Origin of the sequence: Balneola sp. (assembly GCA_003712055.1) — a bacterium.
Taxonomy (GTDB): Bacteria; Bacteroidota; Rhodothermia; order Balneolales; family Balneolaceae; genus RHLJ01.
In genome coordinates this window covers 346,029-403,699 of sequence record RHLJ01000003.1, presented here as the reverse complement: position 1 = coordinate 403,699, position 57,671 = coordinate 346,029, and the positions used below count along the sequence as shown (strand labels likewise).

Annotated in this window: 51 protein-coding genes and 2 tRNA genes (2 of these 53 cut by a window edge); 30 read left to right on the top strand and 23 right to left on the bottom strand. The window is 41.0% G+C overall.

What is annotated here, in order from left to right:
* A protein-coding gene (locus ED557_09145; protein RNC83925.1) for an alanine:cation symporter family protein crosses the window boundary here: on the bottom strand, positions 1–1,074 show its 5' portion. 261 nt of this gene lie to the left of the window's left edge; the window shows 1,074 of its 1,335 coding nt (coding positions 1–1,074); it begins with the start codon at positions 1,072–1,074; its stop codon lies beyond the left edge, outside the window.
* 154 nt (positions 1,075–1,228) lie between these two features.
* On the opposite strand from ED557_09145, the gene ED557_09140 reads away from it, so the two are divergent.
* Positions 1,229–3,106, top strand: coding sequence for an aryl-sulfate sulfotransferase (locus tag ED557_09140; protein RNC83924.1), 1,878 nt, complete (start codon positions 1,229–1,231; stop codon positions 3,104–3,106).
* Positions 3,107–3,116: 10 nt separating this feature from the next.
* Here the strand turns inward: ED557_09140 and ED557_09135 are convergent, their stop codons facing one another.
* Positions 3,117–3,791, bottom strand: coding sequence for a MarC family NAAT transporter (locus ED557_09135; GenBank protein ID RNC83923.1), 675 nt, complete (start codon positions 3,789–3,791; stop codon positions 3,117–3,119).
* A 119-nt stretch (positions 3,792–3,910) separates the two neighbouring features.
* Here ED557_09135 and ED557_09130 point away from each other — a divergent pair, with 119 nt between their 5' ends.
* Together ED557_09130 and ED557_09125 are read left to right on the top strand one after the other, a co-directional pair.
* The gene (locus ED557_09130) at positions 3,911–4,387 is read left to right on the top strand and encodes a GAF domain-containing protein (GenBank protein ID RNC84047.1); all 477 of its coding nucleotides are present in this window, start codon (positions 3,911–3,913) and stop codon (positions 4,385–4,387) included.
* Between the two features lie 15 nt (positions 4,388–4,402).
* The gene (locus ED557_09125) at positions 4,403–4,756 is read left to right on the top strand and encodes a hypothetical protein (protein ID RNC83922.1); all 354 of its coding nucleotides are present in this window, start codon (positions 4,403–4,405) and stop codon (positions 4,754–4,756) included.
* A 106-nt stretch (positions 4,757–4,862) separates the two neighbouring features.
* On the opposite strand, the gene ED557_09120 is transcribed toward ED557_09125, so the two are convergent.
* The 3 genes from ED557_09120 to ED557_09110 form a co-directional block, all read right to left on the bottom strand.
* The gene (locus tag ED557_09120) at positions 4,863–5,861 is read right to left on the bottom strand and encodes a hypothetical protein (GenBank protein ID RNC83921.1); all 999 of its coding nucleotides are present in this window, start codon (positions 5,859–5,861) and stop codon (positions 4,863–4,865) included.
* A gap of 53 nt (positions 5,862–5,914) precedes the next feature.
* Positions 5,915–6,610 carry a hypothetical protein gene (locus ED557_09115; protein RNC83920.1) on the bottom strand — a complete coding sequence of 232 codons (696 nt, stop codon included), beginning with the start codon at positions 6,608–6,610 and terminating at the stop codon, positions 5,915–5,917.
* Positions 6,611–6,716: 106 nt separating this feature from the next.
* On the bottom strand, positions 6,717–7,586 hold the full coding sequence (locus tag ED557_09110) for a hydroxypyruvate isomerase (GenBank protein ID RNC83919.1): 870 nt from the start codon (positions 7,584–7,586) through the stop codon (positions 6,717–6,719).
* Positions 7,587–7,697: 111 nt separating this feature from the next.
* Here ED557_09110 and ED557_09105 point away from each other — a divergent pair, with 111 nt between their 5' ends.
* Positions 7,698–9,395 (top strand): GMC family oxidoreductase, encoded by a 1,698-nt coding sequence (locus ED557_09105; protein ID RNC83918.1) that lies wholly within the window; start codon positions 7,698–7,700, stop codon positions 9,393–9,395.
* Between the two features lie 2 nt (positions 9,396–9,397).
* Positions 9,398–9,985 carry a gluconate 2-dehydrogenase subunit 3 family protein gene (locus tag ED557_09100; protein ID RNC83917.1) on the top strand — a complete coding sequence of 196 codons (588 nt, stop codon included), beginning with the start codon at positions 9,398–9,400 and terminating at the stop codon, positions 9,983–9,985.
* On the opposite strand, the gene ED557_09095 is transcribed toward ED557_09100, so the two are convergent.
* From ED557_09095 to uvrA, 5 genes are all read right to left on the bottom strand, one after another.
* The gene (locus ED557_09095; protein RNC83916.1) at positions 9,982–10,620 is read right to left on the bottom strand and encodes a hypothetical protein; all 639 of its coding nucleotides are present in this window, start codon (positions 10,618–10,620) and stop codon (positions 9,982–9,984) included. The two genes, ED557_09100 and ED557_09095, sit on opposite strands and share 4 nt — an antisense overlap.
* Positions 10,621–11,382 (bottom strand): ABC transporter ATP-binding protein, encoded by a 762-nt coding sequence (locus tag ED557_09090; protein RNC83915.1) that lies wholly within the window; start codon positions 11,380–11,382, stop codon positions 10,621–10,623.
* On the bottom strand, positions 11,375–12,241 hold the full coding sequence (gene lgt / locus ED557_09085; protein ID RNC83914.1) for a prolipoprotein diacylglyceryl transferase: 867 nt from the start codon (positions 12,239–12,241) through the stop codon (positions 11,375–11,377). Before lgt ends, ED557_09090 begins: the two co-directional genes overlap by 8 nt.
* Positions 12,242–12,275: 34 nt before the next feature.
* Positions 12,276–13,826 carry a hypothetical protein gene (locus tag ED557_09080; GenBank protein ID RNC83913.1) on the bottom strand — a complete coding sequence of 517 codons (1,551 nt, stop codon included), beginning with the start codon at positions 13,824–13,826 and terminating at the stop codon, positions 12,276–12,278.
* A 176-nt stretch (positions 13,827–14,002) separates the two neighbouring features.
* Positions 14,003–16,816 (bottom strand): excinuclease ABC subunit UvrA, encoded by a 2,814-nt coding sequence (gene uvrA, locus ED557_09075; GenBank protein ID RNC83912.1) that lies wholly within the window; start codon positions 16,814–16,816, stop codon positions 14,003–14,005.
* A 164-nt stretch (positions 16,817–16,980) separates the two neighbouring features.
* On the opposite strand from uvrA, the gene ED557_09070 reads away from it, so the two are divergent.
* The 11 genes from ED557_09070 (at position 16,981) to ED557_09020 (ending at position 32,535) form a co-directional block, all read left to right on the top strand.
* Complete coding sequence (locus tag ED557_09070) at positions 16,981–17,541, top strand: DinB family protein (protein RNC83911.1); 561 nt, start codon at positions 16,981–16,983, stop codon at positions 17,539–17,541.
* Positions 17,542–17,706: 165 nt separating this feature from the next.
* The gene (locus tag ED557_09065) at positions 17,707–18,687 is read left to right on the top strand and encodes a bifunctional oligoribonuclease/PAP phosphatase NrnA (protein RNC83910.1); all 981 of its coding nucleotides are present in this window, start codon (positions 17,707–17,709) and stop codon (positions 18,685–18,687) included.
* Positions 18,684–19,880, top strand: coding sequence for a PDZ domain-containing protein (locus ED557_09060; GenBank protein RNC83909.1), 1,197 nt, complete (start codon positions 18,684–18,686; stop codon positions 19,878–19,880). The genes ED557_09065 and ED557_09060 overlap by 4 nt, the downstream gene beginning before the upstream one ends.
* A gap of 369 nt (positions 19,881–20,249) precedes the next feature.
* On the top strand, positions 20,250–21,248 hold the full coding sequence (locus ED557_09055) for a LacI family transcriptional regulator (GenBank protein RNC83908.1): 999 nt from the start codon (positions 20,250–20,252) through the stop codon (positions 21,246–21,248).
* 199 nt (positions 21,249–21,447) lie between these two features.
* Positions 21,448–22,938, top strand: a complete 1,491-nt coding sequence (locus ED557_09050) for a carbohydrate kinase (protein ID RNC83907.1) — start codon at positions 21,448–21,450, stop codon at positions 22,936–22,938.
* A gap of 36 nt (positions 22,939–22,974) precedes the next feature.
* Complete coding sequence (gene xylA, locus ED557_09045) at positions 22,975–24,303, top strand: xylose isomerase (GenBank protein ID RNC83906.1); 1,329 nt, start codon at positions 22,975–22,977, stop codon at positions 24,301–24,303.
* 3 nt (positions 24,304–24,306) lie between these two features.
* A complete protein-coding gene (locus ED557_09040; GenBank protein RNC83905.1) occupies positions 24,307–25,437 on the top strand; it encodes an endo-1,4-beta-xylanase in 1,131 nt (376 codons plus the stop codon).
* 2 nt (positions 25,438–25,439) lie between these two features.
* Positions 25,440–27,785 carry a beta-glucosidase gene (locus ED557_09035; GenBank protein RNC83904.1) on the top strand — a complete coding sequence of 782 codons (2,346 nt, stop codon included), beginning with the start codon at positions 25,440–25,442 and terminating at the stop codon, positions 27,783–27,785.
* 24 nt (positions 27,786–27,809) lie between these two features.
* Positions 27,810–29,213: an MFS transporter gene (locus ED557_09030; protein ID RNC83903.1), complete on the top strand. Its 1,404-nt coding sequence runs from the start codon at positions 27,810–27,812 to the stop codon at positions 29,211–29,213.
* Positions 29,214–29,244: 31 nt separating this feature from the next.
* Positions 29,245–31,599 carry a T9SS C-terminal target domain-containing protein gene (locus ED557_09025; protein RNC83902.1) on the top strand — a complete coding sequence of 785 codons (2,355 nt, stop codon included), beginning with the start codon at positions 29,245–29,247 and terminating at the stop codon, positions 31,597–31,599.
* A gap of 276 nt (positions 31,600–31,875) precedes the next feature.
* The gene (locus ED557_09020; GenBank protein ID RNC83901.1) at positions 31,876–32,535 is read left to right on the top strand and encodes a phosphoadenylyl-sulfate reductase; all 660 of its coding nucleotides are present in this window, start codon (positions 31,876–31,878) and stop codon (positions 32,533–32,535) included.
* Here ED557_09020 and ED557_09015 read toward each other — a convergent pair.
* The gene (locus ED557_09015; GenBank protein ID RNC83900.1) at positions 32,524–32,862 is read right to left on the bottom strand and encodes a divalent-cation tolerance protein CutA; all 339 of its coding nucleotides are present in this window, start codon (positions 32,860–32,862) and stop codon (positions 32,524–32,526) included. The genes ED557_09020 and ED557_09015 overlap by 12 nt on opposite strands.
* A gap of 207 nt (positions 32,863–33,069) precedes the next feature.
* Here ED557_09015 and ED557_09010 point away from each other — a divergent pair.
* The 5 genes from ED557_09010 (at position 33,070) to ED557_08990 (ending at position 37,895) form a co-directional block, all read left to right on the top strand.
* A tRNA-Leu gene (locus tag ED557_09010) sits at positions 33,070–33,153 on the top strand.
* A 59-nt stretch (positions 33,154–33,212) separates the two neighbouring features.
* Positions 33,213–34,508: a trigger factor gene (gene tig, locus ED557_09005; GenBank protein ID RNC83899.1), complete on the top strand. Its 1,296-nt coding sequence runs from the start codon at positions 33,213–33,215 to the stop codon at positions 34,506–34,508.
* A 14-nt stretch (positions 34,509–34,522) separates the two neighbouring features.
* On the top strand, positions 34,523–35,152 hold the full coding sequence (gene clpP / locus ED557_09000; GenBank protein RNC83898.1) for an ATP-dependent Clp endopeptidase proteolytic subunit ClpP: 630 nt from the start codon (positions 34,523–34,525) through the stop codon (positions 35,150–35,152).
* A gap of 36 nt (positions 35,153–35,188) precedes the next feature.
* Positions 35,189–36,442, top strand: coding sequence for an ATP-dependent Clp protease ATP-binding subunit ClpX (gene clpX, locus ED557_08995; GenBank protein RNC83897.1), 1,254 nt, complete (start codon positions 35,189–35,191; stop codon positions 36,440–36,442).
* 79 nt (positions 36,443–36,521) lie between these two features.
* Complete coding sequence (locus ED557_08990) at positions 36,522–37,895, top strand: sensor histidine kinase (GenBank protein ID RNC83896.1); 1,374 nt, start codon at positions 36,522–36,524, stop codon at positions 37,893–37,895.
* Here the strand turns inward: ED557_08990 and ED557_08985 are convergent.
* The 7 genes from ED557_08985 to ED557_08955 form a co-directional block, all read right to left on the bottom strand.
* A complete protein-coding gene (locus ED557_08985) occupies positions 37,892–38,458 on the bottom strand; it encodes a sigma-70 family RNA polymerase sigma factor (GenBank protein RNC83895.1) in 567 nt (188 codons plus the stop codon). The genes ED557_08990 and ED557_08985 overlap by 4 nt on opposite strands.
* 149 nt (positions 38,459–38,607) lie before the next feature.
* Positions 38,608–39,336, bottom strand: a complete 729-nt coding sequence (locus ED557_08980) for a CPBP family intramembrane metalloprotease (GenBank protein RNC83894.1) — start codon at positions 39,334–39,336, stop codon at positions 38,608–38,610.
* Entirely contained in the window at positions 39,336–40,289 is a 954-nt protein-coding gene (locus ED557_08975) for a LysM peptidoglycan-binding domain-containing protein (protein ID RNC83893.1), read from the bottom strand. Before ED557_08975 ends, ED557_08980 begins: the two co-directional genes overlap by 1 nt.
* Positions 40,290–40,292: 3 nt before the next feature.
* Positions 40,293–40,619 carry a hypothetical protein gene (locus tag ED557_08970; GenBank protein ID RNC83892.1) on the bottom strand — a complete coding sequence of 109 codons (327 nt, stop codon included), beginning with the start codon at positions 40,617–40,619 and terminating at the stop codon, positions 40,293–40,295.
* Positions 40,619–41,803 (bottom strand): chorismate synthase, encoded by a 1,185-nt coding sequence (locus ED557_08965; protein ID RNC83891.1) that lies wholly within the window; start codon positions 41,801–41,803, stop codon positions 40,619–40,621. The genes ED557_08970 and ED557_08965 overlap by 1 nt, the downstream gene beginning before the upstream one ends.
* A 14-nt stretch (positions 41,804–41,817) precedes the next feature.
* Positions 41,818–42,876 (bottom strand): potassium channel protein, encoded by a 1,059-nt coding sequence (locus tag ED557_08960; protein ID RNC83890.1) that lies wholly within the window; start codon positions 42,874–42,876, stop codon positions 41,818–41,820.
* Position 42,877: 1 nt separating this feature from the next.
* Positions 42,878–43,864, bottom strand: a complete 987-nt coding sequence (locus ED557_08955) for a hypothetical protein (GenBank protein ID RNC83889.1) — start codon at positions 43,862–43,864, stop codon at positions 42,878–42,880.
* A gap of 102 nt (positions 43,865–43,966) precedes the next feature.
* Between ED557_08955 and ED557_08950 the strand changes: the two genes are divergently transcribed.
* The 6 genes from ED557_08950 to ED557_08925 all read left to right on the top strand — a co-directional run bounded on the left by ED557_08950 (position 43,967) and on the right by ED557_08925 (position 50,131).
* On the top strand, positions 43,967–44,704 hold the full coding sequence (locus ED557_08950) for an ABC transporter permease (GenBank protein RNC83888.1): 738 nt from the start codon (positions 43,967–43,969) through the stop codon (positions 44,702–44,704).
* 2 nt (positions 44,705–44,706) lie between these two features.
* Positions 44,707–45,456: an ABC transporter ATP-binding protein gene (locus ED557_08945; protein ID RNC83887.1), complete on the top strand. Its 750-nt coding sequence runs from the start codon at positions 44,707–44,709 to the stop codon at positions 45,454–45,456.
* A 9-nt stretch (positions 45,457–45,465) separates the two neighbouring features.
* Positions 45,466–46,389: an MCE family protein gene (locus ED557_08940; GenBank protein ID RNC83886.1), complete on the top strand. Its 924-nt coding sequence runs from the start codon at positions 45,466–45,468 to the stop codon at positions 46,387–46,389.
* Positions 46,390–46,523: 134 nt separating this feature from the next.
* On the top strand, positions 46,524–48,296 hold the full coding sequence (locus ED557_08935; GenBank protein RNC83885.1) for a hypothetical protein: 1,773 nt from the start codon (positions 46,524–46,526) through the stop codon (positions 48,294–48,296).
* A 99-nt stretch (positions 48,297–48,395) separates the two neighbouring features.
* Entirely contained in the window at positions 48,396–49,526 is a 1,131-nt protein-coding gene (gene ribD / locus ED557_08930; protein ID RNC83884.1) for a bifunctional diaminohydroxyphosphoribosylaminopyrimidine deaminase/5-amino-6-(5-phosphoribosylamino)uracil reductase RibD, read from the top strand.
* A gap of 5 nt (positions 49,527–49,531) precedes the next feature.
* Positions 49,532–50,131 (top strand): riboflavin synthase, encoded by a 600-nt coding sequence (locus ED557_08925; protein RNC83883.1) that lies wholly within the window; start codon positions 49,532–49,534, stop codon positions 50,129–50,131.
* Positions 50,132–50,418: 287 nt separating this feature from the next.
* Here the strand turns inward: ED557_08925 and ED557_08920 are convergent, their stop codons facing one another.
* Genes ED557_08920 through ED557_08910 form a run of 3 tightly spaced genes read right to left on the bottom strand, consistent with a single transcriptional unit; the run spans position 50,419 to position 54,414 of the window.
* A complete protein-coding gene (locus ED557_08920; GenBank protein ID RNC83882.1) occupies positions 50,419–53,121 on the bottom strand; it encodes an LPS-assembly protein LptD in 2,703 nt (900 codons plus the stop codon).
* Between the two features lie 11 nt (positions 53,122–53,132).
* Positions 53,133–54,077 (bottom strand): ROK family protein, encoded by a 945-nt coding sequence (locus ED557_08915; protein ID RNC83881.1) that lies wholly within the window; start codon positions 54,075–54,077, stop codon positions 53,133–53,135.
* Positions 54,078–54,108: 31 nt separating this feature from the next.
* Positions 54,109–54,414 carry a septum formation initiator family protein gene (locus ED557_08910; GenBank protein RNC83880.1) on the bottom strand — a complete coding sequence of 102 codons (306 nt, stop codon included), beginning with the start codon at positions 54,412–54,414 and terminating at the stop codon, positions 54,109–54,111.
* 85 nt (positions 54,415–54,499) lie between these two features.
* Between ED557_08910 and ED557_08905 the strand changes: the two genes are divergently transcribed.
* Positions 54,500–56,422 carry a hypothetical protein gene (locus tag ED557_08905; GenBank protein RNC83879.1) on the top strand — a complete coding sequence of 641 codons (1,923 nt, stop codon included), beginning with the start codon at positions 54,500–54,502 and terminating at the stop codon, positions 56,420–56,422.
* An 86-nt stretch (positions 56,423–56,508) separates the two neighbouring features.
* On the opposite strand, the gene ED557_08900 is transcribed toward ED557_08905, so the two are convergent.
* Together ED557_08900 and ED557_08895 are read right to left on the bottom strand one after the other, a co-directional pair.
* Positions 56,509–56,584, bottom strand: a tRNA-Lys gene (locus tag ED557_08900).
* Positions 56,585–56,659: 75 nt separating this feature from the next.
* A complete protein-coding gene (locus ED557_08895; GenBank protein ID RNC83878.1) occupies positions 56,660–57,142 on the bottom strand; it encodes a hypothetical protein in 483 nt (160 codons plus the stop codon).
* 71 nt (positions 57,143–57,213) lie between these two features.
* On the opposite strand from ED557_08895, the gene ED557_08890 reads away from it, so the two are divergent.
* Both ED557_08890 and ED557_08885 read left to right on the top strand, forming a co-directional pair.
* Positions 57,214–57,612 (top strand): HIT family protein, encoded by a 399-nt coding sequence (locus tag ED557_08890; protein RNC83877.1) that lies wholly within the window; start codon positions 57,214–57,216, stop codon positions 57,610–57,612.
* Positions 57,609–57,671, top strand: the 5' end (the start) of a protein-coding gene (locus tag ED557_08885; protein ID RNC83876.1) for a 3-dehydroquinate dehydratase. 372 nt of this gene lie beyond the right edge of the window; only the first 63 of its 435 coding nucleotides appear in the window; the start codon lies at positions 57,609–57,611; the stop codon falls past the right edge of the window. Before ED557_08890 ends, ED557_08885 begins: the two co-directional genes overlap by 4 nt.

Genomic DNA, 57,671 nt, shown 5'->3' with positions numbered 1-57,671 from the left:
GGAACTGGCAGCAAAAATAGTTACGCAGATCATTAGCAGGTAAATTCCTACAGGTCCGAGTGCTTCTTGGAAAGCAGAAGCAGTAAGTGTTATTCCATTTTCATCTCCGGTTTGCCAAACGTCAGTGACTAGGATGGCTAAGGCAGTCATCGTACAAACAATAATGGTATCAATAAACGGACCCATCATGGCAACAAGACCTTCACGAACAGGCTCTTTTGTTTTAGCAGCGCCATGTGCAAGAGTAGCCGTACCAATACCTGCTTCATTAGAAAAAGCAGCTCTTCTAACCCCTGTAATAATGATGGCTCCAACGGCACCGCCCAGCGCAGCTTCAGCAGTAAAGGCATCTTCAACTATAAGCCAAAGATATTTACCCAAAACATCAAAGTGGATGACCAGGATAGTTAGTACACTTATTACATAAAGAACTACCATAGAAGGAACCATGCGGCTCGCTACTTTACCAATACGTTTGATACCTCCAAAAATGACCGTTCCAACGATGAGCAGGATGATAATCCCGGTTATCAAATCCGAGCCAAAATGATTGTTCGGATCGGTTAAACCATTTGGGACGAGAATCACATCCCGGATAGCCTGGTTCAATTGGTTTGCCTGAAATACGGGAAGAGCTCCAAACATACCTGCTACTGCAAAAACAATCGCTAACGGCTTCCACTTTTTCCCGAGACCTTCGGTTATCATATACATAGTACCGCCTTGAATATCGCCATTAGAATCTTTACCGCGATACATAATGGATAAGGTACAGGTGAAAAATTTAGTAGCAATACCAACAACTGCACTCATCCACATCCAAAACACTGCTCCGGGCCCACCAGTAGCAATAGCTACAGCAACACCACTTATGTTTCCTAATCCTATAGTTGCTGCCAGGGCGCTTGATAGCGCTTCAAAATGATTGATATCTCCCGGGTCATTAGGGTCATCATACTTCCCTCGGAGAATATTAACGGCATGTCCGAAATACCGATAGGGAGTCATGCGGGAATAGACCATAAAAAAGATTCCTCCACCGCAAAGCAGAATGACTAATGGAGTGCCCCACATAAAGGAAGAAAATGCCGAAAGAATGTTTTCTAAAGTTTCCAGAGTAAGTTTCGTTTGTTCATAAATGGATAAAGTAAGTCTTATTTAACTAATAGTTAATAGTCTTTTGGTTATACTTGAAGTGTCTTGGTAGTGCTTTTAAAAAAATCTAAAAATGCGTCAAAGAAAATTTTCTCCAGGTCTACTTTTAGTAGCTATAATCTTTCTAGTACACTTTTTCTTAATTACAGGCTGCAATAGTACTAACACAACGGAACAAAGTAGTGCAGAGTTGATTTCTTTTGCTATTTCTGAATTTCCGGAGATCAGTTTTTCAATAAATAATGAAGCGGGAATAATTTTTATAAATGCAGGTTCTCATCCGGAGAACCTTGAAGAGTTAACAGCGAGTTTTATCACAACAGAGGGAGCATCAGTGTTTGTGAATGATTCACTCCAAACTTCTGATGTTACACAAAACGATTTTTCAGATGGATTAATCTATACGATAGTATCAGAAGACGCCACTACCTTGAATGAATATTTTGTATATCTAACTTCAGAAATACCCAAAAGTTATTTATTAGAAGGGGAAATCGGAGTTAGTGTAAATCCTACAGGCATCGCACCATTGTCGGCGTTGGCAAGTATCAAAACAAAAAAACCTGCTCAGGTATCCTTTCGCATTTTTGGAGAATTAGAGGTTGATCAACAGTCAGAGTCATATTCTGTAGAACAAGAAATACCCATTCATGGACTGTATGCAAATACTCTCAACAAAGTGGAAATCATTTTGCGTGATCAATTCTCTTATCAGGTTAGGGATACCATTATTATTCAAACCGGCTCAATACCTGATTTTTTCCCGGATATAGAGATCAATACATTAGAAAGAGACTTAATGGAGCCGGGCTGGCATTATAACAGCATGAGCATAGGTAATAACGGATCATTTGATACTTACCCAATGATATTTGATGATAATGGTGATATCAGGTGGTATCTGGACTTAAGTGACCAGCCGGGAATTGCATTTGGAATTACTTTTCAGCCTGAAGGTACATTCTCAGCTGGAATGGGAATCTATATAAGGGAATTTGATTTATTCGGATCAATGACCAAAGAATTAAGTATTCCGGGCTATATAATACACCATGAAATGATTAAGCGTTCAAATGGGAACTATATAGTTGCGGTGGACAAGAGTGGTACTACTATAGTAAAAAACGGTGAAGAAATTACCAGCGTTGAAGATTATATCGTTGAAGTTGACGGTAGTTCTGGAGAAATAATAACCGAATGGGATATAGCTACTTTACTAGATGTAAATCGTGTAGATCTTGTAGATGGAGGTGGGGATTGGTTTCATATGAACGCTATTTGGATCGATGAGGAAGATAATTCTCTAATTATTTCTGGTAGAAATCAGGGTCTGTTGAAAGTTGATTGGGAGAATAACCTAAAATGGATTTTAGCTCCTCAAAAAGGATGGGGTGTTGCAGGAAGGTCTGGTGAAGGAAGTGATACGAATCCATTTTTATTAGATGCTGTTGACGCGTCTGGTGCCTTATTGTCGGAGGAAATACAATTAGGAGATGAAGAATCTTCTGAATTTTCCTGGTCTTGGGGGCAGCATGCACCAATGGTGTTGCCTAACGGAAATATTTTTGTATTTGATAATGGATTTAATAGAAACTTCATAGAGCAAGGCCCATACTCGCAAGCTATTGAGTATGAAATTGATGAAGAAAATATGACAGCAGAGATGGTATGGAGTTATGGAAGAGAAAGAGGAACTGAAACATATTCACGTATTATAAGTGATGTTGATGTGCTTCCAAATACTCAAAATAGATTATTTGCACCTGGCTTCATTCAAACTAGTGAAACCTCACAGGCGAAGCAGATAGAGGTCTCTTATCCGAATGGAAATGTTGTTTTTGAATCTACCTTATATCTCAAGAACTTATTGAGCACCAGTACAACTTGGGGGCGAGATATTATTTACCGGGTAGAGAGAGTGGACTTCCCATCTACTTTTTCAATCAAATAGACCGGCAATGTTAGTGTAGCCCATAAAACTTGCCAATCCCATTAATGATGAATTGTACTCCAATTGACAAAGCAATAAAGCCCATCAGACGGGTAATTACGGTCATTCCAGAACGGCCTATAAATGAGCTAAGCCATGGTGCCACTCTGAGAATTCCCCATGCAAGCAGAGCAACAAGAAAGATGGCTACCCCATTTACAATGTAATCGATAAGCCCGGTAGCTTCGGAGCCAAATCCAATGACAACGGCAATGCTTCCCGGGCCTGAAAGCAAGGGCATAGCAAGTGGACTAAAGGAGACATCTTCTTTTTCTTTGGCTGCTTCCTGGTCTTCTTGAGAAAGCTTTTTCCCTGCTGAATCCGGGTTCAACATCGAAAAACCGGCTCTCATGATAATTAGACCACCGGCTATTTGTATCCCGGAAAGGCTAATCCCAAAAAAGCTCAGGATATAAGAACCAATCAGCAGAAAAGTGCTCAGTACAATGAACATATAAAAGGTTGCCTTTTTCGCCGTTCGGGTCTTTTCTTCGGCAGTGTGTCCCTCCATCAAAGAAAGATAGACAGGCAAAGCAGCGGTTGGATTTACTACAGAAAATAGGGAAGTAAAACTGGCTACCAGTAATAATCCGGTACCCATTACTTCTGTTGACCAAGGTATGATATCTTTGAAAAATTCTTCCACGCTTAAAGATAAGGAAGAGTTAGTGTAAAACTATTACCTACATATTGGCTTTTTATCAAAGCTTAATGTTATTTAGAGAGGTAATCTTTTATTTTGATTTTCAAATTCAAGAATTAGTTATGACATCAGCCGACGTACTTCAACTTAAAGAACAACTAGTATCAGGAACTCAAGAAATTTTAAAGCGACCTGTTACCAGAGATGAAAAATTATTTGCCATCTGTGAGCTATTAGCAGATGAGGTGCCCACCTTTAACTGGGTGGGCTTTTATATGGCTGACCCAGAAGGAAAAGAAGAACTTGTGCTCGGACCTTTTGTTGGAGCAAGTACCGATCATACCAGGATTCCTTTCGGAAAAGGAATTTGTGGTCAGGTAGCTCTTTCTCATGAAACATTCATTGCCCAGGATGTTCATGCAGAGGATAATTATTTGGCATGCAGCATTGATGTACAATCCGAGATTGTGGTTCCAATTATGAAAGGAGATGTATTTGTAGCACAGCTTGATATTGATTCTCATACCCGGAACTCAATTACTGAGGAGCAAAGATCAGCTTTGGAGGAAATCTGTGTTTTGTTGGCCGACGAATTTTAATTCAAATTTAGAATCATGAGTTCATACATCTTAACCGACGAAACTGCGATTGACGTACTAATATTTTGGATTGAAAGTACTGATGGAAGTATCTCTTTTACCGAAGAGGATGCAGTGAAACGAGTGCTGGATAATATGAATTATGATTTAACTACCTATCGCAAAACACTGAGCCAGATAGCAGCAATGAGTACGGAACATATGAAACAACTGGTAGAAGAAGCCATTGTTTATGTACGTTCCAACTTTAGTGATGATGGCAAGAGATTAACATTTAGCCTTTTGGATACGATAGCAACTTGCGAAGGGAGTGTGTCGGCTGAGCAGCAAAAAAGAGTGGATCGGCTTAAGAAAGAATTTGGGTTATAAGCCCTTAGGGTTAGAACTTCCAACATTGAACAAGGAGAGTTTAACTTCGAAGTTTTATGTTCGATGTTCAATTATTCAACTTCTTAGTTCGAGATAAGGGTTGATTCTATAACCCTGGACAAGTAGTGCCAGAAACTATCTCAAATCCATGAACCTCAGTCGGCGTAATTTGGCGACTGTATCCCGAATAACTTCGACTTCGGTACCATTCATCACTTACTGTTCCTGAAACAGTTATATAGAATTGCATCCCTTCCTGTTGTGTGATTTGTAATGGATATCCTGAGCTCGTAAGTAAATCTTCCAGGTTGGCATTAAACCGCCAAACTTCACTCCCATTACAAAGTGTGAAAGAGGACCCATTTACTCCAGAGGTAATTCCTGAATAGGTATTAAAATTATCTTGAACCTGCTGGTTTTGAACCAACCGCTGAAATTCAACAATGATCATTCCCAAATCGTTACCCTGCTCCATTTGAGACAAATACCTTCCGGGTGTAGTATGGGTATAGGTGCGATAATAATTACCGAGCCTCACCTGGGTATTAAGAACCCATTCATTGCTCTCAGGAGCAGCAACATTTGGAATTTCAGATTGATCAGGGAGGGTCCAAATATTTCTTGAATCTAAAACAGAATAGATTTTTCCCCATTCCGGCTCAGTTTGATAAATAGGAAAGCAATAGCCAAAACTAACTGTCTCATAAAATTCAGTACATCTATCCTTGAGATAAAGCTTCATGTTTTCATGATGACTAAGTTCATTACTGCTTGCTCCTTTTACCCAATATAGAATGCTCTCTCCTTGAACTCTTCTTCCCTTCGAAAAGCGAAATAATTGAAATGGTTCTATCTCAGAGATCAGCGTAATTCGAAATTCCTCTTTTACTTTTCCTAACATGGCTGATGAAAGATCTCCCCACCCGAGTGAATCTGCTATCTGTTGAGGGAAATAAGGACTTAAAACACCGCTATCTGTTCTGGATAGATCAACATAATCAGTTCCCGTTAGCTTATGACCTGAAGAGCAAGAAAGCAGTAGTATGCTTGATAATATCAGTAGCTTACAGCTTATTAAGTTGGTATCTGTTTTTAATGGAATCAATGCTATAAGCTAAGTTAAATCCCCCTTCAGGAAACCTGACGGGGGAATACAGGTTATTTTACTTCTCCAATGTTAGATACATGAACATCAACAGCATGGTTTATTCTTAAACCGAATAATCCGTTTGTATCGTATCCATCACTGTCGATTGAAGCCACTTTAGCTTCATTGATATAGAAATCTATGTGATCACCTGTTACTGCAACAGATAGCTGATTAAAGGCATGGCTACCAATTCTCGAGTCCGTTTCCTGAGCCTCGGTATGTCTGTTAATGGCTTCACTAGATGTCCATCCCTGAATAGTTTCTGTTCGGTCACCTATTCTTTCTTTAATGAGAAAATCACCTGAGTTTCTGATTAAGAAATATAAATAGGCGTGACCATCTTCTTTTAGATCTTTGCCGCCAAAAAAGAGTCCAAAGCCTTCAGCATGTCGTCCATTAGGATCCAGGGTATAGATGGAAGTCTGAACAGTATAAGTATCAGAAAGCTCGCTATCAGGATGCCAGAAGATGGCGGCAGGTCCGGTAGTTATATGCCATCCAGGAGTCATATTTACAAAATAGATATGCCCCTGCTCTTCATCAGAACTTATATGAAGGTCATCCATTTCCCGGTCAAGCCGGACTTCCCAGGTTTCAGGTACTTCAAGATTTCCTTCATGTGAAGAATGATGATGTTCCATGCCCTGTCCAAATAAAACAGGACTTATTGCAATAAAAAGTAGAAAGGTTGATAGTTTTTTCATGGTTGTAGTATTAGTTGGTGCTTTAGGTCTATTACAATAAAATCTTGAGACCTATTAATCGAAAAGAGTCTAATATTCTTTTTTTTACCTGTGAAAACTACACTTTTTACCCAGAGCAAATTTCGATACCCTGCCTCAATGAAGCAAATGCATCTTCTCGCGAAGGTATAAATTCTTGCGCCACAAAACCATCAAATCCCGTTTCTGAAATAGCCTCCATAATAGCAGGGTAATACAACTCCTGTGTCTCATCAATTTCATTTCTTCCCGGAACCCCTCCCGTATGATAATGAGCGATGTAAGGGTGATATTTTCTTATAGTAGCTATAATATCTCCCTCCATAATCTGCATATGATAGATATCATAAAGAAGCTTAAAATTATCCAGACCTAGTTTCTCACAAAGTGCTACCCCCCATTCGGTATGATCACATTGATAGTCGGCATGATCCACCTTTGAATTGAGAAGTTCCATACAAATTGTAAGTCCGTATTCAGCGGCTTTACTTACAACGGGCTCTAGTCCCCTGGCACAATTCTCCAAGCCTAACTCATCATCAATCCCTTTTCGGTTTCCTGAAAAGCAAATCACCTTGTCAAAACCGGCATCGGCTACAATTGGGAAAAGCTCAAAATATTCCTTTCTCAATTTATCATGGATACTCGGATCGTTGAATCCATCGGTTAAACTCAATGGAACACTGTTAGCCATGGCACAGGTAAGTCCGTACTTCTTTATAGTTTCAAAGTCCTCCGGATTTAACAGTTCTATCGATTCAATGCCTACTTCAACAGCAAATTCGCACAGCTCTTCCAATGATTTACTACCATAAGGCCAACGACATACAGAGTGGCGGAATGTCTGGTTCACCCTGTTCCTAGTGCGTTTTACTTCAGACTTCTCGGCAATCGAGAGACCTCCCATCAATGCTGTTCCTGTCAATCCCTTTATAGCCTCTTTTCGTGTGATTTTCATGAGTTAAAAAGTTGTTCCCGAATTATCATAATTGAAAGCGATTTTCTATACTCCGCTCTCCAATAAAATACCCGATATTTTTTTGTTCACAAGAACCTATTTGCCAATTACATGAATCTTAATCTTAAAGCAAAACAAGAAAACACCTATGATGCTATTGTTGTAGGTAGCGGAATTAGTGGAGGCTGGGCAGCCAAAGAGCTAACCGAGAATGGATTAAAGACATTAATGCTGGAAAGAGGAAGGCAGGTAGAACATATTAAGGATTACCCTACGCACTCCACTCCTCCATGGGATCTACCCTATGACAATCAGGTTCCCCCGGAAGAAATGAAGCTTTATGAAAAGCAGAAACGGACCGGATATACGATTCGACAGGCAACCAAACATTGGTGGGTAAAGGATACAGAACATCCATATACAGAAGTAAAACGATTTGATTGGATGAGAGGGTATCATGTGGGAGGTCGTTCTTTAATGTGGGGAAGGCAGTCGTACCGACTAAGTGAGATGGATTTTGAAGCAAATGCAAAAGATGGTTTTGGTGTGGACTGGCCAATACGCTATGCTGATATCGCTCCATGGTATGATCATGTAGAATCATTTGCCGGAATAAGTGGTCAAAAAGAAGGTCTTTCGCAACTGCCGGATGGTCAGTTCTTACCTCCAATGGAGATGAGTTGTGTAGAAAAGGAAGTGAAGAAAAGAATTGAAGCTAATTTTAGCGATCGGATTATGACCATTGGCCGGTCAGCAAATATTACGGTTCCACATAAAGGTCGTGCAGGATGCCAATACCGAAATATGTGTATGCAGGGTTGTCCATTCAGTGGATACTTTAGTACCCAATCGTCTACACTACCTGCAGCAGTAGCAACAGGAAACTTAACTTTGCGCCCGGATTCTATAGTAACCGAAGTGATTTATGACCCAGAAACACAAAAGGCCAGTGGAGTTCGGATTTTAGATGCAGAAACCAGAGAATACAAAGAGTATTATGCCAAGATTGTTTTCTTGTGTGCTTCGGCGGTAGGAAGTACCTGGATATTGCTGAATTCAACAGAGCATTTTTCAGATGGTATGGGAAATGCCTCCGGAGAATTGGGGCATAATATGATGGATCATCACCTCGGCGTAGGGGCAGCGGGAAGAGTTGAAGGCTTTGACGATGTGTACTACCATGGGAAGAGGCCAAATGGAATTTATATTCCCCGATTTAGAAATATTGATACCCCTCATCCCGAATTTATAAGAGGCTATGGTTACCAGGGTGGTTCCGGTCGAGGTGGATGGAAAAAGAATGTGGCAGAATTAAGTATTGGTGCTTCTATAAAAGACGAAGTAAACGAACCCGGAAACTGGACCTTTGGAATCGGAGGTTTTGGGGAGTGGCTGCCTTATCACGAAAATCGAATGTACTTAACTACTGAAGTACTCGACAAATTTGGGTTACCAACCGTCGTATTTGATGTGCAGGCTTTCGAGAATGAATATAAGATGCGCGAAGATATGCGAGATTCCGCTGCTGAGATGCTGGAAGCGGCAGGATTGAAGGATATTCATTCCTGGAATAATGATCCTTCGCCTGGATTGGGGATTCATGAAATGGGTACTGCCCGTATGGGACGTGATCCTAAAACTTCTGTCCTCAATCAGTGGAACCAGGTGCATGAAGTGCAGAATGTATTTGTGACGGACGGTGCTTGTATGACTTCAGCTGCTTGTCAAAATCCATCACTCACTTATATGGCATTAACAGCCAGGGCAGCAAATCACGCAGTAGAGGAACTAAAGAAAGGGAACTTGTAATCATGGAAAAGAACGTGCCAAATCAAATTAGCAGAAGAGAAGCTCTTAAGAGAGCGGCTTATTTATTAGGTGGAGCTATTAGTGCTCCAACCGTACTCGGCGTTATGAGTGGATGTTCCCCTTCGAGAGCAAGCGCAACCCACTTTACGGAAGCAGAAATGAAATTTCTAGGTGATGTAGCCGAAATTATCATCCCTACCACCGACACTCCCGGCGCAAGGGAAGTGGGAGTTCCAAAATTTATGGATGATATGATCTTTACTATTTGGGAAGAAAAAGACAGAAAGTATTTCCTGGATAATTTGGATTCTTTTACCAAAAAAGCAGAACGGGAATTAGGGAAGCCATTTGTGGATGCAACGCCTGAAGAACAAACCGCATTTATTACTAAAGAACATGATGCGGTATTTGGTGGTGATGTTGATTGGGATGCTCCTCGCCCATTTATATGGCAAATGAAGGAAATGACATTAGCCGGATATTTCTCAAGTGAAGTAGGAATGACCCAGGTACTCCAGTATGAAATGGTTCCGGGTTATTTTAATGGCTGTATGACTTTTGAAGAAGCAGGCGGCAGAGTTTGGGCTTAATTAGCCCTTTCAAGAAGAGCTCTTTCATAGTCAATCTTAAGTTCTCCTTTTCTAATTCTTAATCGATACCCTTTTTCGTATTTGGTTTCGATCACCATAATTTCTTTTTCCTTACCGAAAGGAATTCCAAAAGAGCTAAGCCGATAGGTTTCAGTGCTAATTGTTAAGTGACTCCATTCAATAAAAATGGGCGAATAGATGAGCTTATCCAGGAAATTGGGTACAAAGTAGATACCAGACTCATCCATAGCTATTGAATTACTTATTGAAGAGATATAGCCGTTATACTCTATCACATTCCTTGTGAAATCCAATTTTTTCTTATCCCCTTTGAAGGGGTATCTAGAGGTAAGTTTTTTCCAGTTTAATCGCTTTAATGTCAAAAGCATATCGATTGTATTCAGCGATAAAAACAAAGCTATAACAAGTAGAAACTGGACTGTTTCTGGGTCAAGAAATTGTAACGAATATTCATTTTCAGAATAAAACTCAGATAAAATAATTAGGTGAGATTCGGGAGCTAAGCTAATATAGATTGAAAAAGCTATAGACAATACAACAAAAAAATTAATACCCGCCTCAATGAAGGAACGTTTAGATCCGGTCGGTTTTACAAGTGCGTGCCAGAAAAACATTTACAGCCAATCCACAATGCCGTCTTTATGTTCTACCTTCACATAATCCTGGAAGATTTCGTGTAGGGTGGCATCCCGTTGCAGTTCTTTTCGGCTGATCGCGTCGAGGTAGGCAATAATAAGTCCTTCATGAAGGATGGCGATATCGTCACATAAGTTTTCAACCACTTCTAAAATATGGCTGGTGATAATGATTGTAACCCCTTTGGCTTTAAGCTTTCGTAGTACCGTTTTCATGCGGTCAATAGAGATTACATCCACAGCTTCAAAAGGCTCGTCTAATAAAAGCACTTTTGGTTCAACAAGAACTGAGGTAACAAAGGCTAGTTTTTTTCGGCTTCCGGATGACAGCTTGTTCACTTTGATTTTGGCGAAATCTTTGATCTCAAAGAAGTCCATCAAAGAATAGGCCTTTTCAACAAGTCCATCCTTTTCTATCTCATAAATATCGCATACATACTCGATGAATTCGAGGCTTGTAAATTGCTCAAATAAAAGAGGGGGTTGTAATACCGAAGATAAGTCTCGCTTTATGGCCAGTTCATTTTCACCGTTTAGAGTAAGTCCGTTAATTTCAATTTCACCTGCTTCATAACTTAACAATCCCGTTAGTACTCCAATCAAGGTACTTTTCCCTGCGCCATTCGGTCCGATTAAACCAAAAATACTTCCTTCAGGAACATCAAGATTGAGCTCCTTAAGTACTACTTTATCTTCGTAGCTTTTATTAAGGCCTGTTATTGAAATTGCTGCGTTAGGCATTCGCTTTCTTCTTTATGTAATACCGGATGGAATAGATCAAGGTGAAAATACTGTAGCCTAATAAGGCTAATTGGAGATTGGTCATATTTGCAAAAGCGACAAATTCGCGATCTCCCCGAATGAATTCCAAAGCAAATCTTAGAAAGGCATATCCACCTGTATGAATGAAAAATATCAGTGGCGATTTCTTATCAGAGTTCCAGGTTTTTTGGAATACCCAAAGCACAATTCCCATTAACACCAGGTCACCCGCCATTTCATATAATTGTGTTGGGTGTAGTGCAGCACTTAGGTTCGAAGCCTGATCAACAAGGCCATTTTGATACGACCATTGCCACGCAGAACTTGAAACGCCGTAATCCGTTTCAAAACCCGGAACAGTTGTTCCATACCTTGGAAACTGAACACCAAAAATCGAGTTGGTTGCTGTACCATGTGCATCTCCATTTAAAAAACACCCGACTCTTCCAACCGCCTGAGCAAATAGTATGGCTGGAGATAACAGAGAGAAATACTCAAAGTAATTCATTCGTTTACGGCGAGTATAAAGTAAGCCTCCAACCATTCCTCCAACCAGTCCGCCAGTGATGCTATTACCCGCTCCAGATAAACTGAGTATTACTGTAGGGTCTGATAAAAATAAATCCAGGTTCCAAAAAAGGTAGTGAGAGAGGCGCGCTCCAATTAATGCTCCAACAATCGACCAGGTAATAAGCCCATCAAAAAGATCGACCTTTCCCCCGTATTTTTTAACTCTCAAAAAGGCAAGGTATACTCCAATTACAATAGAGATCAGGAAGTAGATACCCTCGTAAAAGTAAATTTCGTTAAAGCCAAGATTCAGATGGATGGGTAGCATAACAGGTTTAATTATTTGCGCACAAAGGTACTAATTAAAGTTCACTCCAAATACGGTTCAATATTCTTTTTTTGAAAAGATTTACGAGTACCTCCATATGCCCCCAAAGATAGATACCGATAATCAGGATCACGGCGCCCATAATTGTACTACGGTACCAATTCAAGCCATCAAGGGGCACAAAAACCAGGTATCCAACAAAGAAAATGCTGAATGAAATTACAAAGGTCACTTTTTGGGGGATGATAGGGTGCTTATAGCTAAAGGAGGAGTAAATGGCTTTTTGGTATTGATAGTATGAGCTCCAGATAAAAATAAGCATGAAGCAAAGAAATATGAATGTGTTAGCAATGAAAATATGAAGCACTTCACCGATGTCAGGAATCACCAACAGTTCAAAAATAGTAATGGCATAAAACACTAACAGGGGTAAAATAATAACCCCCAGAAACCGCTCTTTTAATTGCTTTTCCAGTTTGATTGGAAACTGTAAATGCAGGAGCAATTCCCTGTTTTCATAGCCATACATATTTGCCATACCCATTGCTAAGAGAGCAACTGGGATACCCGCCAAAATTGTAGGGATAGCAATAGTTTGCGCGATTTCAAATTCAACATTCAGGAGTAGAGGAACATATACAATGGGAATAATAGCCAGAGTAAGTACTTGAAGGCGGTTATATGGGTGAATCATTACATAGTAATAATATTTGCCTGCATTACTGCCAAATACTCGTTTAAGGAAAACCCAAAGTTTACTTGATGTCTCTTCCGCTTTCTTTAGTGAAGGCCGTAGGAGTCCCTGACAGGTTTTGTTGAAGTGATCAACAAAAATCAGTCCTATCAAAATGGAAAGAAATACAAATAGTATTGCTGCATTGGCGATGCCATAATCTACCCTGGAAGCCTGGATTAAAAGTCCACCAGGTAACCATTCCAGTACTCCGTTTATCGTTTCTATTCGGGGTATCAGCGAGTAAAAAATCTGAGCTTTGTTTTCGGAAAATATGGCAACTAATTGAAACAGAGAGAATACAAGTATCAAGAATCCGGCAACTACTGCAATAAATCTACGCTCAACAATTTGCAGAAAACGATGCTTAATGGAATAAATGAGCACGTAGTTCAGGATTACACCCACAAAAACAACGGGAACCTGGTAAAATTCACGAACCTGAATCATCAGGAAAACCAACCAGGTAAAGTTATAAATGATATTCACAGGATGGCAGAAACTAATGATCATCAGATACCGGGCGAGGCGCTTAAGAGGGAATCCAAATCCTAGCAGCTTTCGGTTCTCCTGTATATTCAAAAGCCGCAGATTCGTAAACGAAAAATGCATCACCCAATAGGTATTCGAAAATACGAGCAGGATAAAAGTATAAACCCTTGGAGTAAGCCATGGCATTTGAATTTGCATCCAGGGTTCAGTATCAAGCCAAACTACCACAATAGCGGTACCAATCAGGTTTACCATCATAATCCCAAGGAACATGATGTAACCAATCATCAAAAGCAGCTGAAACCGATTAAGGTTAGCCAGGAAAATCCGCCAGTTCAGAATCAGTAATTTCGTAAGCATGCGCTGAAGATACTAGTGTTCAGTAATGAATGAGCTTAGAATCTGATAATAATTACAAAAAAAGACCTTCTTATTGAAGACAGTCTTGTGAAGAGAAGGGACTGAGTATTAAAACTTTAACCTAACTGTTAGCTCCACTCCAGGGTTTTTTCATCAAGCATCCAACCCTATCAATATTAACTCTTCAGATAATCAGAAAGATATTTACCGGTATGGCTTTTCGTGGATTTAATAACATCTTCCGGAGTTCCTTCGGTAACTATTTGTCCTCCTCCAAAACCGCCTTCTGGCCCTACGTCAATTATCCAGTCTGCACTTTTAATAATATCCAGGTTGTGTTCAATAATGATTACCGAATGCCCGGAATTAACAAGTTCATTGAAGGCATCCAGTAACTTGGCTACATCTTCAAAATGCAGACCAGTGGTAGGTTCATCGAAAAAATAAACGGTATGTTCGGAGCTGGACTTGGTAAGGAAACGCGCCAGTTTAACCCGCTGAGCTTCACCTCCTGACAGGGTGGTAGCACTTTGCCCCAGTTTCAGATAACCAAGTCCTACTTTTTCAAGCGGAGTAAGCTTATTGATGATATTCTTTTCATCTACGAAAAAGTCGATAGCTTCTGAAATAGGCATGTCCAGAACTTCATGGATGCTTTGCCCCCTGTATTTAACATTCAGAATATCCTTTCTAAAGCGGGTTCCATTACATACCTCGCAAGTGAGTTCAATATCGGCCATGAACTGCATTTCAATTTTCTGAACCCCTTCACCCTGACAAGTCTCACATCGTCCTCCCGGAACATTAAATGAGAAATGACCGGGAGTGTATCCCATAATCTTAGCTTGGCGCGTTGCGGCAAACACATCCCTGATCCCATCAAATGCTTTTGTATAGGTGGCCGGGTTTGAGCGGGATGAACGACCGATAGGGCTTTGGTCTACCATCTCTACATTATGAACTGTACTAAGCCCGGAGATATTTCTGAATCGCCCAACTTTCTGATTGTAGGAGCCAATATGTTTGCGAATGCCACCATATAAGGTATCATGTACCAGGGTGGATTTTCCCGAACCGGAAACCCCGGTTACCACCAATAACAACCCAAGTGGAAATTCGACATCAATATTTTTGAGATTGTGTTCACTGGCTCCTTCCAAATGGATAGATCGTCCATTTCCTTTTCGTCGTTTTTTGGGCAGCTCAATATTCTTTCTTCCACTGAGGAATTTTCCCGTCAGGGTATCGGCTTCAAGCAGCTTTGGGAAATCCCCTGCATATACAACTTCGCCACCATGTACTCCTGCAAAAGGCCCTATATCTATGATATTATCAGCAGCTTTCATCATCTCCGGATCGTGCTCCACAACCAATACCGTATTGCCAATATCTCTTAAGGATTCAAGTATCTGAATCAGGCGGTCATTATCTCTAGGGTGAAGCCCAATCGTTGGCTCATCAAGCACATACATACTGCCAATTAGTGAACTACCCAGAGCATTAGCCAGGCTTATTCGTTGGGACTCTCCACCACTTAAGGTGTTTGCAAGCCGATCCAGGGTGAGGTAATCCAGGCCGACCTCATCCAAATACTTAAGGCGTTTTCTTATTTCAAATAGAATTTGGCCTGCTACTTCCTTCTCGAAATCACTGAGTTCCAGCTTATCAAAATATTCCCGGGCATGACCAATGGTCAGTTCTGATACTTCCCCGGCATGCATATTACCCACCTTCACATATTGAGCGTCTTTTCTTATGCGATACCCTTCACATTCAGGACAGCGGCTATAGCCCCTGTATCGGGAATAAAGCACTCGCATGTGCACTTTGTAGTTTTGAGATTTTACCTGGTCAAAGAACTTCCAGATACCGATGTACTCATCCTTCCCTCTCCAAACAATATTTTTAACTTCTTTAGGAAGTTCCGAGTAAGGGGTATCAATCGAAAATTTTTCCCTGGATGCCACCCGTACCAGATCCTTGAGATGTGCGCTGAATTTGGGAGAATCGAAAGGTGAAATAGCATTATTTCGAAGCGTTTTATCATGGTCGGGAATCACCAGGTCTTCATCAATTCCGGTAACCTTACCAAAGCCCTCACACTTCGGGCAGGCCCCGAAAGGATTGTTGAATGAAAACATCTGCGGAGTTGGCTCGGTAAATTCCATTCCATCCAGCTCGAACCGCTCACTAAAGGGTAGCTCATCTCCATTCCTGATTTTTATGCTACATCGTCCAGCTCCTTCCCTAAACGCTGTTTCAAGTGAATCGGCTATTCTGGTAATTGTTGCTTCATCGTCTTTTACAACCAGCCGGTCTACCAAGACCCGATAGGCATCTGGTTTGAATTTTTTGAGCTCGGGCTCTTCCTGAGTCAGATCCAATACTTGCTCATCCTCTAAACGAAGCAGGCGGGCAAGTCCTTTTTCTTTTAGTACCCTAAGCTCATCAGAGATTTTCTTTTTATCCCTTTTTGGGATAGGGAAGAGTACGTAGAATCGAGCCCCCTCTTCCTGGGTTTCAAATAGCTCAGCAATAGCAGTTCGGGGTGAATCCTTTTTCACCCGCTTTCCGGAAATGGGAGAATAGGTAACGCCGATTCTCGCAAACAACAACCTTAAGTAATCATAAATTTCTGTGGTGGTCCCCACCGTTGACCTGGGGTTGCTACTGGTTGTTTTCTGCTGGATGGCCATGGCAGGCGAGATGCCTTGCATAAAATCCACATCCGGTTTATCCATGCGTTCCAAAAACTGGCGCGCATAACTCGAAAGGCTTTCCACATAACGGCGCTGTCCTTCCGCATAAATGGTATCGAAGGCGAGGCTGGATTTCCCGGAACCGGATACACCGGTAACTACGGTTAGTTTATTGCGGGGAATTTCTACATCAATATTCTTAAGGTTATGAGTTCTCGCCCCTTTAACAATAATAGGCCTGCCCTTATCGATTTTTGAAGATGTTGGAGTTCCGTTTTTAGTGGATGCCATGAACTAATTTCCTGCAAATTGCGAATCTGGAATATACGTTTTTGAACGAAGCCCACCGAATGAAAACGCAGAAAATTTTCTACTCCCTGTAGTTTTAGTTCATAAAATGTTCATAATTGCAGGCTATTTGTATCGGCAATATTTTTCATCAAAAGTATAGAGTTATGTACACCAACGAGTTTTACCGGGAAGGTTTCACAAGGGCTAAATCAACACTCGCTTCTCTGGTTGATCATTTGGACGATATCCAGTTTTCTACCCGGCCGAATCCTGACGCCTGGTGCGTGGGAGAAGTAATCAGTCACCTGCTTAAATCGGGGGAGGAATACCTTGCTGTAATGGAGCCGAAGCTGGAAGGAGGATTAGATAGATATCCAAAAGTATCCGGAGAATATAAACATGCCTGGCACCTACGCCTCTTTATCAAATCGGTTAGCCCTGAATTCCGAAGAAGAATTAAAACATTGCCCTCTTTTGAACCTGTACAGATAGAAGAGTTAGAAAAAACAGCGCTGCTTTCCGACTTTAATGCGTTACAAGATCGGTTTCTTACGTTGATTGAAATAGCAGAGGAACATCAGATTGATTTATCAAAAGTGAAGCTAAACAATCCGATTTACCCGATTATCAAAATGAACCTGAGTAGCTGTTTTGCCATTATGGAAGCCCATCAACGAAGGCATTTTCAACAAATTGAACGCACCATATTATTAGTTATTCGTTAATGGTTATCGGTGAGCCGCCTTACCAATAACCATTAACCAAAACGCGTTGCAGTACCCTAAGTGATTAAAGAATGAGAGTATGTGTAATAATTTAATAGCATTATAATATCTATCCACGTTACCATAGCATTGCTGGATGGATAGTTCTATTTTCGTCTGGTAATTATGTATTCAGAATTTATATCAAACATCTTATCCCATAAAAGGGTCGCTGTATTTTCGCACATACGCCCAGATGGAGACTGTTTAGGATCCCAAATCGGATTATGCTTGTGGCTGCAAAAAAACGGAGTGGAAACTGTCGCCTTTAACGAAGACTCTCCCGGAGATAACCTGGCCTGGTTATTTGAATTTTTTCCGGTAGTAAAGCCTTCTTCAGAGGATCTTTCGGGTTTTGATGCTTTTGTAGTGGTAGATGGAAATGCTTTGCATCGATTTGGCTCTGTAGCTGAACAAATAGCTGATTTAGGTAAGCCTATCTATATGATCGATCACCATCCGCAGCCGGATGATATTTATAAAGTGGGGATTAGTCGCACCGATTATTCCTCAACATGTGAATTAGTGTACCAGCTTTTTGCTGAACACAACCCGGATCAGATTGATGAAGCGGTTGCTAAAGCATTATATACCGGAATAGTAACTGATACAGGTTCTTTCCAGTTTGATAGTGTGAGTCCAAATACCCTTAAAGCTGCAGCTGATTTACTCGAACGCGGGAAGTTTTCCCCAAATAAAGTAGTGGAGAACATCTATTCCGCCCGGACCCTGGGGCAGCAGCACTTGCTTAGTAAAGCACTCGAAACAATTACTCTATTTGCTGACCAACAAATTGCCATTATCTGCGTTACCCAGGAGATGTTTGAGGAAACCGGAACTACCAAAGAGGATACCGAAGGCTTTGTTGCCTATCCTCTGAGTATTTCCGGAGTAAAAGCTTGCGCATTGTTTAGAGAAGATGGAGATCGGATAAAATTGAGTTTAAGATCAAGAAGCGAAATTGATGTAAATATCTGGGCCAGACAGTTTCAGGGAGGCGGACATAAAAAAGCCGCAGCCGGATGGCATAAAGGCCCGTTGGAGCAAGCTATTAAAGACGTAATCAGCATTGGAGAAGAACAATTGAAACCAACCTATAGTGTATGAAGCAAACCGCTACTATTCTTTTTTCTCTCTTACTTACTACTTCATTTTGCACCAAGCCTAACCTTGAGGTAAGTGATACGATTGCAACTTCGATAAGCGGTACACCCTCTTCGGCCGTAACTAGTCCCGTTGATGTGGTTGAAGAGAAGGAACGGCAAATAGAATTAATTTCGGATACCAGAAGGAATGCGATCACCAATGCGGTTGAGAAAGCTAGTCCGGCAATTGTTAGTATCACGGTAACGGAACTTCAAACCGGATACGATCGCAATGCAGATCCCTTTTTCTCTTTCTTTTTCTCTCGCCCAGTTCAGCGTGAGGTGGAAAGTATGGGCTCTGGCTTTATCATCAGTAATGATGGGTTGGTAGTAACTAATCAGCATGTGGCCAGTGAGTCGGCCAAAACGGTAAAGGTATCGCTTGCGGATGGAGAGGTATATGATGCCGAAGTACTCGGCGCTGATGAATTAGCTGACCTGGCTCTGTTAAAGATTATCAGTGATCGGGAAGATTTCCCTCATGTTAAATTCGCCGAATCCGATCAGGTATTGGTTGGTGAATGGGCCATAGCAATGGGAAATCCATTTGGGTTGTTTGCCGATGGACAGCCTTCAGTAACGGTTGGCGTGGTAAGTGCCACCAAACGTGATTTTAAACCCGATCCCAATGACCACCGCGTATATATGGATATGATCCAAACAGATGCTTCCATTAACAGAGGGAATTCCGGTGGGCCACTGGTAAATAGTGACGGCGAAGTAATTGGGGTGAATACCTTCATCTTCACAGGCGGAACCAGCAATGGATTTGTAGGACTTGGTTTTGCTATCCCAAGCGACCGGGTAATTAAGATTATTGATCAGCTTAAAGAATCAGGTTCGGTTTCCCTGGATTTTGATCCCGGTCTTGAATTCACCCCGATGACCCGATCTTTGGTGTACCAGTATGGCTTGCCTCCCGTGCCAGGACTTTTAGTTACTACTGTGAATAAAGACGGACCTGCGTATGAATGTGGTATCATGCCCGGAGATATAATTATCCGAATTGGGGAAGAGAGAGTAAGTAGTGAAATGTATGCGTGGGCGCTTATGCGTGAATATGAAGAGGGAGATAACATGGTGATACAACTTCACCGCGATGGAAAAGACTACGAAGCCGAAATGACGCTAAGAAAGAGGGTTGCTGGAAGGTAGAGCTTATTGGTCATCCTGAGCATACTTGCGAAGGATCAACGAAAGACCAAAACTCTTTCTGCCCTTTAACCTAAATGGTCATCCCGCACCTGTCTGCCGACAGGCAGGCTTGATCCGGGATCTATAATGACTGAAGCTTTGAGTTAATAGGAGGTTGTATTTCTTTTCCTCTTTAACTCATTCCCAAGCTCCTGCTTGGGAATGCATTTGGGAAGCTAGAGCTTCCCAGCGTGCGTTCCGAAGGTGGACCTTCGAAACGAGAGCAAGAGGAAGAAGTGGGTTGGCAACTAAGAACAAGGATCTTTCCTTTCCAATGAAGCAACGAATCCCTATCTTTGTGCAAAATTTGCTCAAAAAGATTTAGGCCAAATGAAGGTTACACTAAAAGATATTTCGGATGCCACCGGATTTTCGATTTCTACGATTTCAAGAGCAGTTCGGGGAGAAGGTAGAATTTCAGAAGAAAACCGGAAGAAAATTCTGGCCAGCGCCCATGAACTGGGATACCCGTTACCTACCAACGGCAGGGCCATACCAAAAGACCAGCCCCCTTATATCGCATTGATTACCCAGTTCCGTGAGGGAGAATTTTATTCGTCGTTTGCAGTAGGTTTTATGAAAGCTGCCTATCGGAAAAATGTGACTCTCAGCTTGTTTGGAATAGATGAAGACTTACATGATGCTCCTCATTTAATTGAACATTTAAGAGCCTTTGGCTTTTCAGGAGCCGTGCTATTTGCCCCTGAAATGAAAGAAGCCGATTACCAGCAGATTCTGTATTCCACACCCAGAGATTTTCCCATCATTTCCTGTTCTAATATTGATAGTTCTGTACTGGACACCGTTACTTTTGATGCCTATCAGGGAGCTACACTTATAGCCAGGCATTTCCATGGCAAGGGATATAAAAAGCTGGGAATTATAGAAGGGCCGGCTGAAATGCCCGAGTCCAGGTTTCGCTCAAATGGCTTTAATGATTACGTAACTCATGTTGCGGAAGAGGAAATAGTATGGAGCTTTAGAGGAGATTACACCCTGGAATCGGGAAAAGAAGCATTTGAAGCTTTTCATTCAGCTAGTGTTAAGCCCGAGGCCATATTTGCAACTAACGATGCCATGGCAGTTGGCTTTATGGAGGCAGCGAGTAAGTTTGGATATCGTTTTCCTGATGATATTGCCATTGCGGGTTATGATAACTTACCCATTTGTGAAACCCACTATCCTAAAATCACTTCTGTAGACACCGACTATATCCGGTTAGGAGAAAACACTCTCGATAACTTACTCTCCCGAATCGGAAGAGATGATGAGCATCAGGGTATCGTGAGCATGGTTCCGGTTAGCTTGAAAATAAGAGAGTCGAGCTGAAATTATGAGTTGAGCAAATTTGCTTAATTAATGCAAAAATTTTGCGCAAACTTGTTTCTTTTTTGCTCCCATTTAAATATTATCTATTCCTTTGTAGAGCAAGGGAATTGTACGAGCGAGATTATAAGCTCCTCTTTTTAGAGTAGACCTTCTCGTTCCTGTACAATCTGAAGGAGTCGTTAAGCGCAATAATGTATCCATGTACTTAGGAATAGATTTAGGAAGCTCATCTATAAAGCTGTCATTATTCGATGCCGAGTCAGGCACAGTAATTCATTCACTTTCTTATCCCAAAGAAGAACTGGCAATTAATGCTCCAGAATTTGGATGGGCCGAACAGAACCCGGAGGATTGGTGGGAAAATTTCCAAAAAGGCTATGCTATTCTCATTAAAGAATCGGGAACGAACCCCAAAGATATTCAAGCCATCGGTATTTCTTATCAAATGCATGGCCTGGTATTGGTCGATGAAAAGTTAAAGGTACTTCGACCTTCTATTATTTGGTGCGATAGCCGGGCAGTAGAAGCTGGTAATGAAGCATTCGACTCTTTAGGTAGAGCATTTTGCTTACCACACCTTTTGAATTCTCCGGGGAATTTTACGGCTTCCAAGCTCGCATGGGTTAAACAGAACGAACCCGAGATCTATTCAAAGATCCATAAGTTTATGTTACCTGGTGATTTTATCGCGATGAAGCTTTCCGGCCGGATTACAACCACCAATACCGGCTTATCAGAAGGGATCTTCTGGGATTTTAAACAACGAGGTCTTAGCCAGGAGCTTTTAAGCGTGTATGGTATTTCAGAAGACCTGGTTCCGGAGGTGGTGCCTGCTATTGGAGACCAGGTGTCAGTTAAGCCGGAAGTAGCGGCCCAACTTGGTTTATTAGCCGGTGTTAGCATTACTTACAGAGGAGGAGATCAACCTAATAATGCCTTTTCATTAAACGTATTGAACCCGGGCGAAACAGCATCCACCGCAGGAACATCAGGAGTGATTTATGCGGTAACTGATAAGAATGCGTATGATGAAAAATCGCGGATTAACACCTTTCTTCATGTAAACGATACTCCGGAAGCCCCGAGGAATGGTGTTCTAATTTGTATCAACGGCACTGGGATTCTTTATAACTGGCTACGCCGAATACTGAATACCGGGAGTGGGAACATTGATTATATCCATATGAATGATATGGTGGATTCAGTAAAAGCAGGTTCTGAAGGGCTTGCCTGCCTCCCTTTTGGTAACGGTGCCGAACGGATCTTTGAAAATCGAATTGTTGGTTCGCATTTACTCAATATGGATTTCAACCGTCACCATACCAGTCACATTCTTCGTGCCTCGGTTGAAGGAATTGTTTATGCCCTCAATCTTGGTTTCGAAATGCTGGAAAATCTGGGCATTGAACAAAACCGGATTCGGGCGGGTCATGCGAACCTTTTCTTAAGCAAATCTTTTCGGGAGATTTTTGTGAATGTAACCGGAATTCCTCTGGAACTTTATAATACGGATGGTGCTGCTGGTGCAGCCCGAGGCGCAGCTCTTGGTTCAGGTTTTTATACCACTCCGGAAGAAGCTTTTTCAACTTTGGAGCGCATTGCTGTGATTGACCCTAATCCTGAACTCGCTGAAAACTATAAACAGCTGTTCGGAAGCTGGAAGCAGGAAATAGAAAAACACTCATTTTAATTACTCATAAAGGGAAAACCTTACAACACATTTGATATGAAAGTACTGATTGGAAACAAGGAATATTTTAAAGGGATTGGTCGCATCCAGTTTGAAGGCAAGGAATCGGATAACCCTCTAGCATTCAAATATTATGATGAAAATAAAGTAGTAGCTGGCAAGACCATGAAGGAACACTTCAAATTTGCAGTGGCTTACTGGCATACGCTTACCGGAACAGGAGGTGACCCTTTTGGTCCGGGAACAAAGGAGTTTCCATGGGCTAGCAGCACCGATCCTTATCAAAATGCAAAAGATAAAATGGATGCTGCGTTCGAATTCATCACCAAGTTGGGTGTTCCCTATTACTGCTTCCACGATTTCGATCTTATTGCAGAAGGAGATACACTAGCTGAATCAGAAAAGAGGCTGGATTTTATTACCGATTATGCAAAGGAAAAGCAGGAAGCCTCAGACGTGAAACTTCTTTGGGGAACGGCCAATTGCTTTAGCCACTCTCGGTATATGAATGGGGCTGCTACTAATCCTGATTTTAATGTAGTTGCTTTTGCTGGTGCTCAGGTAAAAAATGCACTGGATGCTACCATAAAGCTGGGCGGTGAAAACTATGTATTCTGGGGAGGTAGAGAAGGATATATGTCGCTCTTGAATACAGATATGGGGCGTGAATTAGATCATTTTGCTCAATTCCTTCATATGGCCAAAGATTATGCTCGCAGTCAGGGATTTACTGGCACCTTCTTTATCGAGCCCAAACCAATGGAGCCCTCTAAGCATCAATATGATTTTGATTCAGCTACCGTTTTGGGTTTCCTAACCAAGTATGATTTGCTGGATGACTTTAAACTGAATATCGAGGTGAACCATGCAACTTTGGCGCTACACACCTTCGAGCATGAACTACAAGTAGCTGCTAATAATAACTTGCTAGGTAGTATTGATGCCAATCGTGGCGATTACCAGAATGGATGGGATACTGATCAATTCCCGGTAGATGTATTTGAAATTACCCAGGCCATGCTTGTTATCCTTCAGGCTGGTGGTCTTCAGGGAGGAGGGATCAACTTTGATGCCAAGGCCAGAAGAAACTCAACTGATTTGATTGACCTTTTCCATGCGCACATTGGCGGAATGGATGTATTCGCTCGTTCATTAATGGCTGCTGACGCTATTTTGACCAAGTCGGCCTATCCGGAGTTAAGAAAAGAACGATACAGTTCTTTTGACTCGGGTTCAGGAAAAGACTTCGAGGAAGGAAAACTTTCTCTTGAAGATTTACATGCCCATGCAACTTCAAATCAGGATATCGAGCAGCGAAGTGGTAAGCAGGAGCTGTACGAAAATATCATCAACCAATTCGTTTAGAACATGAAAAGACTAGCCCAGTTACCGGCTTTTGTTCTCATAGTAATTCTAAGTACATCATGTATTGGTACTATCGAGCAGCAACCCGCTGAAACCCTGGCAAGTGCCTATAACGACCACTTTTACATAGGTGCGGCTCTCAAAACCAGTCAATATACAGGAGAAGACCAGCGAGGAATTCCTATAGTTGAAAAACACTTCAACTCTATCTCTCCCGAGAATGATTTGAAATGGGAGCGAATTCATCCTGAGCCAGGCGTGTTCAATTTTGAAGAAGCAGACAGCTTTGTAGAATTCGGTGAAGCGAATGATATGTTCATTGTCGGCCATGTGTTAGTGTGGCATAGCCAGACGCCGGATTGGGTATTTGAAGATGAGGATGGAAATCCACTTTCAAGGGAAGCACTTCTTGAACGCATGGAAGATCACATCACTACGATTGTAACCAGGTATAAAGGTAGGATTAATGGTTGGGATGTGGTGAATGAAGCACTAAATGAAGATGGTACTTTTAGAGAGTCCAAATGGTATCAAATCATAGGCCCGGATTTTATCGCCAAAGCCTTTGAATACGCCGCTGCAGCTGATCCTGAGGCTGAGTTGTATTACAACGACTATAACCTGTTCAACCCTGATAAAGCTGATGGCGCAATCCAAATGGTTAAAGATATCCAAGAGCAAGGGATCAAAGTTTCAGGAATTGGTATGCAGGGACATTATGGATTGCAAGGCCCTACCGCTGAAGAAGTAGAGGCTAGCATCATTAAGTTTGGTGAGCTGGGGATTGTTGCTATCACCGAATTAGATGTAGATGTACTCCCTCCCGCTTTCGAATATATGGGAGCAGATATTAGTATGAGAGCTGAGCTAAAAGAGGAGCTTAATCCTTATACAGAAGGAATGCCCGATTCCATTAAACAAGCTCAAATCGATCAGTATACAGCCTATTTCGAGGTATTTCTAAAGCATGCAGATAAAATCAATCGGGTGACCACCTGGGGGGTAACCGATGGAGATTCATGGAAAAATTATTGGCCCGTTTCAGAGCGGAGGAATTATCCGCTGTTATTCGACCGGGAAGGAAATGAAAAAGAGGTAGCGAAAGTACTCATGGAGCTGCCTTCAAATAAGTAAGTATGGAAGAGACTATTCATAAAGAAACAGCATTAGACCAGGCAATCTATAAAGACGCTACTAAGAGTCCCGAAGAGCGAACCAAAGATTTGATCTCAAGGATGACCCTTGAGGAGAAAGCCGCCCAAATGGTCGGGATTTGGAATGAGAAAAAAGATACGCTTGTAGATGAACAAGGCTATTTCGATCCTGAAAAGGCAAGTAAGCATTTTGGACACGGGTATGGACTTGGTCAGGTAGGGAGACCAAGTGATGCAGGCAAAGATGAAGAAGCCAGTCATGAAGCTGGCTTTGATGCTCGCCAAACGGTGGAGCTCACGAACGCCATTCAGAAATTTTTCCTGGAGCATACCCGCTTAGGGATTCCGGTAGTATTCCATGAGGAGTGCCTGCATGGATTAGCATCAAAGTGGGCCACCAGCTTTCCACAGCCTATTGGATTAGGAGGTACTTTTAATACAGAGTTGGTAGAAAGGCTTTATGCTATGGCTGCAAAAGAGGCTCGGTTACGTGGAGCTCATCAGGCATTGACGCCTGTGGTGGATGTGGCTCGTGACCCTCGTTGGGGACGTGTGGAAGAGACATTTGGAGAAGATCCGTATCTGGTAGCACAATTAGGTGTAGCAGCTGTAAAAGGATTTCAGGGTGATAGCGAGTTCGATAATAAAGATCGTGTGATGGCTACCCTCAAGCACTTTGCTGCTCATGGAGAGCCGGAATCAGGAATGAATTGTGGTCCGGTAAATATCTCCGAGCGTGTACTTCGTGAAACCTTTCTGATGCCATTTAAAGAGGCCATTGACGAAGCAAATGTGGTAAGTGTGATGGCTTCTTATAACGAAATTGACGCTATTCCTTCTCATGCCAATCCATGGTTACTTCGCGATGTGCTTAGAGACGAATGGGGATTTAAAGGATTTGTGGTTTCCGATTACTATGCTATTCTAGAGCTGTTTGATCGTGAGGCTACTCATGGTCATGGAATTGCGGAAGACAGAAAACATGCAGCTGAGCTAGCGATAAAAGCTGGTGTGAATATCGAACTGCCCGAGCCTGATTGTTTCCTACATATCATTGATCTGGTAAATGAAGGCCGTATCGAAGAAGAAATGCTGGATGAACTGGTGGAGCCCATGCTGTATTGGAAGTTCAAAATGGGCTTGTTCGATGATCCCTATCTCGATCCGGAAATGGCGGAGCAGGTATCAGGCTCAGAATCCCACAAAGCTTTAGCCCTTCAGGCTGCCCGGGAGGCTATTACCCTCCTTAAGAACGAAAGTAATACACTGCCATTGAATTCAAATACATTGAAGCAAATCGCAGTGGTAGGACCGAATGCCGATCGTAGTTTATTGGGTGGCTATAGTGGCGCTCCAAAAACTAATGTCACCATACTTGACGGAATCAAAACTAAGGCAAAATCCCTGGGGGTTGAAGTAGTTCATAGTCAAGGGTGTCAAATTACCGTAGGCGGACGCTGGGAAGCGGATACTGTTGTAGTTCCTACGCCAGATGAAAACCGCGCATATATCGCTCAGGCAGTTGAAGATGTGAAGGACTCCGATGTAATCATTTTAGCTATTGGAGGTAATGATCAAACCTCTCGCGAAGCCTGGAGCTTAACTCATATGGGCGATCGTACCGATTTGAATTTATTTGGAGAACAGGATGAACTGGTAGACGCCATGGTAGCTACCGGAAAGCCAGTGATCGCGGTAGTAGTAAATGGCCGCCCGTTAAGCATTAATAATGTAGCCGAAAAAGTAGCCTCCATTTTAGAATGCTGGTACTTGGGACAGGAAGGTGGCAACGCCTTAGCCCAAGTATTATTCGGAGAGTACAACCCTGGGGGCAAACTCCCGATTTCCATTCCTAAATCAGTAGGTCAGCTTCCCGTGTATTATAATTACCGTCCCTCAGCCCGACGGGGGTTTTTGCATGATGATGCACAGCCTCTATTTCCTTTTGGATACGGTCTTAGTTACACCACATTTGAATACTCAAACCCGGTAATTAATGATCCGGTTATTTCGGTAGATGGTGCTACCTCAGTATCAGTAGATGTAACCAACACCGGGGAATACGAAGGGTCTGAAGTTGTACAGATGTACATCAGGGATTGCGTGAGTTCGGTTACACGCCCGGTTAAAGAATTAAAAGGCTTCAAAAAATTGTGGCTTAAGCCTGGTGAAACTAAGACTGTTAGCATTCCAATCACCAAAAAATCTCTGGCGTTTTATGACATCCGCATGAATTATGTGGTAGAGCCCGGTGAATTTGACATCATGATTGGAAATTCCTCAAGAGATGAAGACTTGACCAAATTAACCCTAACCGTGAAGGAGTAGTACTTCGCAAAACCAAGGCAGCATATGAGTAATTCATCACACAAGGTTCCTTTTATAGAAAAAGTTGGATATAGCGTAGGGGATACAGCTTCCAACCTTTTCTTTCAGACTTTTATAGTTTATTTGCTCTTTTTCTATACAGACGTATTTGGTATTTCAGCAGCTGCGGCCGGGACCATGTTTCTAGTTACACGAATAATTGATGCAATTACTGATCCTGTGATGGGGATTATCTCGGATTCCACAATATCCATATATGGTAAGTTCCGCCCGTATTTATTTTGGCTAGCGATCCCATTTGGGGTAATAGGGATGTTCATGTTCTTTACCCCGGATTTAGGCGATACCGGAAAGATCGTATATGCCTATATCACCTATACCTTGATGATGATTTTGTACACGGCAATCAATGTTCCGTATTCAGCATTGATGGGAGTTATTACTCCAAGTTCGGAGGAACGAACGGTGGTTTCTTCTTACCGCTTTGTAGCTGCCTATGTTGGCTTATTGATTGTTACTGGTTTTACTGAATCACTAGTTGAATTTTTTGGTGGTGGAGATAGGCAAGCTGGTTGGATGTGGACAATGGGATTATACGGTCTTGTTGCTGCCGTTCTCTTTATGATCACCTTTTTCACAACCAAAGAAAGAGTTGCACCACCAAAGGGTCAGGAAATCAATATCTGGAGAGATGGAGGAGATTTAATTAAGAACTTACCATGGGTACTCATTGGGTTAGCGACTGTTTTTCAGCTTATGTTTTTGGTAATACGCGGGGGATCCTTCGCCTTCTACATTAACTATTATGTTGGTGATCATTCCATTGACTTATTCGGGAGCGCTATAGGGCTTTCTCTTTCCACCTTTCTCACTTCTGGGGCTTTAGCTACACTTGTTGGGGCACTACTGACAAGTACAATCACAAAATTTCTTGATAGAAAGAAAACCTATAGCTGGTTTCTGGGGCTTGGTGCGGTGGTCAGCATCTTCTTCTTTTTTCTAACTCCCGATCAGATTGCTGCCATCTATTTAGTAAATATTATTGCTGGTTTTCTTTTGGGACCGGTAGCAGTTTTGCAATGGGCAATGTACACCGATACAGCTGATTATGGAGAATGGAAGTTTGGCCGAAGGGCGACCGGGCTCATTATGGCAGCATCTCTTTTTGCGTTAAAACTAGGAGTAGCTCTTGGAGGAGCAATAACAGGCTGGGTGCTATCAGCCTATGGCTTTGTGGCAAATCAGGATCAATCTGTAGAGGCTCTGGAAGGTATTCAGATGCTGGTAAGTATCATCCCCGCAATATTTGGAATCTTAGCTTTCATTGTGATCATTTTCTACCCACTCACCAACGAGAAAATGAAAGAAATTGAAGTCGATCTAATAGAAAGAAGAGGCGAAAGTGGAGAAGAATTCATCCCAGCCTAACTCACAAACACTCATCGAAATAAAAAACACTATGAAGTTTTCAGTATTTAAAAAGAGAGTTCACCTGGTCATAGGTGCACTTATGATCTGTACCAGTTCAGTATTTGCACAGGCCACAAAAGATTTCGCGACTAACGGGAGTTTTGAAGACTTCCAGCTGGGCGTATTAGCCGGAAATGATCTGGGCTGGGTCTTCAATATCAACGCCAATGGAGCAAGTAGCACGTTTGAGATTGTAGATGAAGCTCATGATGATGATGGCAAAGCGTTGAAAGTAACATTTGGAGCATTCAACAATGGTGATGACTGGAATATTGAAGCTGTAAATGAAGACCTGTTAGTTAAAGCCGGTGATACTTATATAGCAACGGTTTGGCTTAAAGCCGATACCACTAGCAGAACAGCACGTTTTTATATCGGACTACCCGAAAGTGGAGGCTGGAGCAGGTATGAGCAGTTCGATTCAGGATTGGATACTGTTTGGACTAAGTACGAGATTGAATACACTGCCACAGCTTTTGATGAGCAAAATATGATGCGCTTTGCCATTCCAATGAATTTTGCTTCTAATGTAGGGGGCACTATCTATATCGATAATCTCCAGGTAATCGGCCCTGATCCGGAAGGAGCTCAGAATACGAACGGAAGTTTTGAAGACGCCGAGTTAACTGAACAAGCCGATACTGCTTCCATAGATGGCTGGACCTTCGAACTTCAGGATACCGGAGATGCTACCTTTGCCATTGTAGATGATGTAGTCAAAGATGGAGATCGCGCACTTCGCGTTGATATTGCTGCTCAAGGTGCCAATGATTGGAGTATTCAGGCTATCAATGAATTATTTCCCGTAGAATTTGGAGTTACCTATACCTTCTCAGCATGGGCTAAAGCAAGTGAATCAGGAGCAACAGCAAATTTCACAGTTGGAAATCCATCATTCACAGAATTCGGCAGGATTAATAATAGTGAGGTATCACTAACTACCGATTGGCAGGAATTTAGCTTCCAGTTTCAAGCCGGAGCGGAGGATACGGTTGGGCGAGCACCTATACACTTAAGCATGACAGGTAATGTTGGTAAAAGTATATGGATTGACAGTGTTCGAGTTCAAAAACCAATTGAGCCTGAAGAAACCTTTGAGCCTATTGCCAGGGATAAACCTAAGTTTCTAGGTAATGTGTACAGCGCGGCGCAAGCTCCAAGATTTGAAGAATACTGGAACCAGGTTACCCCTGAAAATGCTGGGAAATGGGGCTCGGTAGAAGGTACACGGGATGTGATGAATTGGAGCCAGATGGATGCAGCTGCAAATCTTGCGAGGGAAAACGGGTTTCCGTTTAAATTTCATGTCCTGGTTTGGGGAAATCAACAGCCAACCTGGATCAAATCCCTTTCTCCTTCCGAACAGCTTGAAGAAATTGAAGAATGGTTCGAAGCTGTAGCGGAACGTTATCCTGATTTAGACTGGATTGAAGTAGTAAATGAACCGCTACACGATCCACCAAATAATTCCGGAGCCAACTCAGGTACATCTGATAGTGGGGGATATATCGATGCTTTGGGTGGAAATGGTGAAACAGGCTGGGACTGGATAATTACCTCATTCCAAATGGCACGTGATATTTTCCCGGATTCTGTAAAGCTTATCATCAATGATTACAGCATACTTGGTAATACCCAAAACACGGCTAACTATATAACTATTATCAATCTGTTAAAAGACAGGGGCCTGATTGATGGCATTGGGGTTCAGGCGCACGCATTTTCAACAAAATTTGCCAATGTTAGTCAGCTGGAGTTTAGCCTGAACCAACTTGCAGCTACTGGTTTACCCATTCAAATTACAGAACTGGATATTGATGGCTTTCCAAGCGGATCTGATGCTCAGTCTGACCAAACCCAACTTGAAGAGTACGAACGTATTTTTCCGTTGATGTGGGAGCATACCTCAGTAGAAGGGATCACTCTTTGGGGGTGGAGAGATGGGCATTGGAGGTCTGAACAGGAGGCATACATTATGAGACCAAGCGAAGAGGAACGGCCGGCGCTTACATGGTTAAGAACATATGTTGAAGAAACAGAAGTAGTAGTATCAAATGAAGATGAAGCTATTGAAAAGCCTCTGGGCTATAGCTTATTTCAAAATTATCCAAATCCATTTAATCCCACTACACAAATTTCCTATTCTATTCCTTCGGTTTCAGATGTGAAGCTGACGGTATATGATGTTACAGGAAGACAAATACAGGTATTAGTTAATGCTCAGCAAGCAGCTGGAACGCACTCTGTGAGTTTGAATGCGATAAATCTTTCTTCCGGGGTTTACTTCTATGAAATAATTGCTGGAAGCTACAGGGAAGTGAAAAGAATGACCTTGATTAAATAGTAGTTTAATCGATGAGTCTTTGCGAGAAGCTCACTCATGTTTTTTCATTTACAAAAGGTAACGACGAAGCAATCTCAGAGGGTGAGTTAACATTACGAGATTGCTTCAGGACTTGCTAAAGCTGAGTCCTTCTCAATGACAAAAATTTTAGTTCACAATCAGATATGTGGCCTGCATTGAAATGCGGGCCATTTCTTTAGAAGCGCTTCCGTAAAAATCCGGCTTTTTTGTGACGAAAAGATTGGATGTTATCAGGTAAAGCTCCAACTTTTTGGGATGGAAGCATTAACACTGGATCGGTTAAACCAAAACCTTGCCTCGTCTTTAGTCGATGCAAGGCTCGCTCATGTACTCAACAAGTATGGGGATAAAGCACTGGTAACTACCTCATTTGGTACAACTTCTGCACTTTTATTACATATCGTGGCCCGGGTTAAACCGGATCTCCCTGTACATTTCGTAGACACAGGGTTTCTTTTTCCGGAAACTCATGCTTATAAAGAAGAGCTAACCAGGATATTGGGTTTGAATATCATCACGCATAAAGCACCCTATGAGCTGAATCAGAAGAGCCGTCAGCAGATGCTATGGAAGGTGAACCCGGATTTATGTTGTTCTTATAACAAGATTACCCCGATCGAAAGCCTTCTCAGTAATTATGATATTTGGATTTCCGGGTTACTGGGATATCAAAACAGTTTTAGAACCGGACTCAATATCCTTCAGCAAAGGAAAGATTTATACCGCTTCTATCCTCTAATCGATTGGACGGAGAAACAGGTTAAAGACTATTATGAATACTTTGGCTTACCAAGACACCCTTTAGAAGCGCTGGGTTTTTCTTCTTTAGGATGTACTCATTGTACAGCTCAGGGAAAGGGCAGAGAAGGTCGTTGGAGTGGGCTGGATAAAACCGAGTGTGGTTTACACACGTGATTGTGCAGACTCCTTAATAAGCCAATCCAGGTAATCTTTATTTCCCTCATCTTCGGTAATGGTTAAGGAAACTACAGATGGGCAATCGTAACTGTGCAGTTCTTTCACTCTATCGGTTAAAGCCCGAACTTTTGAATATGCCGTTTTGGCTATTAAAACACATTCATTTGATTCTTCAATCTTACCCTCCCACCAAAAAATAGACTCCATACCATCTACGATATTGACACAAGCCGCCAGACGTTTTTCGACTAAATCACGTCCGATTTTTCGCGCTTCTTCTTTAGATGAAGTGGTGATATAGATATATCTAAGATTGTAGTACATAGCGAGTGAGTTGAGTTTTAGGCTTTCAAATTATAATGAACAAGAGACTGAGAAATCTAAAAATTGTTAATGGTTATTTGTTATTGGTGAATCACCTTCCCAATAACAAATAACCATTAATCAATAACACGTAGTGACGAAAGAAATACAAAATAGAAGATGGATTTTATTTTCTTCAACCCGTATCTTTGCAAGCTCTGAAATTTCGCGAGAGTGGTGGAATTGGTAGACACGCTAGATTTAGGATCTAGTGCTTTAACCGGCGTGGGGGTTCGAGTCCCCCCTCTCGTACTTTCCTTTCTGTGCACCCCCTGTTTTATTTATTGACCAACAATTAAAGAGTAATATTCGTGAATATTTCTGTGAAAGAAATTACTTCTGTAGATAAAGAAGTAACGTTAAAAGCTAATCGAGAAGAACTTCAACCAAAATTTGACAAGGCACTTAGAAAATACCAGGGTCAAATTAATTTACCAGGTTTTCGCCCTGGCCGAGTTCCTCTTTCCATTGTAAAAAAACGCTTTGGAAATGATATTGAGATTGAAGAAATCAATAAATATATCCAGGAGGTTTTTGAAAAGGATGTAGTTGAGGAGCATGACCCGATTGGAGAAACTCAGATGATCGATTTTCAGTGGGAAAACGATGAGCTGGAAGTAGTATTCAAAATCGGGGCTAAGCCTGAGTTTACCCTGGGCGATTTGAAAAAAATTAAAGTGAACAAAATGGTTCACGATGTAACCGATAAAGAAGTTGAAGAGGAAGTAGAAAGAACTCGAGAGCGTGATGGTAATTGGGAAGATGTAGATAAAGCGGCTACCAAAGATTCTAAGCTTGTTGTAGATGTTGTTTCGTTAGATGATGATGGTAACCCGATTGAAGGTGATTCGGACACAGATCAGGTTATTGATCTAAGAGAAGAATCTGCAAAAAGCTTCCTTAAGTCTCTAAAAGGAAAAAAAGCCGGCGAAGTAGTAGATATGAAGCTGGAAGAAGATGGCGAAAAAGATCATTTCAGAGTTACACTTAAAAAGGTTCAGCAACTTCATCAGGCTGAGATGAATGAAGAATTTTTCAAGAGAAACAGTAACGGAGAAGCTAAAGAAGAAGACGAATTCAAAAGCTTCATCAAAAGCCGCATGCAACAATACTATGACCAGAGTTCAGATGACCTTTTCAAAAATGAAGTGGTAGAAGCACTGGTAAATGCAAATGAGTTTGATACTCCTGAAGCATTTGTTGAGCAGGTTAAGAGCTCCTATGTACAACAGCTAAAGCAGCAGTACGGAGATAAGCTGCCAGGAACCTTTGATGAGCTTGGGTACAGAGAAGAAATGACTGAGCAGGCCAAGAGAGAAACCAAATGGTATTTCATTAGTCAAAAACTTCAAGAAACATTTGAAGATATCGAAATAAAACCCGAAGATATCGACGAGTTCATTTCCTTAGAGGCCGCACGATATGGCGCAACGGTAGACCAATTAAAAGGCTATTACGCTCAGAATCCAAGCTTGCTCGAATCACTCAGAAGCAGTATTAGAGAGAATAAGGTATTCGACAAGCTACAGGATGAAGTGAGTATCAAAGAGCTTAATAAAGAGGCTTACCAAAAAGAGCAGGAAAAGAAGTCAAAAAAGAAGAAATAATTCACACTACTATTATGACTAAACAACCCCTTTTTGAGGCTGGCTTTTCTCCGATCGAAGATAACCTGGTACCTATGGTTATTGAGACGACTAATAGAGGAGAGCGTGCTTATGATATTTATTCTCGTCTATTAAAAGACCGTATTATTATTCTTGGAAGCGCCATTAATGATGTAGTGGCAAGTTCTATTGTTGCACAAATGTTATTCCTTGAATCAGATGATCCTGAAAAGGATATTAATCTTTATATCAATAGCCCGGGAGGTGTGGTTACCTCTGGTTTAGCTATTTATGATACCATGCAGCATATTAAATGCGATGTAGCAACTACCTGTATGGGTATGGCTGCTAGTATGGGTGCTGTACTTCTTACAGCGGGAACAGCCGGGAAAAGAAGTTGCCTGCCAAATGCTAAAGTTATGATTCATCAACCACTAGGTGGTGTACAAGGTCAGGCCAGCGATATTGAAATTGAAGCTAAAGAAATCATTAGAACAAAGACGCAATTAAGCCAGATTATTGCGGATCATTCCGGAAAAAAGCTAAGTGAAGTTATTGTTGATTCAGATCGTAACAATTGGATGACTTCTGATGAAGCCAAGAAGTACGGCCTGGTTGATAATGTGATAGCAAGGCCTAAGTAGGCTAAGTAGTATAAATTTTATTACCTTTGGGGCTGGATGAGCGATAAAGAGAAAAATAATGACATCGTAAATTGTTCATTTTGCGGGCGTTCGAGCCTGGAAGTGAACAGTATGGTAGCTGGCCCCGGGGTATATGTTTGTGACAGATGTGTTGAAGATGCATCAAGTATTATTAAGAGCGACTTAGCCTCCCTGGCTCGAAGAAGAGAAAAATCCTATAAACCTCTTCTTAAGCCCATCGAAATTAAAGCCAAACTCGACGAATATGTGATTGGTCAGGATCAGGCTAAGAAAACTTTATCGGTAGCGGTATACAATCACTATAAAAGAATTTCTACGGAAAGCATTGAGCACAGCGATACCAGCATTGAAAAAAGTAATATTGCCTTGCTGGGGCCTACCGGAAGTGGTAAAACTTTATTAGCACGTACGCTGGCCAAAGTTATTGATGTCCCATTTACCATTGCTGATGCCACAGTACTTACTGAAGCTGGTTATGTTGGTGAAGATGTTGAAAGTATCTTAAGCAATTTGTTAAGGGCTGCAGACTACGATGTTGAGCGTGCAAAACGTGGTATCGTTTATATTGATGAAGTAGATAAAGTAGCTCGTAAAAGCGACAACCCATCTATTACAAGGGATGTTAGTGGTGAGGGCGTTCAGCAAGCCTTACTTAAAATTTTAGAAGGTACTATTGCAAATATACCTCCCAAAGGAGGGCGCAAACATCCTGAGCAAAGCTTTATTCAACTGGATACTTCAAATATCCTGTTTATTTGTGGTGGAGCGTTCGCAGGTCTCGAAGAAATCATTTCCAGGAGACTATCTACCAGTGCAATGGGTTTCCATACCAAAGAGCAGGTTAAGTTTGATAAAGGGGATCCAAAGATATTTACTCATGTGGAGCCTGAAGATTTACAGAGGTTTGGATTAATTCCTGAATTGATTGGTCGTCTTCCAATGATTTGTGGATTGCATGAACTTTCTGATGAAGCTATGCTTGATATCCTTCAAACTCCAAAAAATGCTATTGTAAAGCAGTATGAAAAGCTGTTCAAGATGGAGAATGTAGAACTTACCTTCGAAGACGAAGCACTTAAGGCCATTGTAAGCAAGGCAAAAGATCGAAAAACAGGTGCTCGAGGGCTCAGGTCTATTATGGAAGCTTCCATGCTAGATATTATGTTCACACTTCCATCAATGAAAAGCGTGTCACGGTGTATTATTACTAAAGATACTATCGAAAATAATGCGCCCCCTGTTTATGAAAAGCAAAAGGCTTCCGCATAAAGAAATTAACCCCGATTATGTCGGGGTTTTTTGTTTCCCTAAAATCCCCGAACATCAAGGTTAAACCAAAGCTGCCAAAATGAATTTATTTGCCCAATCGGGTTGGATAAAGTTGATGCTTATCCTCTTTCTACTTTTGTTAGGGGCAGGATCGCTTATCTACAATAATTATCTGGTGGGTAAGATACTTGATCAGGAAAGGGCCAGTGTTCAGCTATGGGCTAAAGTTATAGAGTTTAATTCGCTCCCGTATGATCAACAGGCAAGCGCAAAACTATTTGAGGTGGCTTTTCAGCTTCAGGAGAATTCGAGCGTTCCGGATAGTTTGATCGATAAATTACTGGAAGTAGAAGGTCTGAGAAGTTCTCAGGATTTTGTAACCGATGAACTGGTGTTGGATGAAGCAGGATATTTCCAGGTTCCGGCGGTGCTGGTCGATTCAACTGGCGCTCCTGTTGAATATATATACTTCACTCCCAGCGAGTCGAATCCGGATTCACAAGAGGTTACGGTAGAGTATGGGTTCAGAAATATAGCTCTCAAACATATTGATACCCCAGCAAAAAGAGAACGGCTGGTTAATCAGCTTAAGGAAACTAATCCTCCTATTAAAATTACAATTGGGGATGAACAAACTCAGATTGTTCAGTTCGTGTATTATGGTGAGAGCCCAACGGTAAGAATTCTTCGCTACTTCCCTTACATTCAAATTTTGATACTCACTTTATTACTAGGTATAGGATATACTACCTATAAAAGTATCACCAGAACCGAGCAATCGAATCTTTGGGTAGGTATGGCCAAAGAGGCAGCGCATCAATTAGGTACTCCTATCTCTAGTTTATATGGTTGGATTCATCTATTCAAAGATGAGTATGGGGATGATAAATCAGCATCAAAAATCATTCAGGAAATAGAAAATGATGTTGAACGATTAAGTGGTGTAGCTGAACGGTTCGGTAAAATTGGTTCGTCTCCTGAACTCTCTTCGATGGACATAAAGTCTAATCTGGATGGAGTCATAACATATATGGAGCGAAGATTGCCCAAACTGGGTAAAGCCGTAAATGTGAAGAAGGACTTAGAAGCTGATGCTAAGGTGATGATCAACCCGGAGTTATTTCAATGGGCGGTCGAAAACCTCGTAAAAAACTCGATGGATGCTCTCACTACAAATGGTAGGGAAGCGTATATCGCAGTTTCGTCGAGGATAAAAGGGAAGGATGTAATTATTGATATTGAAGATTCCGGGTCAGGCATAGAGCCAAGTCAATTTAAGTCAGTATTCAGACCCGGATATAGCACAAAGAAAAGAGGTTGGGGCTTGGGACTTAGTCTTACCAAAAGAATCATCGAAGACTATCATTCCGGAAAAGTATTTGTATTAAAATCGGAATTGGGCGTAGGAACCACGATGAGGATTACCCTTCCTGTTGAAGAGAAAGAAAGTTAATCGTCGGTAAAGCCTCTTTTCTTGGCGTATTCGTAAAGTTCTGTCTTGAGCAGGTTTCTTCCCCGGTGCAGCCTTGAACGTATAGTACCAATTGGAACATCCAGCATGTTCGAAATTTCTTCATAGGTGAAGCCATCTACATCGCACAACAATACAACGGTTCTAAAATCCTCAGGTAATTTTGAGAGCGCCTTTGTGAAATTATCATCCATCAGGTTTCTGAAGATCAGGTGCTCTAAATCGGTGGTGTCGGTTCTTTCGGCCCTTACGTTTTCGTAATAGGAAGAAACCTCATCGTAATCTACCTCTTGCGGTTTTTTCTGATTTTTCCGGTAGTTATTAATGAACGAGTTTTTGAGGATACGGAATAACCAGGCTTTAGCGTTGGTTCCCTTTTCATAGCTATCGAAGAACCGGAAGGCTTTAACGATGGTATCCTGAACTAAATCTTCTGTGTCGCTAGGATCACCGGTAAGCCTAAGGCCGAAATTATACAGCGAGTCCAGGTGAGGAATAATCTCATCATTGAATTGAAGCTGTTTTAATCGATGTTTTTTACTCACCTTTATTCCTCAAAAATGCTATAAAACAAAAACGATAATTATAACCAATAATGGAAATCAAAATCGGAAATTTAACACGAAGAAATTAAAGTAATTAACTACCGCTCAATTGGTAAATAGAAAATGTTGATCACGATGTTTGTAAATGTCTAAGCCCCAAGGAATGTGATCACTAGTACATCATATATGGCATGAGTCCAGGCAGCTACTCCGAAGCCCCTCCAAACATAGAGTCCATTTAAAATTAATCCGAATATAAAGCGATAGAGAAACGAATTTAGTGTGAACAGGTCCCCCATATCTCCCATGTAATGAACGGCGCTAAATAATAAAGCTGAAAGAGTCACGGCAGCTATTACTGCCGCCCATTTTTTCCCTAAAATTTTATTAAATATTAGTATAAATAAACTTACAAGAATCACTCTAAAGAAGAGTTCTTCATAAAGGCCAGCTCCTAAAGAAAGAGCTAGTTTTTGTAAGTAAGTCAGGGATTCGACAGGATCGGTAGCTGCCATATTGAGAAGTAAAGAGACAAGAGCATTGCTAATGAATGCAAAAACGATGGCATAAATCAGGCATTCAAAAAAAAGCATGGTGAAATAAACAAAGCGGATCTCTTTCAGGCGTTCTCTTTCTTTATACAAAATGAAAAAGCCAATGAGCATCATCGCTAGCAAAGAGAATGAAACTGCGTTAACACCCAAATAAGTAAAAATGGATTTCATCCACACATCTACACTAATTCTGACAATGTGCTCAGTATTTGGCTGGGAGATTAGAATTAAGCTTTCATAAATGAGAAATAAAGGAAGGCTTAATAGAAAACTATAAAGGAGGGTATGTGTAGTTGTTAGATATTGTCGGACCTGATTTGCCATCAACTTTCAATATAAATGCTAACCGTTGGGTTTGAGTTTTCATCAAGACCCAATATTCGATACGCTTTAGCTGAAAGTTTCAATCCAGATCCTGTTACTCTGTCATTTATTCGAACAAAAATCCCATTTTTTGTACTAGAATTTTCTACAAAAATTATACTACCCAACGCTATATTTGAATGTGCCGCAGTAAGTTGTTCCGGATTATACAACTCTCCATTGGTAGTAGTATTCCCGAATTCAGAGTTTTTATAAGAAATAGCACCTACAACTCCCAAATCCTGTAAATTAGCCTTAGGCTCATACGGGTTTGAATATGAGCGTGAGGGAGGAAGAAGAATCGTAATTTTCTGATTCACATCCAGGGCATCAAAGTTGATTTCAGGGTTTAGCTCCTGAATCTCAGGTAAAGTCATTTTAAAGCGAGTCAAAAGTTGATTCGTATACTCGCCTTGCTGAACGGTATAAACTGCAAATGATCCTTGAGGGGAAGATTCTTCTGAGAATTCTGAAACGGATGGAGCTACACTATCGATTAGCTTTCTGACACTTAATCGTTGACCGATACTCAATAAATCTCCGTTCAGATTATTCAATGTCCTGAGCTCGTCTATAGTCATATTGTGCTCACGCGCTATTCTAGTAAGGTTATCTCCACTTCGTACAACATAGAAAGTATTCTGTTGAGGGGTAGTGATTTCGATAAGTGAAGCACTTGTTTCGATAACCTGTGTTGTATCGACTTCCACGGCATAGTATACGAGTTCATCCCCGATCGAAAGTGTGTTATCACTTAAGTTATTCCATTGTTGAAGTTCAGCTACGGAAACATTCAGCTGTTTTGAGATGGCGTATAGAGTCTCCCCCTGCTTTACTGTATAGGTTTTTTGTTCCTGTCCGATAGCATTCAGGGAAACTAAAAGAAGGAGAATAAGAGAGAGTAGAAATTTCATTGATTAACTGTCCTGATTGAGCTCAAACGACATTAATGCGGATTGTAATTCAGACCTTACATGTTGATCCTTTATAGTATTCGCTATTTCAATTCCTTTCTTATAGGTGTTTATTCCCTTTTTGTTCTCATCTAGGGAAATGTAAAGTGCGCCTAAATGATAATAAACGCCTACATAATTTGGGTCGTTTTCTATAATGCTTTCGAAAAGAACAAGGGCTTTTTCGTTTAGACCTATTTTCATCAATTCCAGAGCAAGTGCAAATTTTGAGAATGAATCGTTTGGATTGTCCTTAACTCTTGCGGCAAGTGTCGGAATATTATTTTTCATCACCCTTTATAACTATTAAAGCGCTCTTCTATTTCACTAATAGAATCACCTCCAAATTTTTCGAGAAAGGCATTAGCAATTACAGGTGCGATCACACTTTCAGCTACTACAACCGCTCTAGGTAATGCACACACATCAGATCGTTCATAACGGGTTTCCATAACCTCAAGGCTATGCATATCTACCGTTTTTAGTGGGTTGAGCATAGTAGGAATAGGCTTCATGACTCCCCGTATAATGATAGGCATACCCGTACTCATTCCGCCTTCTATTCCACCCGAGCGGTTTGTAGAACGTTGAAAAGTAGTACCATCGTGGGAAATTTCGTCGTGCACATTGTGCCCGGGTCTGGCTCCGGATTCGAATCCTAAGCCGATCTCAACCCCTTTCATTGCCTGGGTGCCCATAATTGCCTGGGCAATTAAGCCATCAAGTTTTCTATCCCAGTGAGTAAAACTTCCCAAACCAGCAGGTACTCCGGTTACAATAATCTCGTAAACACCTCCCAGTGAGGAACCAGCTTTTCTGTATTTCTTGATTTCATCAACCATTTCGGCAGAAAGGGTCTCATTTAAGCATCGTACTTCAGATTCATCGGCCGTTTTATAAACATGTTCTGCCCCGCCTTGAATAAGAGGATCTGCTACTTCCCTTATTTCCTCCCATGAATTATACCCGGCTTCTCCAATTCTTAGAACATGGCCACCTATTTCGATACCGAAGTGTTTGAGTAACTTCCGGGCAATTCCTGTACAGGCTACACGCATTCCGGTTTCTCTGGCACTTGAGCGTTCAATTACCGGTCTTATGTCATCAAAACGATATTTCTGAGCGCCTACCAGGTCGGCATGACCCGGACGTGGAAGAGTAATTTTTTCGATATCATCGGACTCTGTCTCTTTGTTCATTACCACAGGCCAATTGGCTTTGTCCTTTTGGAAAGCCCTGTTCTCCATATAAAGTGCGATAGGTCCACCCATCGTTTTTCCGAAGCGAACACCAGAGCTTATGGTTGCATGATCTTTTTCAAAAGCCATTCTACCACCACGTCCATATCCCTGTTGGCGACGAGCAAGATGCTCTGCAATCTCACTTTCAGTAATGGCTAATCCAGCCGGTATTCCTTCTATAATTCCTGTTAATCCCGGACCGTGTGATTCTCCGGCTGTAAAATATCTTATCATTCGTTAGTTCTGTGTTAAATATGTTCAGTTCTTTCCGCCAGTGACCGGTCGTCTTTGCATAGCTCAGATCTGAAATCACCTACTTTTTTCATATCACCTAGTAAAATAAGAGAATCTCCCTCATTAATTATATCAGTACTAAGTGGGTTAAATTTGATGCGCTCTCCATTGGGTATAATGGCAATGATTAGTACTCCGTATTTATTTCTTACACCGATCTCTCCAAGGCTTTTTCCAGATAAGGCTGAACCCTTACCAATTAAAACCTCATCGAAGGTATGATCTTGTTGATCATCTCTCGTCATGGTTTCAATAAAGTGTTCAACCTGAGGTCTTAGTATTACATTTGCCATACGATCTGCACCAATATCGTAGGGAGAAATTACTTTATTAGCTCCAGCTCTTGAAATTCTCAAGCGGTTACTGTTCTCATTAGCACGGACTAAAATGAAAATTTCAGGATTCAATTCTCGAGCAAGTAGGGTAGTAAATACATTGTCCTTATCACTTGATAGTGCACAGATCAGCGCTTTAGCTTTATCGATACCCGCTTCTTGCAGTATGTTCTCATTTTGTGCATCACCCTGGATATAGACGTGTTTGTCTGCCTGAATTCGATCAATATTTGACTCCTCCAGCTCTACAACTACAACTGGCAAACCGGCATCGCGGAGTACATTTGCGATCCGGTTACCTATTCTTCCATATCCACAGATTATGTAATGTTGATTCATTTCTCCAAGCCGCTTTCTTATAGCCCGTTTTAGAAAATGTTCATTCTCAAAAATTAACTGGGTAGTTTGTGAAGCGATGTATGAAATCACCCCGATCCCAAATATAAAGATACCCATCGTGAAAATGCGCCCTTCAATCGATAGATTATGAACCTCCCTAAAACCTATTGTTGAGATAGTGATAAAGGTCATATAAAGCCCATCAAAAAAGCCCATACCCTCTATATAGTGGTAGCCCAGGGTTCCAACAAGGAATATTGCCATCATAATAGTAGTAGCAATACCTATCCTAAAAACGGCGGGATTTTCGACCAGAGCGGAATACAGTCGATTATTCATACTACTTCAATTGAGTGCGAAGACTGAGCTGCACAACACCACCTATATCACTGTATGAATTTCTGCTCATATCTAGGATTAATGATTTGATCTTAAATCCCATACCCATGCTCACTCCTGCAAAGTCGAAAGAGTCATTGGTTTTAGTTTGTTCATGAAGGAGGCGGTCATACCCAAATCGAAGTTTTACATTCTCGCCTAATGAGGCTTCTCCTCCAAGGATAACATGACGAAATAAAGCTTCAGTGAAGTTAGGAGATTCAGTTTCACCTGCTACATCCAGCTCCCAATTATTTAATTGACGTAAAGTGAGATGTAAGTGAAAAGGAAAATTTTCTGGTTTTTTTGATATTCCTGCTGAAATGTCAAATGGAATGGTTTCTCTAAAGCCATTATAGAAGTCGAGTTGATCTCCTAAATTTCTAAAAGAAAGCCCCGCACTAAAATCAGTGTCGGAGTTCATATAGTATACCCCACCAGAAGCAGTAAGAGCATTCGAATTATAGGTATGGTAGGATGAATGAATTAAGGTAACAGATGCACCCGCATATAATTTTGGGCCAAGATCGGTACTTAACGAAGAGGTGAGGGCTAAATCTCCGGCGTTGAGGTCTCCAAGCCGTGTTCCCTGTTCATCATACTCACTCAAAGAGCCATAGCCTGTATATCGTAACCCAACTCCAATAGTCCCAAGGTTATCTATATGGTAAGCGCCATTGGCAAAACCCGTTCTTGAGTCGGCGAGGTAGTTCACAAAAGTGGCAGAAACTGATTTACTAGATTCAGGATTTAGGTATGCTGGGTTTAAATAAAACTCAGAAATAGTAGGGTTGAACAAGGCAACATGATTTCCGCCAAGTCCAGCTAATCTTGCAGAAGGAGTGACTTCTAAAAACCTGAAAATACTGGAACTACTTGTTTGGGCTAAACTATACGATGAGCACAACAGGGAGAACACAACAACAAGTACTAAGCGGAAGAAAGTCATGATTGAGATGACAATTTTAAATATTGTTTTGTAATATGAATATAATGGTAGCGAAAGTATATAACATCATTATTATCACTCGAGAGGAGTAAGCTTCGGTACATGGATTCTATTAAACAGTTTGGTCAGTATTCCTTACTTCTCTACCAGGCGTTACGCTCAGTTACTGAATTTAGTACGTACCGAAAAAACCTTTTTGCGGAATTTGTAAAGGTGGGGTACGAGTCTATCCCTATTATAATGCTAACCGGTTTTTTTACCGGAGCAGTATTGACCCTGCAAACTGCTTATCAGCTTGATACAGATTTATATCCGGTTTCAATTGTAGGATCCATTGTTGGGCAATCAATAGTGATTGAATTAGCAGCTGTTATTGGAGGGCTTGTATTAGCTGGTAAAGTTGGAGCCAGGATCTCAACCGAGCTTGGAACCATGCGTGTTAGTGAGCAAATTGATGCGCTGGAGTCGATGGGATTCAATTCTGTTACCTTTTTGGTAGTACCGAGGATTCTAGCTGGAATTTGTATGTTTCCTGTACTCTATGTTGCGGCTGCGACCACCGGGATTTCGGGAGGTATTCTAGCAGGCTCATTAGATGGGATTCTTCCGGTTGCTGAGTTTATGCAGGGCGCAAGACAGTTTTTCTATCCCGAGGATGTGGTTTTTGGTATTGTGAAGTCTTTCGTATTTGGTTTTGTAATTACCTCTATTGCTTGCTTTAAGGGATATTATGCGTTTGGTGGAGCAGAGGGGGTTGGGAACGCTACTACCCAGTCCACCGTATTAGGATGTATTTATATTTTATTAGCCGATTTTGTGCTTGCAGCAATCTTGTTATAAAAATGATTGAGATTAAGAATCTTACTAAAAGTTTTGGTTCCAATTTGATTTGGAAAGATGTCTCATTCAATATTGAGAATGGGGAAACTCTTGCAATAATTGGGAAATCAGGATGTGGTAAATCTGTACTGCTAAAACACCTGAATGCACTTTTGTATCCCGATTCAGGTAAAGTGATGATTGACGGACATGACTTATTTTGCTTGTCCTATTCCGAATTGAGAAAAATGCGACAACGCTTTGGTATACTGTTTCAAGGAGCCGCGCTATTTGATTCTATCAGTACTTTTGAGAACGTGGCATTTCCGCTTCGTTACTTTACTAAAGATTCCGAAGAGGTTATTCAGGAGAAAGTGAATAAAGCTCTGGAAATGGTAAATCTTACTGGTGCGGGAGATAAAAGTACAGCATCATTATCAGGAGGGATGAGGAAAAGAGTAGGTTTGGCAAGGGCGATTATTTTACAGCCACAATACTTACTATATGATGAACCAACATCAGGGTTAGATCCTAAAACTTCCGAAGAGATCAATGAACTGATAGTAAGTATGTCCAAGAATCTCGATATAACTTCAATAGTTATTACTCATGATATGCACAGTGTGCTAACGGTAGCCGAAAAAGTAGCCTTTTTGGACGAGCAAAAACTTAGTTGGTATGGTTCGGTAGAAGAAATGCAGGAAAGTGATTATCCTCCACTTATCGATTTTATAACAGCAAGTGAGTACCAGATCAAACAAAAACACTATTAGAGGAGCGTTTTGAACAAGTTAAGCAACGAGGTTAAAATTGGACTAGTAGTACTTGCTGCAATTGTAGTGGCCTATCTTGGTTTCCGGGTAATGAAAGATGAACCTTTGTTTTCAGCTACTAATATCATTTATACTAAGTATGCAAATGTAGATGGGCTCATTAAAGGCGGAGATGTTTTTCTAAGAGGATTTAAAGTTGGTTCCGTTAGGGAAATGGAGTTTTTGCCAAATGGAGATAGCACCTTGGTTACATTGAATATTTCAGAGCCGATTAGCATACCTATAGGTTCTAAAGCTCAAATAGTTCCGGCACTACTGGGAACAGCTAGCATTGAGATCGTAAAATCTGACAACCAGCAAATGATAAGCTGGGGTGATTTTATAGAAGGAACCCATGAAGAAGGGGTAGTGGAATCATTTTCTGATAAAGGATCAGATATCGCGGACTCTGTAGCAATCACGCTATCGTTAACTAACGATTTGCTCCGCTCAATGGCCAACTTGGAAAAAGGAGGAGAAATCTCATCCACTATTTCAAATATTCAAGAGAGTACAGAGTCCATAGCTCAGATCATCAAGAATCGCCAAGGAGAGATTGATGCAATGATTCTGGATGCACAAAAAACGCTTGCGAATGTTAGTGAACTAAGTGACTCAAGCAAACAAGACCTTACAAGTATCATTTCAAACCTTGAAAAGTTCAGTGGAGAATTAGATTCTTTATCTGCTGAGTTTTTGGAGAGCTCCGAATCTATGTCCAGCATACTTTCCAAAATAGATATTGGCGAAGGTACTTTAGGAAAAATGGTTAACGATCCCTCTCTCTATGATAACCTGGATAGCTTAACAGTTAACCTAAACGAGCTGATTAAGTCAATCCAGGAAGACCCTAAGCGTTACCTAAAGCATATGCGCCTGGTCGATATATTTTAACACCTTTAAGCGCTCTGATGCTTTTTATTACTTAGCTATTGGTGTATATTTCCAGGCTCACGGTCAAGGTAAACAGAACTACCGGTGCCGAAATTGAAACATCAAATTTAAGTACGATTTAGAGGATACCTATTATGGGTGTAATGACGAAATTTAGAGATAATACAGGTATTATCTTGTGGATTTTGATAGGCTCTTTTGGTCTTTTGTGGGTAATTATGGACGTGTACGATCCTAATGCCCTTTCTGCCGGACCAAGTACACTTGGAAGTGTAAATGGTGAGCCAATTAGTTTGGAAGAATATAATCAGAGAGTTCAGTACTACTCAACAGCATATACCCAGCAAACGGGCGCTTCTATGACTGCTGAAACAAGAGCTATCTATGAGACTCAGGTATGGGAAGATCTTGTAAGTGCGACACTACTTGAGCAAAAAATGGACGAACTGGGAATTACTGTTACCGATGGTGAAGTACTGGAAATGGCTTATGGTGACAATCCTGATCCCTTAATCTATCAATACTTTGCACGTGAAGATGGAAGCATTGATCGCTTTGCTGTAGAAAATGTGCTTGCCTCAGGCGACTATACTCAGGAAGCCATTGCTATTGAATTACAGCTTCGCCAAAAGAGACGCCAGGATAAACTTCGTAATTTCATAACTGCAGGTATTCAGGTAACCGATCAGGATGTTGAGAAGGAATTCAAAAGAAGAAACAGCTTTGCGGAATTTTCCTTTATCCGTTTTCCATTTAACGAAGTAGATGAGGCTGAAGTAGTTACTTCAGATAATGATCTTCGTTCTTATTATGAAGAAAATAAAGAACGCTATAAGCAGGAAGAGTCTTATAGAGCAAGGTTGGTTTCTTTTAGTACACTACCAACCAGCCAGGATACTACTGAGATCCTTGAAGAAGTAGCTGGTTTATCAAATTCTTTTGCAGCTACTGATAATGATTCCCTTTTCTTGATTCGCCAGCAATCAATTACCCCATATACCAATGTATTCGTAAATAGGGATGAAATCAGAGAAGAATATGCACCAGTACTTGATGTAGCTGTTGGAGAAGTAACTGAAGCTCTTAATCTGGGTTCAAGTGCGGCAATCATCAAAAAAGTAGCAGAAGAAGGCGATGAGATCAAATTCGTGGTATTCTCACTTCCTTTTGAAGCTCTTCCATCTACCATTGATGATGCGGCAGAAAATGCGGATGAGTTTTTCTTTTTTGCTTCAGAAGAAACCAGTTTTGATGAAGAAGCAGAACGAGCAGGACTATCCGTACAGGAAGTTTTTGCCACAAAAGGCAATTCCTTTATTTCTGGTTTAGGAGCAAGCCAGCAAGCACTCGATTTTTTCAGGGATGCTGATGAAGGTGATGTCTCTGAGCCTATTGAATTGGGCACTCAGTTTGTTGTAATAGAGTTGGTGGAAAAGACTCCTGAGGGATTCAGACCTTTTGAAGAAGTAGAAGCTTTAATCGGAACTCAGGTTAGAAACGAGAAGAGAAAAGAAATTGCAGTTTCCAATATTTCAAATCTTGTAGCTGCAAATGCTTCTCTCGAAAGTCTTGCCACTGCAGCATCTAAAGAAATTCAAACCGTTGATAATTTAGCAGCAAACAGTTCAGTAATTACCGGTGCAGGAAGGGAGCCGGGTATTGTAGGAGCTATTTTTGAGATGGAGGACGGGCAGACTTCAGGGGTTCTTGAAGGCTTGAATGCAGCCTATGTTGTACAGGTTAATACAATAACCAGAGCTATACCATCTACCCTTGATGGTGCAACAGCACAACAAATTAGAGCGGAGCTCGAGCAGCTGGAAAGTCAGAAATATCTATCCATTTGGCTAGATGAATTGAAAGAAGAAGCGGATATAACTGATAACCGCTCTCGCTTGTTTAGATAAAAAATAATCAGATTTTTAAAAGGGCGGAGACAATGTTGTGTTCGCCCTTTTTTTGTGGCTCTTATTTTTTGCTACAAAAACAAGAGCTAACTTTGAGCGATGGAAAAAACCGAGCAGTTACAAATCGACGAATTTTGGATGCAGAAAGCTATTGACCTTGCCAGAAAGGGAAAAGGCTTCGTTTCACCTAATCCAATGGTAGGGTGTGTAATTGTATCAAAAGAAGGTGATTTAATCGGAAAAGGGTACCATGAGAAATTCGGAGAGGCACATGCTGAGGTTAATGCAGTAGAGTCTGTAAAAGATACTGCCCTGTTAAAGGATTCAACGGTATATGTATCATTGGAACCTTGCTCACATCATGGAAAAACTCCTCCATGCGCAGCACTACTAAGCAAGCTACCAATTTCCAGAGTAGTAGTGGCGATGCAGGATCCAAACCCTAAAGTAAATGGAAGTGGTTTAGCCCAACTTAGAAATGCAGGAGTCGAAACAGAGATCGGTGTTCTTAAAGATGAGGCGGAGAAGCTAAACGAGTTTTTTATCCATCACCAGCTTTTTAAGCGGCCATTTGTAACCTTAAAAGTTGCTCAAACTGCAGATGGTTACCTTGCAGCTCCGGATGGAGATTCCAAGTGGATTTCAGGGAAAGAGTCTAGGAAAAGGGTTCATAAATGGAGATCAGAGTACGATGCGGTACTAGTTGGAAGATCAACAGCCATGCTCGACAATCCATCACTTACAGTTCGCCATGTTAAAGGAAGACAGCCCCAGAGAATTGTTTTGGATGGACCTTATGAGCTCCCCAAAACGCTTAATCTTTTTTCAGATAAATATGAGGAGAAAACCATAGTAGTAACCTGGAATAAGCAAGCGTCAGCGACGGATGCAGATCCGATGCTAAAACTGATGCAGCACAATTATTTTAGAGGAGAAGTGATCCAGGTTTCGAAAAAGAATGGGCATATCCATTTAAAAGAAATGCTAAATCAACTTGCTGAAAAAGGAATTACCTCAGTACTTATTGAAGGTGGTCAGCATCTTTCTTCCGCTTTAATAAAGGAGAAGCTCGTGGATAAAATCGAACTCTTTATCTCTCCTAAAATGTTGGGTGGAGGCACAAGGTCTTTTCTTAATATTGGAGTGAATAAAATGCGAGATATCATCCGCTTTAAAGAGGTTAGTTGGGAAAAGATAGGTGATGACATGTTATTAACCGGTTACATTTAAAAATTATGTTTACAGGAATTGTATCAGAAGTTGGAACCATTAAAGAAGTGAAAAGCCTGAATGGTGGAGGGATTGAGTTTGAGATCGCTTCTTCGTTTGCCAGTACCTGCCATATTGATGAAAGTATTTCGATCAATGGAGTTTGTCATACAGTAACAGCATTTGATGATCAAACTTTTACGGTACAAAGTGTTGAAGAAACACTTCGCAAGACAACCATGGGGGAACTTTCACAAGGAAGTAATATAAATCTGGAGCGCTCTCTTACGCTACAAACCGGAATTGAAGGTCATTTGGTGCAAGGTCATGTTGATACTGTAGGTGAAATCATTGAAGTAGAAAATGAAGAAACCGGATGGTTGCTTACCATTCGATTTCCCGAAGAATTTAAAACGATGATTGTTGGCAGGGGGAGCATCACAATGGAGGGAATAAGCCTTACAATAGCGCGCGAACAAGGAAATGAATTCACAGTTGCTATCATCCCTTATACCTGGGAGCACACTAACCTGCAGTTCAAAGGAGTGGGTGATAAGGTGAACCTGGAGTTTGATGTAATTGGTAAATACGTGGTTAAGTATTTAGCGAGTATTCAACGCGGTTAGTTAATCTCTAAGTAAAACTAAGAAGTCATCCCGAACTTGTTTCGGGATCTTCGTAAGGACTGGAGCCATAAAGCACCTCAAGCATATAACAGAGAATGTTAATCTGGTTAATCAACATCATGAGATTATGACTTCGTACTCCTGAGCTATTAATTCGTCAAGAGAATAGAAATAGAATATTTTGAAAGAGTATTATTCTCGATATAAGGCTTAGTGACAGATATTACATTCTTAGCCATTCCGTAAGATTCCGAAACAAGTTCGGAATGACTTTAATAGAGGTGACTCTATAACCCCCTTCCTGTATCGGAAGAGTTTCTTTCCAGATTCTTGAGGACAGGTAATTTCTGGAATAAGGATTGTATTTGAGCACTATTCACTCTAAGGCTAAAGAAGTAATACTGTCTGTCTCCAAATGGGTTGATTTGAAAAGACAGATCCCAACATTCCAAATTTCTGGTCAGGCTGAATTGCGAAGGAGTGAGTTCTTTTTGAATAAAGTCATAACCCAATGTTGTTCGGAATTTCCATTTTGGGGTTAAGTTGAAAGAAATGTTATTCGCATTAATAGCAGCAGTTTTCAAAGGATCCTGGTCGAAACGGTAGGTCCAGCGATAGCTGAAGTTGAGACTAAAACTCCATGGAGAGTTTAAAGGGGGAATGGTTTCATATCCATAGCCAGGATCAATGGGGCTAAAGATTGCCTGGTTGAAAGGGTCGTATTTCCGGCGATAAACAGGGGTGAATGTTCTAATCCTTCCTGATCCTCCTCTAAATGAAGTCCCCGCTGATAAATTGAAGGATTCTAGCTGAGCAAGCTTGCCACCGTCAGAAAATAAAAATTGATTAATGCGCGAACCATTTGCATTACGTTCATAGAAAGAAAAATTAGCTCCGGCTGTAACATTAATCCCGGGAATTGCATTTGAGCGAAGAGAAGTAGATAACTGGCTAAGTTTAAGACTATCAGCAGCAAAGTTGTAGGATGAACGCAGTGAAAGGTCATCAATGAGCCGAAGATTTCGCTCATTTTTTTCTCCCGTTGAGTCGCGGTTCACAATCTTAGTTTCGAACACATTCGAAATTCCGAAGCTTATAGATCGTTGCTCTCCAGCTCCTGGACCAGAAAAGACTTCGTCCTCAAAAATGCTATAGGTTTCCTCTGTACCAAGGGTATCACTTATAAAAGTTCTGTATACACCCCATTTTTCGTCGCTAAAATCAGGCCGGTAAGTAAAGCTCACAGATGGTTGCAGTGTATGACGAAAACCTTCCAGGTTCCCAATTCTTCGATTTGAAATACCATAAATCCTGGTAGAAAGATTAAAAGAAGATGAAAAATCCCTTCCTGATGCAAAGCCTATAATTTTATTGGTCTCTACACGATTAGAATCAGCATTAAATTCTTTTCTTATGGAGGTTGGAAACCAGTACTCATTCATGCTAAAATTGGCAGAAGAGGTTATAAACTGACTCGGGAAGAGTTGCCCTAGTTGTATAGTGGCCTTTTGTTGTAATCCGGTACGGTAATAATCATTATTTCCGGTCGCTTCTCTGTATTCTGAAGGAGATAAGAGCGCTTCAAGAAAAGTAGTTTCAGCGGTATCTGCATCTATAGGACGGTAGCTAAATTGAGACCTTAAGCTATTGCTATACCTAACGGAGATATTTTCATACCATCTTTGATCATTCCCTGATCGATCACTTTTAAAAGGAGTAAGAGTTTTTAACGTGAAGTTAGCCGATGGACCCTGTAAAGAAGTTGAGTTACTAAAGAAATTTTGACTCAGTGAAGCATTGGTGCCAAAGCTAAATAACCCTTCCGGGTGCTTATAATTATAACTGGCTCTTGAATTGGCTGAAGTCTGCGCATTGTCGTTTATATCAAAAGAGTTCTGCCGGAAGTAGTCCTCTGTTCTAAGGTTAATATTTGCTGATAAAGAGGAATACGGAGAAATGGTTTGGCTGTGCTGTATTCCAATTGATTTGTTTACGCTTCTGGTAAAATCAGGATCGGTTGATTCAAGTCCCTGATCAATAGAGTACCCAACATTTATAGAACCGTTATATACCCCGGTTTTCTTGTAGAGATTTCTATTTTCGAGGGCAAATGTCCCGGACGTAAACACATCAACATTAACTTCGGTAGTAAAGTAATCGTTGACATATTGAAACCATCCTACATTATTTAAACCAATTCCCCGAGAGGCCTGAGCATCAAATACGTAGGTTGGAGTTAATAACCCGGATTGTTTTTGATCAACTCCTGAAGGCACATAGCCAAATGGAAATACTATTGGATATGGGATATCCAGAATATAAAGCCGGGCATTCGTGAAAAAGATTTCATCCTGGTCTACTACCTTCATCTTTTTTGCCTTTATATAGTAATAGAGATAATCAGGTGGACAGGTAGAATAGATCCCATCTTCAATAAAGACTTCAGTTTCACTAACATTTTTAACCTTAGACCCTATAAGGTTTCCCTCTCCTACTTCAACGCGGGCCTGCTCAAATTTCCCTTTTTTTGTTTTGTAATTAAAAAGAATGCGATTACTTCTGATCTCGTCAGTTTCTCTTTTCAATACTGGCATTGACAATGTGTCTTCCGGCGAAGTGGCGGTAGCTTCAACGGTATTTTTTTCCAGATTCATCTGGATTTCTCCTGAGGTCAGCGTGCCGGAAGTATGTTCTACTTTTGAGTTACCAAAAAGGGTTGCTAATCTGCCTGATCTAAAGTCTACAATAAGTGAATCATTGGATTGGAATTGAACAGCATCAGGAGGAGTAGATCGGTTAACGGATGAGCGAGAAGGGGGAAGTGCAGGTGTTTGAGGTCGGGTAGTATCAGGAAGGTTTGGTTGAACCTTACTTGTATCGGGCGGAGGTGGTGGCGTTTGCTGAGCCAAAAGATTTGCAGAAAGACATCCCCATATCAGGCAAATACTGAATGTATATTTACCGATATATGTAAACCGGTTTTTCTGCATTTATTAGATTATTAAGCAAAAGAATCGAAAGCCAGACCTGCTGCTCCAAGTAATGAGCTATCGTTTCCAAGATCTTCATAAACAAGCTCAAATCCTTCCTGAAAAGGAGCCATCATATGTTTTTTAACTACTTCACGAGCAGGATCAAAGAGCCATTTACCAGCTTTAGAAACGCCACCACTCAGTACATATTTTCGAATGTCTAAAATGTGGGTATAGTTAATAATCGCATAACCAAGACGTTGCCCCGTTTTTTGAAGAATCTCTATGGCAAGTTCATTCCCAAGATTTGCTTCCTGAGTAAGGTCAACAGGTTCAAGCTTATCAAAATTATTATGGAACTTTCTGTAAAGATTATTGTCCGGGTTCTGAATAATCATGTCAGAAGCAAAACGACTGAGGAAACGCTGTCCTATGTAAGCTTCGATTGTTCCCCGGGTTACACTATTAGAGAGTGGCCCATGATAATCAATGATTACATGTCCAAGCTCTGCAGCCATACCCTGGGTTCCCTTAAAAAGCTTTCGGTTGTAGATAATACCCCCACCTACTCCGGTACCAAGTGTAATCATAACAAAGCTGTCATACTTTTGCCCAACACCAAAATGAAGTGATCCAAGTGCCCCTATGTTCGCATCATTTTCAATCCTGCAAGGCAGCCCGGTACGTGATGTAATCTCATCAGCTGCATTTACATTATCCCATCCGGGTAAATTCGGAGCCTGAAGAACAGTGGTTTGCTCGTTATTAATCATTCCCGGAAGCCCTAAACCAATTCCCACTACATCGTCTTTTTTTGTGAGCTCTTCAATGGTACCAGCTATACGATCAAGCAAGTGGTCTCGGCCAAGATCTGCGTGAGTAGGTGTTGAGGTTTGCTCAATAATTCCTTCGTTACTATCAACAACGGCGGTTTTAATATTTGTACCACCTAAATCGATTGCTACTGCTTTCATTAAATCGAAATTCTTTTTACCAGGGTTTCCGTTATTGTTCGGGCTTAATTTTATATACGGTTTCACCAGGTTTTCTCATCCCATATTCTTCACGTGCAATTTTTTCAAGAAGGGCAGGATCATTTTCCAAAGATTCCAACTGTACTTTTAATATTTCTGAGCGCTCGGCTAAATCTCCTGTTCGGGTTTGTAACTCTTTTTTTCGCTCGTTCAACTCCCATCGGGTGTTAATGCTGTAAGTATCAATGAAAGAAAACCAAACCAAAACAAAGGCCCCTAACAAGAGCAGAAGAAAGGATTTATTCCAGCGTAGTGGATTTAGCAGATCTGCTTTCATAGATGATTTATTATAGAATTAACTTTGCCGCTAACAAAAATACATTAATTTGTTCTTTAATAATAATCCAAAGCGGTGTGTATTCATGTCTGCTAGAACAATGATACTTATCTCCTTAGCTACACTTCTATTTGGAGATTATGTACATGCACAAAGTAATGAATGGATCAAGGTATATTTTAATATGCCTTCAGGGGAGATTCGGAATGCTGAGTATTCTGCTGATAATGATAACTGGGATTTAATAGGCACCCTTGAGACTTTAATTGATTCATCAACATCAAGTGTGGATTTAAACATCTATGACCTAGAGCACCCAAGAATTGGGAAGGCGCTTGTGCGAGCTAAACAACGGGGAGTTCGAATTCGCATAGTAACGGATAACCACAACAGAACAGACAGCCGCGAGGTTGATGCAACTATGTGGAGTATGCTTGAGGAGGGACAAATAATCTCAATAGATGATGATGGAGATATTTATGGCTACCCGGGAGGAATTCAGGATAATCGGTTGGTTAATGCCGGAGCAGATATGCACAACAAATTTGCAGTAATTGATTTTTTAAGTTCTTCGAATGAGGATGATATTGTTTGGACAGGCTCTACTAACCTAACCTATACAGGTGCTTACAACACAAATAATGTGGTTATAATAAAAGATGATGAGGTAGCCAAAGTATATACTGAAGAGTTTAATCAAATGTGGGGGAGCGATAACGAAAGGCCAAATCCAGAACGAGCGGTATTTCATAAAGACAAAAGGAATGTAAGTCAAAATGTGTTTGACGTGGGGGGTATTAAGGTTGAGATTTACTTCGCCCCTATTAACAGGGATGGAAGTAAACCGAGTATCAGCGATCGGCTAGTACGATTAGTGCAGGAAGAAGCTCAATCGGATATCAAATTCCAGGCCTTTTCAATTACTCCAAATATTCCGCTGAGCCGGGCGCTTTGGGAAGCAAGTGCAAGCGGAGAAATAAAGCTTGAAGGAGTGATAGACCCCGGTTTTTATAGCAGGTATAGAAATGCTGGAGAGATATGGGCTTCAGATGAAGCTCAACAAAACAACCGAATGATTTTACCTGCCAAAGAAACGAGGAAGCTCCACCATAAAACAATGGTGATTGATGCAGACAATACAAGTGAGGATGATATTGCGGTAGTAGTAACTGGTTCTTACAATTTTTCTAATAATGCGGAAGTAAATAATGATGAGAACCTTCTTATCATTTATTCAGATGAGATAGCTGATCAATATGCTGCGGATTTTTCAGGGGTGATGTCCAGGGCGAAAGGGGAAACATATGCTCCTGCCCCAACGATAAGCACCGATACCTGGTATTCAATATTTGCGATACGAGACGGCAGTCAATTTGAGATCGAAATACTTCCAGGCTTTGGTTATCCGGTTAGGTTATTAGGAGTGAATGTGCCTTCTATTTATGCTGGTCAGGATTCGTCCAGATATTTTTCCGGAGCAACAGTAGACTATCTGCGTAATTTAATAGAGGGAAGAAAAGTAAAAGTAAAAGGAGTTGGACGAAATGCGCCCGAGTCCAGGTACGGTGCATTCATGTCTTACGTACAGTTGGATTACGATGGAAATCTCTTATCCCTAAACAAAGAAATGCTAAAAAATGGTTATGGAAGCTTCTCTAACTATTATTCGCAGCATCCGGATTCAGTGGCGGCATTTAAAGCATATGAAGAAGAAGCAAAAGAGAGTAAAGCAGGATATTGGAAAACCCCGGATAAGATTGGGACAAAAGTATCCCGACAGAAAGAAGTATCCAGAGGGGATGCAATAGATGCGGTTTACCCAATAAATATAAATACAGCTAATCAGGCTACGTTGGAGCTATTACCCGGAATCGGCGAAACCTATGCGAAACGAATCATTGAGTACAGGGAGAAGAATGGAGGATTTAAAACGGTAGAGGAACTAATTAATGTCAATGGAATTGGAGAAAAGAGATTAGAAAGGCTTCGTCCAGTGGTAACTATTTAGCTATATAAAATAAAAAACCCCGTCCGAGGTCAATCGAAAGGGGTTGGTCAAGAGAGAGTCAATATGAACTCTTAGGGGATATATATTCGTGATCCGGGTGGGACTCGAACCCACGACCCACGGCTTAAAAGGCAGTTGCTCTACCAACTGAGCTACCGGATCAGCCACAGACTCCAAAGATAAGGTTTTTGAATAAACTTATTCAATTTAAAATTGAACAAAGAGTATTAGAATTCCTTACTGATCTGAAGTTGAACCGACTGCCAAAATTTCTACTAAATCTTCTTCTAGCCGTTTAGTAGGTTCTTCAATAATCCTTCCTAATTCTTGCTCTGCTCGGTAGATAACAAAAGTTGGGGTAAGCTTCAAGTCCCATTGTATATAGTAATTTTCCGGATCTGTCTTTTTTCTGGTCACCGCTATGTACTCAACTTCAATAAGAGGATTGTCTGCTTCTTCAAGTGTTTTCATGAAAGCAGGTATTTGTTTTTTACTGTCATGGCACCAGGTTCCAAACAGTACATAAATCTTAACTGAGTCCTCAATCTTGCTTAAAAAAGCTACTGACTCCGAGTTTGGAGTGTATCGATCTGTATAAATATCAAAAACTCTGTGTTCCGATCGGATCTCTTCTTCGGTCGTTTTTCCGACTAAATCGGGTTTTTGAGCAAAAAGAGAACCGGACAAAAAGGTGATTCCAATAATCAGGAAATATTTCATAAATGGTTGATAAGCAATTCTTGATTCGAAATAATATCTTCGCTGAATATAACAGAAATTAATGATGTCAAATGCCAAGCATTTTTACCAAAATTATACATGGAGAAATTCCTTGTTATAAAATAGCAGAGGATGATCGATTCTTTTCTTTTTTGGACATCAATCCTATTGCTGAAGGGCACACGTTGGTAATCCCTAAAAAAGAAGTGGACTATCTTTTCGATTTAGATGACGAAACTCTAACGGGATTAAATCTCTTCACAAAGAAAATTGCTCTTGCTATGGATGATGCACTTGGTACTATAAGAACGGGTATAATTGTTGAAGGAATGGAAGTCCCACATGCCCATATTCATCTGATTCCAATTTACTATGAAGGGCAGCCTGTTAGTCTTGGCAGAAAATCTGATGTTAACGAGCAGCGAATGAAGGAACTTGCTCAACTAATCAGCCAAAAAGTTCAATTATGAAAATTCTAGTACTAAATGGACCAAACCTTAATTTGCTTGGTACTCGCAACACCAACGTA

Coding starts and splice junctions, on each gene's coding strand:
- ED557_09140 (RNC83924.1), top strand. CDS start 1,229: ATGCGTCAAAGAAAATTTTCTCCAGGTCTACTTTTAGTAGCTATAATC.
- ED557_09130 (RNC84047.1), top strand. CDS start 3,911: ATGACATCAGCCGACGTACTTCAACTTAAAGAACAACTAGTATCAGGA.
- ED557_09125 (RNC83922.1), top strand. CDS start 4,403: ATGAGTTCATACATCTTAACCGACGAAACTGCGATTGACGTACTAATA.
- ED557_09115 (RNC83920.1), bottom strand. CDS start 6,610: ATGAAAAAACTATCAACCTTTCTACTTTTTATTGCAATAAGTCCTGTT.
- ED557_09110 (RNC83919.1), bottom strand. CDS start 7,586: ATGAAAATCACACGAAAAGAGGCTATAAAGGGATTGACAGGAACAGCA.
- ED557_09105 (RNC83918.1), top strand. CDS start 7,698: ATGAATCTTAATCTTAAAGCAAAACAAGAAAACACCTATGATGCTATT.
- ED557_09100 (RNC83917.1), top strand. CDS start 9,398: ATGGAAAAGAACGTGCCAAATCAAATTAGCAGAAGAGAAGCTCTTAAG.
- ED557_09095 (RNC83916.1), bottom strand. CDS start 10,620: ATGTTTTTCTGGCACGCACTTGTAAAACCGACCGGATCTAAACGTTCC.
- ED557_09090 (RNC83915.1), bottom strand. CDS start 11,382: ATGCCTAACGCAGCAATTTCAATAACAGGCCTTAATAAAAGCTACGAA.
- lgt (RNC83914.1), bottom strand. CDS start 12,241: ATGCTACCCATCCATCTGAATCTTGGCTTTAACGAAATTTACTTTTAC.
- ED557_09080 (RNC83913.1), bottom strand. CDS start 13,826: ATGCTTACGAAATTACTGATTCTGAACTGGCGGATTTTCCTGGCTAAC.
- uvrA (RNC83912.1), bottom strand. CDS start 16,816: ATGGCATCCACTAAAAACGGAACTCCAACATCTTCAAAAATCGATAAG.
- ED557_09070 (RNC83911.1), top strand. CDS start 16,981: ATGTACACCAACGAGTTTTACCGGGAAGGTTTCACAAGGGCTAAATCA.
- ED557_09065 (RNC83910.1), top strand. CDS start 17,707: ATGTATTCAGAATTTATATCAAACATCTTATCCCATAAAAGGGTCGCT.
- ED557_09060 (RNC83909.1), top strand. CDS start 18,684: ATGAAGCAAACCGCTACTATTCTTTTTTCTCTCTTACTTACTACTTCA.
- ED557_09055 (RNC83908.1), top strand. CDS start 20,250: ATGAAGGTTACACTAAAAGATATTTCGGATGCCACCGGATTTTCGATT.
- ED557_09050 (RNC83907.1), top strand. CDS start 21,448: ATGTACTTAGGAATAGATTTAGGAAGCTCATCTATAAAGCTGTCATTA.
- xylA (RNC83906.1), top strand. CDS start 22,975: ATGAAAGTACTGATTGGAAACAAGGAATATTTTAAAGGGATTGGTCGC.
- ED557_09040 (RNC83905.1), top strand. CDS start 24,307: ATGAAAAGACTAGCCCAGTTACCGGCTTTTGTTCTCATAGTAATTCTA.
- ED557_09035 (RNC83904.1), top strand. CDS start 25,440: ATGGAAGAGACTATTCATAAAGAAACAGCATTAGACCAGGCAATCTAT.
- ED557_09030 (RNC83903.1), top strand. CDS start 27,810: ATGAGTAATTCATCACACAAGGTTCCTTTTATAGAAAAAGTTGGATAT.
- ED557_09025 (RNC83902.1), top strand. CDS start 29,245: ATGAAGTTTTCAGTATTTAAAAAGAGAGTTCACCTGGTCATAGGTGCA.
- ED557_09020 (RNC83901.1), top strand. CDS start 31,876: ATGGAAGCATTAACACTGGATCGGTTAAACCAAAACCTTGCCTCGTCT.
- ED557_09015 (RNC83900.1), bottom strand. CDS start 32,862: ATGTACTACAATCTTAGATATATCTATATCACCACTTCATCTAAAGAA.
- clpP (RNC83898.1), top strand. CDS start 34,523: ATGACTAAACAACCCCTTTTTGAGGCTGGCTTTTCTCCGATCGAAGAT.
- clpX (RNC83897.1), top strand. CDS start 35,189: ATGAGCGATAAAGAGAAAAATAATGACATCGTAAATTGTTCATTTTGC.
- ED557_08990 (RNC83896.1), top strand. CDS start 36,522: ATGAATTTATTTGCCCAATCGGGTTGGATAAAGTTGATGCTTATCCTC.
- ED557_08980 (RNC83894.1), bottom strand. CDS start 39,336: ATGGCAAATCAGGTCCGACAATATCTAACAACTACACATACCCTCCTT.
- ED557_08975 (RNC83893.1), bottom strand. CDS start 40,289: ATGAAATTTCTACTCTCTCTTATTCTCCTTCTTTTAGTTTCCCTGAAT.
- ED557_08970 (RNC83892.1), bottom strand. CDS start 40,619: ATGAAAAATAATATTCCGACACTTGCCGCAAGAGTTAAGGACAATCCA.
- ED557_08965 (RNC83891.1), bottom strand. CDS start 41,803: ATGATAAGATATTTTACAGCCGGAGAATCACACGGTCCGGGATTAACA.
- ED557_08960 (RNC83890.1), bottom strand. CDS start 42,876: ATGAATAATCGACTGTATTCCGCTCTGGTCGAAAATCCCGCCGTTTTT.
- ED557_08955 (RNC83889.1), bottom strand. CDS start 43,864: ATGACTTTCTTCCGCTTAGTACTTGTTGTTGTGTTCTCCCTGTTGTGC.
- ED557_08950 (RNC83888.1), top strand. CDS start 43,967: ATGGATTCTATTAAACAGTTTGGTCAGTATTCCTTACTTCTCTACCAG.
- ED557_08945 (RNC83887.1), top strand. CDS start 44,707: ATGATTGAGATTAAGAATCTTACTAAAAGTTTTGGTTCCAATTTGATT.
- ED557_08935 (RNC83885.1), top strand. CDS start 46,524: ATGGGTGTAATGACGAAATTTAGAGATAATACAGGTATTATCTTGTGG.
- ribD (RNC83884.1), top strand. CDS start 48,396: ATGGAAAAAACCGAGCAGTTACAAATCGACGAATTTTGGATGCAGAAA.
- ED557_08925 (RNC83883.1), top strand. CDS start 49,532: ATGTTTACAGGAATTGTATCAGAAGTTGGAACCATTAAAGAAGTGAAA.
- ED557_08920 (RNC83882.1), bottom strand. CDS start 53,121: ATGCAGAAAAACCGGTTTACATATATCGGTAAATATACATTCAGTATT.
- ED557_08915 (RNC83881.1), bottom strand. CDS start 54,077: ATGAAAGCAGTAGCAATCGATTTAGGTGGTACAAATATTAAAACCGCC.
- ED557_08910 (RNC83880.1), bottom strand. CDS start 54,414: ATGAAAGCAGATCTGCTAAATCCACTACGCTGGAATAAATCCTTTCTT.
- ED557_08905 (RNC83879.1), top strand. CDS start 54,500: ATGTCTGCTAGAACAATGATACTTATCTCCTTAGCTACACTTCTATTT.
- ED557_08895 (RNC83878.1), bottom strand. CDS start 57,142: ATGAAATATTTCCTGATTATTGGAATCACCTTTTTGTCCGGTTCTCTT.
- ED557_08890 (RNC83877.1), top strand. CDS start 57,214: ATGCCAAGCATTTTTACCAAAATTATACATGGAGAAATTCCTTGTTAT.